The sequence below is a fragment of the Geodermatophilus sp. SYSU D00691 genome, assembly GCF_054050275.1.
On record NZ_JBJGYZ010000002.1, the window covers coordinates 56,147 to 110,752 of the forward strand.

Genomic DNA, 54,606 nt, shown 5'->3' on the forward strand with positions numbered 1-54,606 from the left:
GACGCGGACCCTGGGGCAGGGGCTCGAGGTGTCGGCGCTGGGGCTCGGCTGCATGGGGCTGAGCGAGGGCTACGGCCCCCCGCCCGACCGCGCGGAGGCGATCGCCCTGCTGCGGGCGGCTGCCGACCGCGGGGTCACCCTCTTCGACACCGCCGAGGTGTACGGCCCGTTCGTGAACGAGGAGCTGGTCGGCGAGGCCCTCGCCCCCGTGCGCGACGACGTCGTCCTCGCCACGAAGTTCGGGTTCGCCTACGACGGCGACGGTCGTCCGGACGGGCTGTCCAGCCGCCCCGACGACGTCCGCCGGGCGGCCGAGGGCTCGCTGCGCCGGCTGGGCGTCGACCACATCGACCTCTGGTACCAGCACCGGGTCGACCCGGACGTGCCGATCGAGGACGTCGCCGGCGCGGTGGCCGAGCTCGTCGAGGCCGGCGCGGTGCGCCACTTCGGGCTGTCCGAGGCGTCCCCGCGGACGATCCGCCGGGCGCACGCCGTCCACCCCGTCACGGCGGTGCAGAGCGAGTACTCGCTCTGGTACCGCGAGCCCGAGCGGGCGGTGCTCGAGGTGCTCGAGGAGCTCGGCATCGGGTTCGTGCCGTTCAGCCCGCTGGGGCGGGGCTTCCTCACCGGCGCCGTCGGCCCCACGACGGCGTTCGGCAGCGACGACATCCGCAGCACCATCCCGCGGTTCGGCGAGGACGCGCGCCGGGCCAACCAGGCGCTGGTCGACCTGCTGGCGGCCGTCGCCGCCGACCGGGGGGCGACGCCGGGCCAGGTGGCGCTCGCCTGGCTGCTCGCCCAGCGGCCGTGGATCGTGCCGATCCCGGGCACGCGCCGGCTGGCCCGGCTGGAGGAGAACCTCGCCGCCGCGTCCCTCGCGCTGTCCCCCGCCGAGCTGGCCCGCATCGAGGAGGCCGCGGCCGCCGTCGAGGTGCAGGGCGCGCGTTACCCCGACGAGATGGAGCGGCTCAGCGACCGCTGACCGGCCTCAGTGCAGCGCGGCGTCGGCGGGCCCGGTCGCCCAGCGGCGGAAGCGGACGACGAGCCCGGCCCGGGTAGGCGCGCAGCAGTACGGCCCGGCGGCGACCGGCCCGCCCTCCGGGAAGGGGCAGACGCGCACCAGCCGGAACGGCTCGTCGTCCACCCGCGCCCGGATCGTGACGGCGTCGCCGGCGCGGCTGGCCCGCACGGTCACCGCCCGGCCGGCCCAGCCGGGCACCGGCGCCACCGACCAGTCCGACCGGCCCAGCGTGACGACGGCGCCGAGCTGCGGAGCGCCGTCCGAGAACTCGACGCCGGTCTTCAGCCAGGTCTCCGCGTCGGCGCGCAGCACGAGGCCGGCCTGGTCGAACTGCCGGTCGTAGGCGGCGTCGAAGGTGACCTCGACGGCGCCGGGGTGGTCCAGCGGCGCCAGCAGCGCGTGCGCGTCGTCATGCACGAAGCCGTACGCGGTGTGCCGCCAGGCGTCGCTGCCCTCCGCGGCGGTGACCAGCAGGTCGGGCCCGTCCCCGGTCACCGCGACCGGCGGCGTGGTCCAGGTGCCCTCGTCCCAGGCGTGCGGCGTCATCGGCCCAGCATGCCGACCAGCAGGCCGGCCACGGCGCGCATCCCCGCCGCGTTGGGGTGGTACGGGCCGACCCCGCCGGCGAGCACGTCGCCGAACTCCCAGCCGGTGACCCACGGCTCGGGGTCGCAGACCGTGTGGTCGCGGCTGATCGCCGAGGCCCGCACCAGCTCGGCGCCGGAGAACTGCGCCGCCAGGGCCGTCGCGGTCTCCAGCCGCCGGCCGATGCCGGTGCACAGCCGCACGTCCTCGTCGCTCATCGGCAGCCGGGCGCAGCCGGCGTCCTCGGGGAGGATCGTCAGGTAGTCGACCAGCAGGACGCGGGCCCGCGGCGCCCGGCCGCGGACGGCGCCCACGAGATCGGCGAGCCTGGCCGGCAGCGCGGCGAGCGCCCCGTGCACGGCCGCCTCGTCGACCGGCGTGCCGAAGAAGGCGCCGGTGCCGGGTGGCGCCGCCTCGGGAGACACCCGGTAGGAGCAGCGCAGCAGGGTGAGCAGGTACTCGACGTCGTTGCCGCCGACGGTGATCGTCACCAGGTCCGCGTCCGATCGCACGGCCTCGATCTGCGGCGGCACGAGGCCGCCGGCCAGCAGCACCTGCGGCCGGTCGAGGACGTCGTCCACGGTGGCCCCGCCGGAGGTGACGTCGACGAGGTCGTACCCGAGCCGCTCGGCCACCAGGTGCGCGTAGTTGGCGCCCGAGCGGCCGCGGGCCGGGTCGACGACCGGCTCGACGCCCGGCCCGGCGGCGAACGAGCTGCCCAGTGCGACGTAGACGGCCACGGTCCTCCTCGAGATCGCGGACCGGGTGGTCCAGGCGCATCCTGCCCGCATGAACGCTGTTCGTTCCCTCGTGGGGACCGTCGGCGTCGTCCTCGCCGTGGTCCTGCTCCTGCTCGGGCTCCTCCTGACCCCCGTCCTGCTCCCGCTCGCCCCCCTGGTGCTGCTCGTCGTCGGCGGGTGGAAGTTCTGGCGGCTCAAGCACAAGGCGGAGCGGAAGGTGGAGCGCGGGCACCGGAAGGTGCGCAAGACCGGGAAGAAGGTCGAGAAGAAGGCCCGGCACGCCCTCACCCGGTAGGCCCGCTGTGTACGGTCGTTCTTATGAGCTCCCTGCCCACCGAGGACGATCCCCGGACCATGCGCGAGCGCATGCTCGCCGGTGACCTCTACATCGCCGACGACCCCGAGCTCGCCGAAGCCGGCGCCCGCGCGCTGGACCTGGCCGCCGCCTACAACGCCACGACCGTCCGCCAGGACGCGCTGCGCCGGCAGCTGCTGGAGGAGCTGCTCGGGTCGATCGGCGAGGGCACCGAGATCCGGCCGCCCTTCCACGTCGACTACGGCAGCCACATCCGCATCGGCGCCCGTTGCTTCGCCAACTTCGGCCTGGTCGCCCTCGACGTCGCGCCCATCACCATCGGGGACGACGTCCAGTTCGGCCCCAACGTGCAGCTGCTGACCCCGACCCACCCGGTGGAGCCCGGGCCGCGGCGGGACAAGTGGGAGGCCGCCGAGCCGATCACCGTCGGCGACAACGTGTGGCTCGGCGGCGGCGCGATCGTGCTGCCCGGCGTGACGATCGGCGAGAACACCGTGGTCGGCGCCGGGGCGGTCGTCACCAGGGACCTGCCGGCGAACGCGGTCGCCGTCGGCAACCCGGCCCGCGTCGTCCGCACCCTGGGGTGACCACCGCGCGGCGCCCCCGCCGGCACGACCCCGACCGGCGCGACCGGCTGGTCGACGTCGCACTCGAGGTCATCGCCGAGCAGGGGGTGGCCGCCGCGTCGCACCGGGCCATCGCCCGCGCCGCCGACGTCCCGCTGGGCTCGCTGACCTACCACTTCTCCTCGCTGGCCGACCTGCTGGCGGCGGCGTTCACCCGGCACGTCGACCTCGTCGCCGAGCGCTTCGACGAGCGGATGCGGACCGCCCCGGACCGGGCGGCGGCCTTCGAGTCGCTGGTCGAGCACGTCGCCGGCGACCTGGTGGGGTCGCAGCGCGAGCTGGTGCTCGCCGTCGAGCTCTACGTCGCCGCCGCCCGGGACCCGGCGCTGCGCGCGGTCACCCAGGACTGGATGTCGCGCAGCCGCCGCAGCCTCGAGCGCCACCTCGACCCGGTCACCGCCCGCGAGGTCGACGCCCTGGTGGAGGGGCTGGTGCTGCACAGCGCCCTGTCCACCGACCCGATGACCCCCGGCCAGATCCGCGCCGCCCTCGCACGGCTCTACGGGGTTCCGCGACGATCCTGACGTCCGGGCGCGCTGACCGGCCTGGCGGCCGCGGTCGCCGACGGCGTGGACGTCCGCGGCTACGTGGTTCGAGCCGCCCGCGGCGGCGCCGACGCCGCCGCCGCGCTCGGCGGCCGGCCCAGAACGCCCGACCGTGCGCGCGAACCGGCAGCGGAGCCGTCTGGGACCGCCACTCTGCGCACACGGTCGCTCAGGACACCCCTGGGAGCCGCGGGTCGACCTGGACCTTCGGCCCGGCACCACTGCCCTCGGGGCGGCGGCCGCCGGCGAGGACGGCGGCGACCTGGTCGAGGCCGACGGTGGCGGCGACGAGCGGCCGCGGGTCGACCGCGCCGGCCGCGTAGGCCGCGATCGTGGCGGCCAGCCCGGGTGAGGCCGACAGGATCCCCACCGCCGTCACGTCCTTGAGCAGCAGCGTCCGGGTGTCGACGGTGCTGGGCGTGCCGGCGATGCCGATGCACACGACGCGGCCGGCGGGCTCGACGAGCTCCAGGGCCAGCGCCGGCGACCCGGCACCGGTCGAGGCGTCGACGACGGCGTCGAACGGCAGGGCGGGCAGCCCCGGCCGGGTCCACGCGTCGGCGAACCCGAGGTCGCGGGCGAAGGCCAGGGACTCCTCGGTGACGCCGAGCAGGTGCACCTCGGCGCCGGCCGCGCGCAGGAACATCGCCGTCAGCAGCCCGATGGTCCCCGGACCGATCACCAGCGCCCGGTCACCGGCTCCGGCGGCGGCCTGCGCCGCCCGCCACGCGTTGCCGCCCGGCTCGACGAGGGCGCCCAGCGCCGCGTCGACGCGGTCGGGCAGCTCGTGCAGCGACCACGCGGGGACGGCGAGCTGCTCGGCGAGCGCCCCGTGCCGGCCGCCGCGGATGCCCACCTCCTGGCGCTCCTCGCAGACGTGCTGCTGCCCGCGCCGGCAGCGCCGGCAGACCCGGTCGCCGAGCATGGTGTCGCCCATGACCCGCCGGCCCAGCCACCCGGCGTCGACGCCGTCCCCCACCGCGGTGACCCGGCCGCACCACTCGTGCCCCGGCCGCAGCGGGTAGGACGAGTGGCCGGTCTGCAGGTAGGACAGCTCGCCGGTGAACAGCTCGACGTCGGTGCCGCAGACGCCCACCCGCTCGACGTCGACGACGACCTCGCCGGGCGCCGCCTCCGGGACGGGGACCTCCTGGACCGAGCACTCCCCCGGCCCGGAGAGCACGACCGCGCGCATGGTTCTCGACACCCGGCAAGGATGGCGGTCGTGACCCTCCGCAGCGCGCAGTGGTACTCCGGCGACGTCCGTCACTCCTACATCCACCGGGCCTGGATGCGCCGCGGCATCCCCGACGACGCGTTCGGCCGCCCGCAGATCGCGATCGCGAACACCGCGTCGGACCTGGTGCCGTGCAACCGGCACCTCACCGAGGTGGCGGCCGCCGTGCGCGACGGCGTCCTGGCCGCCGGCGGCACCCCGCTGGACCTGCCGGTGATGGGCCTGGGCGAGACGCAGGTGCGCCCGACCGCGATGCTCTGGCGCAACCTCGCCGCGATGCAGATGGAGGAGGCGTTCCGCGCCAACCCGGTCGACGGGCTGGTGCTGCTCGGTGGCTGCGACAAGACGATCCCGTCGCTGCTCATGGCCGCCGCCTCGGTCGACCTGCCCGCCGTCGTCGTCCCGGGCGGGCCGATGCTCACCGGCACCTTCCGCGGCGTGCCGCTGGGCTGCGGCACCGACGTCTTCCGGCTCTCCGAGGAGGTGCGCGCGGGCACCCTGTCGGCGGAGGACTTCGCCCGGTCGGAGTCGGCGATGATCCGCAGCCGCGGCCACTGCAACACGATGGGGACCGCCTCGACCATGGCGCTGGTCGCCGAGGCGCTGGGCACCGTCGTCCCCGGTGTCGCCGGCACGCCCGCCGCCGACAGCCGGCTGCTCGAGGCCGCGCACGGCACCGGACGGCTGGCGGTGGAGATGGTCGCCGCCGACCGCCGGCCGAGCAGCTTCCTGACGAAGGCGTCGTTCGCCAACGCGATCGTCGCCCTGGCCGCGATCGGGGGGTCCACCAACGCCGTCGTGCACCTGCTCGCCGTCGCCGGGCGGCTCGGGATCGACCTGACCCTCGACGACTTCGACCGGATCGGCTCCGGCGTGCCGGTGCTGGTCGACCTGCTGCCGGCCGGCCGCTTCCTCATGGAGGACTTCCACCGCGCCGGCGGGCTGCGGGCGGTGCTGGGCGAGGTCCGCGACCTGCTCGACCCCACCGCGCTCACCGTCACCGGCCAGCCGCTGGTCGACACCCTCGACGACGCCCCGATCTGGGATCCGGAGGTCATCCGGCTGCGCCGCGAGCCGCTGGTCGAGCACGGCGGCATCGCCGTGCTGCGCGGCAACCTCGCCCCCGCGGGCGCGGTGATCAAGCCGGCCGCGGCCTCACCGCACCTGATGCAGCACCGGGGCCGGGCGGTGGTCTTCGACTCGATCGAGGACTTCGCCGCCCGCATCGACGACCCCGACCTCGACGTCGACGCCGACTCGGTGCTCGTGCTGCGCGGCTGCGGGCCGCGCGGCTACCCGGGCATGCCGGAGGTCTCGAACATGCCGCTGCCCAAGAAGCTGCTCGAGCAGGGCGTGCGCGACATGGTGCGGGTCTGCGACGGCCGGATGAGCGGCACCGCATACGGCACCGTCGTCCTGCACGTCGCCCCCGAGGCGGCGGCCGGCGGACCGCTGGCCAAGGTGCGCACCGGCGACGTCATCAGCCTCGACGTCGCCGCCCGGCGGATCGACGTCGAGGTCCCGGACGGCGAGCTGGCCGCCCGTCCGCCGGACGAGGCCACCGTCGCCGCGTTCGCGAGCCCGGTGCGCGGCTGGGAGCGGCTCTACGTCGACCACGTGCAGCAGGCCGACACCGGCGCCGACCTCGACTTCCTCCTCGGCTCGAGCGGCTCGCACGTGGCCCGCGAGTCGCACTGAGCTCAGGAGCCGACCCGCGTGACCGCCGAGGTGCCGAAGCGCTCCGCCGTCGCGCGCTTGTAGCCGGCCGGGAAGTCGCGGGACGCCGTCCGGTCGGCCGCGGCCAGCCGCACCTGGGCCGCCGCGTCGCCGGCGAACGCCGCGACGGCGTCCTCGGGCGCGAGGTTGGCCACGGCGACCAGGGCGCCGACGCCGCCGACCGCCCCGCACAGGGTGACCATGCTGGTCGCGCCGGTGTAGAGGTCGCCGCCGAAGACGTCGCGCTCGTGCAGCAGCCGGCCGGCGTCACCGGAGGAGTCCTTGAGTCCCGAGACCGGCAGGTCGGCCAGCAGCTCGACCGGGATGCCGGGCGCCGCGGCCCCCGGGAAGTGGTAGGCCAGCAGCGGCCCGGTGGCCGCCTTGGCGACCGTCTCGTAGTACGGCCGCGGGTCGGCCACCCCGGGCGGCGACAGGGCCAGGACGGCGTCGGCGCCGACGGCGAACGCCCGCTCGGTCAGCTCCGCGGCCTGCCGGCCGGTGGGGGCGCCGGTGCCGGCGAGCACCGGCACGTCGGCGGGCAGCGCCGACCGCACGGCGCCGACCAGCGTGTCCCGCTCCTCCGGGGTGAGCGCGGCGGCCTCCCCCGTCGTCCCGGCGACCAGCACGCAGCGCACGCCGAGGTCGACCAGCCGGGCCGCCAGGTGCGCGGTGGCCGGCGCGTCCAGCGCGCCGTCCTCGCGGAAGAGCGTGACCAGCGCGACCCCGACACCCGTGAAGAGAGGCATGCCTGCATCCTGCCCCTCCCCCGACCGGCGCAGGACGGTTTCCGCTCACCGGCAGGACGCCGGGTGCCGGTGACGGCGGTCACCGGTGCTCCGACGAGCTCGACGCCGACACCCCCGCCGGCCGCTGAGCCGCCCGGCCTCAGGCGACCCGCCGGATCTCCGCCTCCGGGACGCCGCGCGCGGCGGCGTAGGCGTACGGGTGGGCGTAGGCGAAGCCGGCCTGGTCCGCCGCGACCTCCAGCCGGAGGCACGCCCCGGAGCCCCAGTTCCAGACGACCACGACCGCTCCCCCGGACCTCGGGTCCCAGAGGAGCGTGACCTCCACCGGGCCCTGCCCGCGGCGCGCCAGCTCACGCAACCGCGTCTCCTCGTCGGTGCTGCACCGCATGGCCGCTCACCCCTCCCGGACGGGCCCGTCGCCCACTCAGTCCGTCCTTCGGCCGTGCGGTTACACGCGGATGCGGCGAGGAGGACCGAGCCCCCGCGCTGCGCTGATCGCTGCCACGCTGCTCCTCGACGGCTCACGACGCGGAGGTGCGCGGACATGCGGGAATCGCCGGAACTGGCCGCCCTGGTCGAGCGGATCTACACAGCGCTGGCGGACGGCGAGGTGGCGTGGCTGTCGGAGCTGCTGTCGTCGTCCGGAGCCGCTCTCGTCATCGGCACCGATCCCGCCGAGTGGTACGAGGGCGCGACGATCCGCCGGCGGTGGCTCGAGCAGATGGACGCCGGCCTCGACGGCGCCCGCTACGAGGTGATCCGGGTACGCGCCCACGAGGAGGGCGACGTCGGATGGGTCGCCGACGAGACCCGGGTGGTCATGCCCGACGGCCCGACGGTCACCATGCGCAGCACCGCGGTCTTCCACCGCGAGGACGGCTCCTGGCGACTGCTCCACGGGCACAGCTCGGTCGGGGTGCCGAACGAGGCGGCTCTCGGTCTGAGGCTCCCGACCTGACGGCCTCAGCCGGGCGAGTGCATCAGCGGCTCCCGCAGGTCGAAGTAGGTCACCTCCCCGGCGCTGATCTGGGCCAGCTCCTCCATCGCGGCCTGCATCTCCGGCGGGGGCTCCTTGCGCTCCCCCTCGCGCGCCTCCGCCTCCGAGGTGAAGTAGATGACCTGCGTCCAGCGGCCCTGGTCGTGGGTGATCATCACGCTGCCGACGACGTCGGGCCGGAACCGCGCCATGTCGTCGGTCGACATCTCCTCGACCACCTTGCGCGCCCGGTCCGGGTCGGTCACCTGCCCCTGCATCACCTGCACGAACCCGGCGCGGTCGGGCTCGCCGCGGAGGTCGACCTCCACGGCCTCGCTGTCGAGGAAGGTCACCTCGCCGTCGAAGAGCCGCTGCGTCTCCTCCCACCAGGCACCCTGCTCCGGCCGCTCGGAGTTCTGCCGCGCCGCCTCCGCCGACTCGAACCGGGCGACGACCACCACCTGACCGTCGTCGGTCACCCCGCCGGTGCTGCCGAGCCAACCGACCGAGCCCGGCTGGAGCTCCCGCATCCAGCGGTCCATCGCCGCCCGCAGACCGGCCGGGTCCGTCGTCCTGCCCTGGATCACCTGAGCGAACACCGCGAGCCTCCCGTCGTCGAGTGACCCCCGTGGGAGGGCCGACGCTACGACCGCCGGTCCGCCGCGGGAACGGGCACGCGCGTGTTCTCAATGTGCGACATCCGGCCCCCCTCCCCCGGTCGCGCGTCGAGGATCCGGGCACCACGGCCGACCCAGGGAGGACCCCGATGAAGGCGCTCGTCTACCACGGACCCGGCAGCAAGAGCTGGGAGGACGTGCCCGACCCGACCGTCCAGGACCCCACGGACGTGGTCGTCCGGGTGGGGACGACGACGATCTGCGGCACCGACCTGCACATCCTGCACGGGGACGTGCCCGCCGTGACCGACGGCCGCGTCCTGGGGCACGAGGCGGTCGGCACGGTCACCGCGGTCGGTGACGCCGTGCGCGGGTTCGCGGTCGGCGACCGGGTGCTGGTGCCGGCCATCAGCCGGTGCGGCCGCTGCGACTACTGCCAGCGGGGCATGCCGTCGCACTGCCGGACCCTCGGCGGGATCGGGTGGGTCTTCGGCCACCTGATCGACGGCACGCAGGCCGAGCTGGTGCGGGTGCCGTTCGCCGACACGTCGCTGTACGCCGTGCCCGAGGGCGTCCGCGACGAGCAGGCGATCTTCCTGGCCGACTCGCTGCCCACCGGCTACGAGGTGGGCGTGCTCGCCGGCCGGGTGCGCCCGGGGCACACGGTCGCGGTCGTCGGTGCCGGCGCCGTCGGTCTGGCCGCGGTGCTGACGACCGGCCTGTGGGGCGCCTCGCGGGTCATCGCCGTCGACACCAACAAGTTCCGGCTGCAGAAGGCCCTGGAGTTCGGCGCGACCGACGCCGTCGAGGTCGGTCCGGGCACGGTCGACGACGTCCGGGCGCTGACCGGCGGCGAGGGCGTCGACGTGGCGATCGAGGCCGTGGGCTACCCCGAGACGCTGCGGGCCGCCTGCGCGATGGTCCGCCCCGGCGGCTCGGTGGCCAACATCGGCGTCCACGGCGTGCCCGTCGAGCTGCCGCTGCAGGAGATGTGGATCCAGAACCTGACCGTGACCATGGGCCTGGTCGACACCGTCTCCATCCCGACACTGCTCACGATGGTCGCCTCCGGCCGGATCCCGGCGGAGAAGATGGGCACCCACACGTTCACGTTCGGGCAGATGGACGAGGCCTACGACGTGTTCGCCGACGCCGCGGTCAACGAGGCGCTCAAGGTGGTCATCACGGCGGGCTGACCGGCCGGCGGGCGGTGACGAGCCAGGCGGCGGAGCCGAACTCGACGCCGTCCGGACCGGTGTGCTCCTCGACGGTGCGGCGCAGGGCGGCCTCGGCCTGCGCCCGCCGCTCGGCGTCGAGGCCGTCGAGCAGCCAGCCGAGCAGGCCGAGCACGAAGTCGGTGGCGGTGGCCGCGTCGGGGCCGAGCCACTCCGGCTCCTCGAGCCCGGTGAGGCCCGCACCGGTGAACCCGGCGGCGGTCAGGACGGCGTGCACGCGGGCGGGGTCGGACAGCGAGAAGGGGTGCGGGGCGTCCGGCGGCGGGGCGGGGAACTCGCGGCCGGCCGCCAGCGCCCCGGTGAGCGCGCGGAACCACTCGTTGCGGGCGACGGCCTGCCAGACCAGCAGCACGAGCCGCCCACCGGGCCGCAGCGCGCGGCCGATGTTGGCGAAGGCCGCGACCGGATCGGCGAAGAACATCGCGCCCGTGCGGCTGACCGCGACGTCGAACGACCCCTCGTCGAAGGGGTGCACCTGCGCGTCGGCCTGCAGGAAGGCGACGTGGGGCAGGTCGGCCGCGGCCCGCCGGGCCACGGCGAGCATCGCGGCGGACAGGTCGACGCCGAGCACGGCACCGGAGACCGCCCGCCGGCCGGCCTCCCGGGTGGTGGACCCGGTGCCGCAGCCGACGTCGAGCACCCGGTCGCCCGGACCGATCCCGGCAGCGGCGAACAGCGCGTCGTCGTAGCGCGCCGTCGAGCGCTCGAAGACGCCGGCGTGCCGGGCCCAGTAGGACCCCTCCGCGCCGTCCCAGGCCCGGAGCTGGCCGGCGTTCCGCGGGTCCACCGCGAGCTGCGGAGTGACCATCGGATCCCCCTCGATATAGTCCCCTTGGGATCAAACCGGCTTACTCCCGAGGGGACCATGTGTCAAGCGCCCGGCCGCTGACGACGACGTCGTACGCGATCCTCGGCCTGCTCGCCGTCCAGCCGTGGAGCACCTACGAGCTGACGCGCCAGATGGACCGCAGTCTGGGCCGGATCTGGCCGCGCGCCCAGAGCAAGCTCTACGAGGAGCCGAAGAAGCTGGTGTCGGCCGGCCTGGCGGTGGCCACCACCGAGCAGGTGGGCCGCCGTGCCCGCACGGTGTACTCGATCACCCCCGCGGGCCGTCGCGCGCTGGCGGACTGGCTGACCGAGCCGGGGAACGGCCCGGCCCTGGAGTGGGAGCAGCTGCTCAAGGTCTGGTTCTCCGACTCCGGCACCAAGGCCGACACGCTGGCCTCGCTGGCCGCGGCCCGCGCCTGGGCCGTGGAGCGGAACCAGGAGAACCTGCGGGCCGCCCGGGCCTACGCCGAGGGCACCGGCCCGTTCCAGCAGCGCGCGGCGCAGACCATGCTGGCCGGCGCGTTCCTCACCGACTTCTACGCCCTCGTCGCCCGGTGGGCGGACTGGGCGACGCAGCAGGTCGAGCGGTGGCCGGACGACCCGGCCCGGGCGGCGCCCGACCCCGAGGCCCAGGAAGAGATCCTCCGCCGCGCCGAGTGGTGACGTAACGCCGTCCGCCGGCGGCGGACCACGGGTGCATGACGCTCACCACCTCGGCGGCGCTGGCCCGGACCCGGGAGGCCTGGCACCGCGTCGCCGAGCACGTCCTGGCCGCCGGGCAGTTCGCCGCCGCCGGGACGATCCGCCTCCGCCCGTACCCCGGCGGGCTCGCCACCACGGTCGGCGTCGCCGGCCGGCAGCTCGCGGTCGTCGGTGACCAGCTGCTCGTCGTCGACGGCGCCCGGCTGCGGTCCCGCCCGCTGAGCACGCTGGGGGACGCCGCCGCGTTCGCCGGGGTGGAGCTCGGTCTGCGCGGCAGCTACCCGCCCGCGACCCCGCCCGACCCGGACGCGCCGCTGGCCGTCGACACGGCCGCCGCCCGCCGGCTCGCCGACTGGTTCGCCCTCGGCGACACCGCGCTGCGCCGCTTCGCCGAGCGGCTCGGGGAGCCGACGACGCCGGTGCTCTGGCCCGAGCACCTCGATCTCGGGATCACCGTCGACGCGGTGAACTACGGCTTCTCCCCCGGCGACGCCGCCCTCCCGGAGCCGTACGCCTACGTCGGCCCCCACGGAGGGCCGCCGTCCCCGCACGCCTTCTGGAACGCACCGTTCGGGGCGGCGCGGGACGCCGCCGGCACCACCTCCGCGCAGGACGCCGTCGCCTTCTTCTCGGAGGGACGGGCACGGGTACTCACCGACAGGAGCAGGACGTGAAGGGTCTGCAGGGCAAGAAGGCGCTGGTGACCGGGGGCAGCTCGGGGATCGGGCAGGCGATCGCCATCCGGCTCGGCCAGGAGGGCGTCGACGTCGCGATCAACTACGTCGGTCCGCCAGAAGGCGCCGAGGAGACGCGCGACGCCATCGAGCACGGCGTCGAGATCTGCATGAAGGAGATGTCCGCGGCCGGGACGCGCCCGGTCCTCGTGGCCGCCGACGTCTCGCAGGAGGACCAGGTCGGCGCGATGTTCGAGCAGGTCCTGTCCGACTACGGCCGGGTCGACCTGCTCGTCAACAACGCCGGCATCCAGATCGCCGCCGACACCGACGAGCTGCCGGTGGCGGCGTTCGACAAGGTGCTGGCGGTCAATCTGCGCGGCGCCTTCCTGTGCAGCCAGCAGGCGATCCGCTCGTGGCTGCGCGCCGGCGAGCCGGGCAGCATCGTCAACGTCTCCAGCGTCCACCAGGTGATCCCGAAGCCGCGGTTCGTCGGCTACTCGGTGTCCAAGGGCGGGATGCAGAACCTCACCCGCACGCTGGCGCTGGAGTACGCCGCGCGCGGCATCCGGGTCAACGGCATCGGCCCCGGCGCCACGGTGACCCCGATCAACCGCTCCTGGATCGACGACCCGGTCAAGCGGGAGATGGTCGAGAGCCACATCCCGATGCGCCGCGCCGGCGATGCCGAGGAGATGGCCGCGGTGACCGCGTTCCTCTGCTCCGACGAGGCCGCGTACATCACCGGCCAGACCGTGTTCGTCGACGGCGGGCTGACCCTCTACCCGTCGTTCGAGACGACCTGGTCGTCCGAGTGACCGAGCTCCGCACCCCGCCGTCGGTCGCCGAGCGGACGGCGGGGTGGTTCCCCTCCCGCTGGGGTGCCGACGACGCGGCCGGCGCGCTCAACGAGATCACCCCGGCGACCGTGCTGGCGGCCGTCTCCCTCGTGCGCTCCGGCCGGGTGTTCGACCTCGCGCACGTGCTGCACGCCGACGTGCCCGCCTTCCCCGGGCGCACCTTCCGGTCGTACCTGACCACCAACGCCCACCACGTCAACCGGCGTCGGCCGGACGGCGGCCCCGACGGCTGGGGCCGCAACGGGGTCAACTGGGTGGTCGAGCAGATCACCGCCACCCAGCAGATGGGCACCCACCTCGACGCGCTCAACCACCTGCAGGCCGGCGACCGCACGTACAACGGTCACCGGCTGGCCGACATCGCCGAGGACTGGGGCACCAACCGGCTCGGCGTCGAGACGCTGCCGCAGGTGGTCACCCGCGGCCTGCTGCTCGACGTCGCCGCGGTCCGCGGGGTCGAGCGGCTCGGGCCCGGGGACGTCGTCACGATCGCCGACGCGGAGGCGGCGCTGGGCGACCGCACCCTGCGCCCCGGCGACGCGGTGCTGCTCCACACCGGCTGGGGCGGGCTCTGGGGTGCCGACGACGAGCGGTACTCCTCCGGGGAACCGGGCCCGGGTCTCGCGCTGGCCGGCTGGCTGGCCGAGCACCGGGTCGCCCTCACCGGCTGCGACACCTGGAGCTACGGGCCGGTGCCGGCCGAGGACCCGGCCGAGCCGTTCGTCGTCCCCCAGACCCTCAACGTCCGGCACGGCGTCGTCGTGCTGGAAAACCTGCGGCTGGCCGAGGCGGCCGCCGCCGGGCTGCGCGAGTTCCTGCTCGTCGTCAGCCACGCCAAGCTCCGCGGCGCCACCGGCGCCTGGGTCACACCCCTCGCGATCACCTGAGCAGGAGAGAACCATGGCCGAGCACGCCGACGTCATCGTGATCGGGTCCGGGGCCGGCGGGGGCGCCGTCACCTGGGCCCTGGCGCCCACGGGGAAGAAGGTCCTGCTCCTCGAGCGCGGCGGCTGGCTGCCGCGCGAGCCGCAGAACTGGGACCCGCAGGCGCTGTGGGCCGGCAAGCGGTACGCCAACAGCGGGCAGTGGACCGACGCCTCGGACGGCCACCGGTTCACGCCGAAGCAGCACTACTACGTCGGCGGGAACACGAAGTTCTACGGCGCCATCCTCTACCGCTTCCGGGAGCGGGACTTCGGCGCCGTCCAGCACGTGGACGGCGTCTCGCCCGCCTGGCCGATCTCCTACGCCGACCTGGCGCCGTGGTACGACCGGGCCGAGAGGCTCTACCAGGTGCACGGCACGCGCGGCGAGGACCCCGACGAGCCACCGGCGGGCGGGCCCTACCCCTGGCCGGCGATCAGCGACGAGCCCCGCATCGCCCAGCTGCGCGCCGACCTGACCGCGGCCGGGCTGCACCCCTTCTCCCTGCCCAACGGCATCCTGCTCGACGAGGCGCGGCCGCACCTGTCCGCCTGCATCCGGTGCGCGACGTGCGACGGCTTCCCGTGCCTGGTCAACGGCAAGGCCGACGCCCAGGTGATGACCGTCGAGCCGGCCCTGCGGCACCCGAACGTCGAGCTGCGCACGGGGGCGCGGGTCGTCCGGCTGGAGACCGACCCGTCGGGCCGGAGCGTCTCCCGCGTCGTCGTGGACCGGGACGGCGAGCGCGAGGAGTACACCGCGGACGTCGTCGTGCTCGCGGCGGGCGCGATCAACTCCGCCGCGCTGCTCCTCGCCTCGGCGTCCGACCGCCATCCCGCCGGGCTGGGCAACGGCAGCGGGCACGTGGGCCGGCACCTGATGCTGCACAACAACTCGGGGCTGGTCGCGTTCTCGCGGACGCCCAACCCGACGCGGTTCCAGAAGACCCTCGGGGTCAACGACTTCTACTGGTCGGACCCCTTCGACCCCGACTGGGAGTACCCGGTCGGCTCGATCCAGATGAACGGCAAGAGCGACGCCGTCCTCATCGGCTTCGACGTCCCCGACGCGCGGGACCCGGCCGACCTGGCCCGCCACTCGATCGACTTCTGGCTGACCACCGAGGACCTGCCGCTGGACGGCAACCGGGTCACCGTCGACCGCGACGGCGGCATCACCCTGCGCTACACGCGGACCAACGCCGCCGAGGTCGCCCGGCTGCGGATGCGGCTGATGGGCCTGCTCGACGGGCTCAGCTGCGAGCCCGACGTGTACGAGAACCGGCAGTACGCCGGTGGGCAGCTGGGCATCGGCGGGGTGGCGCACCAGAACGGCACCGTCCGCTTCGGCCCGGACCCGGCCACCGCCCCGCTGGACCTCGACTGCCGGATGCACGAGGTGGACAACCTCTACGTCGCCGACTCGAGCTTCTTCGTGTCCAGCACGGCGGTGAACCCGACGCTGACGATCATCGCCAACGCGCTGCGGGTGGCCGACGGGATCGCCGAGCGGCTCGGCGCCCGGGTACCGGCCGAGGCTCTCGTGCCGGCGCCGCGGCAGCCCCGACCGGCGGTCGACCGGGTCCGCTGACCCGGATCGGCACCGTTCCGATTCGTGCTGCCGGACGGCTCTCGCCGCCCTATCCTCAGGACCGGGGGCGCCCCTCTTCCCGGCGCCCAGCGCGGTCGGAGGAAGCATGTCCGTGCACGAGCAGCAGCGCTCCCGGATCGGCCGACCTGCGGCGGGCAGAGCCGCGCCGCCTCCCCGCGCCGGCGACGTCCGGTTCGAGCAGAACGTGGTCCGCGACCGCCCGATGATCCTCGGCTTCCCCGCCGAGTACGACGAGGACGACGGACCGCCCGCCGTCGACGAGCCGGACGGCCCGGGGCCGGGCGTCCGGCTCGTGGTCGCGCGGAGGCCGGACGTCCTCGCGGCGGTCCTGCTCGTCCTGGCCGGTGTCGCGGCGGGCGTGAGCCTGTGGGTCCCGTGGCTCCGGGGCCGGGACGACGTCGGTGTGGTGATGGTCAGCGACGGCGTCGCGGAGGCCGGGGCCGGCATGGCGACGCTCCTCGGCGGCCCGCTGTGGCCCGTTCTCGCCGTCGTGCTCGGCGGCGGCGTCCTGCTCCTGCTCGGCCTGCTGCTGCTCCGCCCGGCGCGGACCCACCGGGTCGTCGGCGTCCTGGAGCTGGTCGTCGCGGGCATCGCCACCGCCGGCGTCGTCGTCCTCCTCGCCGAGGCGGGCTGGAGCCCGGCCCGCTTCGACCTCGGCGCGTGGTGCGCCGTCGCCGTCGCGGGCCTGGGCCTCGTCGGTGCGCTGAAGGCCGCGCTCACCGTCCCCCGCGTCTCCCTGGAGCGCGAGGTCACCTGAGCGCCGCGCCTCGGGGGCAGGGCTCAGGCGTGCGCGGCGGTGCGGGGCCGCCGGGCCTCCCCGGTCCCCCGGCCGCCTCCGCCGTCGCGGCCGAGCAGGGCCAGGGCCAGCGCCGGGAAGACCAGCACCGACAGCAGGCCGGCGCAGACCAGGGCCGCCCCGGTCACCGGGTCCAGCCGCCCGGTCTCCTCGCCGATCTGCACGGCGGTGACCAGGAACGGCAGCGACGTGGCCTGCAGCAGGCCCGCGGCGAGTGCGCCGGCCCGGCCGAGCGACCGGCGGTGCAGCGCGGCCGGCACCCCGCGCACGACGAGCAGCACGGCCAGGAACACCGGCACCCGCAGCAGCGCCGACGGCTCCTCCACCAGGCCGCGCAGGTCGAGGCGGATCCCGCTGGCCACGAAGAACACCGGCACCACGAAGCCGAAGCCGATGGCCTCCAGCTTGGCCCGGAACCGCGGGTGCGACGCCGCGTCGCGGTCGAGCAGCCCGACCAGCGCCCCGGCGAGGAACGCGCCCAGCAGCAGCTCGAGGCCGAGGCGCTCGGCCAGGGCGACGAACGCGACCAGCAGCAGGACGACGAGCCGCACCCGGATCTCGGCGGTCGTGTCCTGCAGCCGCACCAGCACCTCGCCGAGCCGCATCGACATGCCGACCCGGCCCAGCGCCACCGCGAGCACCGCCACGAGGACGCCGAAGGCGCCGATCAGCGCCGCCGTCGTGCCGGCGCCGCCCCCGGAGGCGGAGAACAGCAGCGTCAGCAGCACGATCGCGGAGAAGTCGGCGACCGTGGCGCCGGCGATCGTGGCCTGCCCGACCGGCGAACCGACCTGGCCGGCGTCCTTGAGCACCGGCACGACCAGGCCCAGCGCGGTCGAGGTGAGCGCGATCGCGAGGAACAGCGGGCTGCTCGTCCAGCCGAGCCCCGCGGCGCCGAGTCCGACCAGCATGGCGAGGGCGACGCTGACGGCGTACCCGACCCCGGCGATGCCGAGCGTGCGGCCGCGCAGCCCGCGCAGGTCGATCTCCAGGCCGGCCAGCAGCAGCAGGAACGCCAGGCCGACCACCGAGAGCACCGCCACGGGGAGGTCGACCTCCACCCACCCGAGCACGGACGGGCCGAGCACGACGCCGACCACGATCTCGAGGACCACCGAGGGCACCCGCACGCGCGGGGCCCACCCGAGCGCGAGCGGCACGGCCGCGGCGACGAGCGCGACCAGCAGCAGGTTGGTGAACGACACGTCGGGCATCGCGCACCCCTCACAGGCCGGCCGCGTCGAGGGCGTGCAGCCACACCTCGGCGACGGTGGGGAACGCCGGGACCGCGTGCCGCAGGTCCTCCAGCGGGACGCGGGCGGCGACCGCGACGGCCGCCGAGTGCAGGAGCTCCTGCACCCCGTTGCCCGTGACGGTGGCGCCGACCAGCACGCCGGCGGTCTCGTCCAGCACGAGCCTGGTGGTCCCCACCAGCCCCTCGCCCAGGACGTAGGAGCCGGGGACCTCGCCGGTGGGAACGTCGATCGTGCGCACGCGCAGCCCCGCCTCCCGGGCCTGCGCGGCGGTGGGGCCGACCGCGCAGACCTGCGGGTCGGTGAACGTCACCCGGGTGACCGCGGCCCGGCTGGCGACGTCCCGGACGTCGCGTCCGGTGAGCACGTCGGCGGCCACGCGGGCCTGGTACTTGCCCATGTGGGTCAGCGGCGCCAGGCCGGTGCAGTCGCCGACGGCGTACAGCCAGCCGCCGTCGACGCCCAGCGCCCGCAGCCGGTCGTCCACCGCCACCGGCCGGCCCGGCGGCAGCCCCACGGTCTCCAGGCCGACGTCGTCCGTGCGCGGCCGCCGTCCCACCGCCACCAGCACCTCGTCGGCGACCACCTGCTCGCCCGTGCTCAGGGTGCCGTGCACCGGTCCGTCGGTGCCCTCCCGGCGGACGCCGGTCAGCAGGGCGCCCAGCCGTACGGCGATGCCCTCCTGCTCGAACGCCGTCCGCACCTGCTCGCCGGCGAAGGGCTCCTCCCGGGGCAGCAGCCGGTCGCCGCCCTCGACGACGGTGACCTGCGAGCCGAGGCGGGCGAACGCCTGGGCCAGCTCCAGCCCCACGGCGCCGCCGCCGAGGACGAGCAGCCGCGGGGGGACCTCCTTGGCCGCCGTCGCTACCCGGTTGTCCCACGGCCGCACGTCGGCCAGGCCGGGGACCGGCGGCAGGACCGCGGCGCTGCCGGTGGCCAGCACCACCGCGCGCCGCGCCGCCAGGACCGGACCGCCCGCGACCTGGACCCGGCGCGGGCCGGCCAGCCGGCCGGTCCCGCGGACGAGCCGGACGCCGTGCTCGGCCAGCCAGGCCTCCTGCCCGCGGTCGTCCCAGGACGACGTCATGAAGTCGCGCCGGGCGAGGACGGCGGCCACGTCGATCGCGCCGCCGGCCGCGCGGGCGGCACCCGGGACCCGCCGGACCGCGGCCAGCACGTCGCCGGGCCGCAGCAGGGTCTTGCTCGGGATGCACCCCCAGTACGAGCACTCGCCGCCGACCAGTTCCGCCTCGACCAGCGCGACGTCCACCCCCCGGTCCGCGCACCGGCCCGCGAGCACCTCCCCCGCGGGCCCGCCACCGACGACGACGACGTCGACCTCGAGGTCGACCTGCTGGGACGGGGACATGGGACCTCCTCGGGCAGTCGCTGCCCCACCGTCGTCCCGCGCCGCGGTGCCGCGTTACGCGTAACGGGCAGGTCGCCCGCGGGACTGCACCGGCACGACCGCCGACCTCCGGGAGTTCCGATGAGCGACACCCCGATCGCCGACCTCGCCTTCCTCTCCGACCGGCACTCGTGTGCCCTGGTCGACCGGGCCGGGACGGTCCAGTGGCTGTGCTTCCCCCGCTTCGACGGCCCGGCGGTCTTCGCGCAGCTGCTCGACGACGACGCCGGCCACTGGTCGGTGCGGCCGGACGCCGACTGGACCGCCACCCGGCGGTACGCGGACCGCTCGCTCGCCCTCGAGACGACGTTCCGCACCGCGGGCGGTGAACTCGTGCTCACCGACGCCCTGGGCCTCGGCCCGGAGAACGACGGGCACCGCATCGGCACCGACGTGCCGCACGTGCTGGTCCGCCGGCTCGCCTGCACCGCGGGGGCGGTCGACGTCGTCGTCGACTACCGGCCCCGGCCGGAGTACGGGCTGATCGTCCCGCTGCTCTCGCACCTGGACGGCGGGGTCGCCGCCCGGGGCGGGGCCGACTGGCTGGTGCTCACCCTGCCCGGGGGCGCCGACCTGCGGGAGGGGCGCGCCACCGCCCGTCTGCACCTGGAGGCGGGCGACGTCGTGCACCTGGCGCTGCAGCGCAGCACCCTCGGCGACGCGGTGTCCGCGCACGTCTGGTCGCAGGAGGAGCTGGCCGAGCTGCTGGACCGCACGCTGGTCTCGTGGGAGTCGTGGTGCGCGCTGCACCAGTCCTACGACGGGCCCTGGGCCGACCTGGTCCACCTCTCGGGACGGGTGCTGCAGGGGCTGTCGTACCAGCCCAGCGGCGCCGTCGTCGCCGCCGCGACGACCTCCCTGCCGGAGGGCGTGGGCGGCGAGCGCAACTGGGACTACCGCTACGCCTGGGTGCGCGACGCGAGCTTCACGATGGAGGCGCTGTGGGTCGCCGCGTGCCCCGACGAGGCGGAGGACTTCTTCGGCTTCATGACCACCGCCGGCGCCGGCGGCATCGGCCCCGGCATGTCCCTGCAGATCATGTTCGGCGTCGGCGGCGAGCACGACCTGAGCGAGCGGACCCTCGGCCACCTGCGGGGCTGGCGGGACAGCCGCCCGGTCCGCGTCGGCAACGGCGCGTGGGACCAGCGGCAGGTCGACGTGTACGGCGAGCTGCTCGGCGCGGCGGCACGGCTGGCCGACCAGCTGCCCGCCCTCGACGAGGAGACCCGCTGGTTCCTGGCCGCCTGCGCCGACACCGCCGCCGTCCGCTGGCGGGACGCGGACCAGGGCATCTGGGAGGTGCGGGGCGAGCCGCGGCACTTCCTGTACTCCAAGGTCATGTGCTGGGTGGCGCTGGACCGGGCCATCGCTCTGGCGCCGCAGCTGCGCTGCGAGCACCGGGTCGACGAGTGGCAGAAGGTGCGCGAGGAGATCGCCGACGCCGTCCTGCAGCAGGGCTGGAACGAGGAGGCGGGTGCCTTCACCCAGTACTTCGGGTCGACCGCCCTGGACGCGTCGAACCTGATGCTGCCGATCGTCGGGTTCCTGCCGGCGGACGACCCGCGGATGCTGGCGACCATCGACGCGATCGCCGACCGGCTGACCGACGACCGGGGCCTGGTCTACCGCTACCGCACCGAGGAGGGCGTGGACGGGCTGGCCGGCGAGGAGGGGACGTTCCTGCTCTGCACCTTCTGGCTGGCGCAGGCGCTGGCGCTGTCCGGGCAGGTCGAGCGCGCCCGGGAGGTCTTCGAGCGGGCGGCGGCGTTCGCCAACGACCTCGGCCTGCTCTCGGAGGAGATCGACCCGGCGACCGGGGAGCTGCTCGGCAACGTGCCGCAGGCCTTCAGCCACATCGGGCTGGTCAACGCCGCCTGGGCGATCGACCAGGCGGGGCGCGCGCGGCGATGAGCCCGGTGCACGCGGGACCTCGGTCCCTGACGCGGGCTCCCGACCCTCTCCATGATGTCCGGGACGGGGGTCGGTTCCCGGCCGCCGTCCGGCGAGGAGCAGCCGCATGCAGCAGCCCGACACGGGTCCCCCGTCGGCCGTGGCGGCCGCCGTCGTCGAGGGCGGGAGCGCCGCGCAGGAGCAGCTCCTCGAGCGGCTGCGCGCGGGCGACCGCGCCGCCTTCGCCGAGCTGGTCGACGCCTGGACGCCGGTCCTGCTGCGGGTGGCCCTGATGCACGTGTCGACCCGGGCCTCCGCCGAGGAGGTCGTCCAGGACACGTGGCTCGCCGTCATCCGGCAGCTGGACCGCTTCGAGGGCCGCTCGTCGCTGCGCACCTGGGTGTTCCGCATCCTGGAGAACCGGGCCCGGTCCCGCGGCGCGCAGGAGGCCCGGTCCGTGCCGTGGTCGACGGCGTTCCCCGACGGCGAGGGGGACGACGGCCCGGCGGTGGACCGCGCCCGCTTCCGAGGACCGGACGACCGCTGGCCGCGCCACTGGACCGACGCCGGGCTGCCCGTGGCGTGGCAGCCCCCGCCGGAGGACGCCGCCGTGGCCGCCGAGATCCGCGCCGAGCTGCGGGTGGCCCTCGACGAGCTGCCCGAACGCCAGCGCGTGGTCGTCGAGCTGCGGGACGTCCACGGGCTGACCGCGGAGGAGGTCTGCGAGCGGCTGGCCCTCAGCCCCGGCAACCAGCGGATCCTGCTGCACCGGGGGCGCTCGCGGCTGCGCGCCCGGCTCGAGGACGTGTACCGCGGCGCCGCGGGGGAAGGAGGGCCTCGTGGCTGAGCTGCCGGGCCCACGGCCTCCCGCCGACGACGTCCTGGAGATCGCCTGCCAGGAGTTCGTCGAGCTCGTGACCGAGCACCTCGAGGGCACGCTGCCCGAGCCCCTCGAGCGCGCCGTCGCCGACCACCTCGAGCTGTGCGAGCCCTGCCGGGTCTACCTGGAGCAGATGCGCGCCACCACCGCCGCGCTCCGGACCGTGCCGGCGCCCACCCTGCCGCCGGCCGCCCGGGACAGGCTGCTCGACGTCTTCACGGCGCTGCACGGTCCCGACGGGGACCGGCGCCGGTAGCGGTCACCCGGCGCGGGCGGCCGCGGGCATCAGGCCCACCTGCTGGAGGAAGGCGGCCAGGTTCCAGTAGTCGTGGTTCTCCACGATGAGGCCGTCGCGCACCCGCCCGACCGAGACCGCCGGGAAGCGGAAGGTGCGGCCGGTGGCCGGCAGCCCCCGCGTCGGCGCCGCCCGGTCGTGCGTGCCGACCATGGCCCACTCGATCGCGTAGCCCGCCTCGTCGCCCACGACGTCGCCCGGCTCGAACCGGTAGTCGCTGGAGAACGTGGCCGACAGCCCGGCGACGTACTCCCGGAAGGCGGCGACGCCGGTGAGCCGGTCGCCACCGCCGTTGTCCACCCAGACGAGGTCGTCGGCCATGAACGCCGCGATCGCGGCCGGGTCGCGGGTGTTCCACGCGTCGAAGTAGGCCGGTGCCCAGGTCTCCGGGCGGCCGGACGCCGGACCAGCCATGTCCCCTCCTCGTGCCGTGCCGTCGAGAGGGCGGAACCTACTCGCCCCCGGGTGCGTCGAGCATCACCGTTGGCGGGCCAACGCTTGGTGCCCCAACGGTCTACGGTGGGGACGTGACCGACGACGAGGACGTGCTGGCGCTGGAGCGCCAGGTCTGCTTCGCGCTGTCGGTGGCCGCCCGCAACGTCGTCGCGGTCTACCGGCCGGTGCTCGAGCCGCTGGGGCTGACCCATCCGCAGTACCTGGTGATGCTGGCGCTCTGGCAGCACGGGCCCCTGGCGGTCAAGGACCTGTCGCGGCTGCTGCAGCTCGACCCCGGCACCCTGTCGCCGCTGCTCAAGCGGTTGGAGGCCGCCGGTCTGCTGCGCCGCGAGCGCGATCCCCGCGACCAGCGCAACCTGGCCCTCGCGCTGACCGACGAGGGCCGGGCCCTGCGCGCCCGCGCCGAGCAGATCCCGGCCGGCATCGTCGAGCGGCTCGGCATGCCCCTCGACGAGCTGCTGTCCCTGCACGGCGCGCTCACCCGCGTCATCTCGGCGGCGCAGCAGGCGCTGTCCACCCCCGGCGACGACCCGCGGGCCATCGCATGACCAGTCCAGGAGCGCTCCCCATGGCAGAGACCGGCGCGCCGGCCGACCCCGTCGTCCGCCCGGCCCCGCACCGGTGGCTCTGGTACGCCTTCGGCGGCCGGCTCCCCCGCGAGAACCGCGGCTGGGTGCTGCACGACACGACGACCGACACCTGGTGGCTGCGGCACATCGCCCGCATGTTCGTCCAGCTCGCCGTCCCGGTCGTGCTGATCGTGATCTTCCTCCCCGCGCCGCTGGCGCTGCGCGCGGCGGTCGCCGGGGGTGGCATCTTCCTGGCGATGATCTACTCGCTGGCCTACATGACCGAGGTGATCGAGAACCGCGTGGTCAAGGCCGGCTACCCGGCCGGGACGGCGCAGGCGCACCGGGACCGGCGCTCGCTGGTCAGGCAGCAGGAGGAGAGCGAGCGCAAGCGCGCCGCGGCGGCCCGCCGCGCCGAGCGCTACCGCGCCCGGACCGGCCGGTGACGGCGGCGGGCATCGCGGACTAGGCGGACCCCGCGGCGAGGCGCACCCGGACGCCCGCGGTGGCCAGCCGCGCGGCCTGGGCGCCCAGCAGGGCGCGGGCGCCCACGTCGGCCTGCGCCAGCCGGACGGCGATCTCCCGGTGGCCGGCGAGGTGCAGAGCGTCCACCTGCGCCGCCACCACCTCGGCGCCCACCGTGTCCAGCCACCCGCGGGCGCGGACCACCCCGCGCACCGGGTCGCAGCGGACCACCAGCACCGGTGGTTGGGGAAGTCCCTCGTCGTCGGCCGGCCCCGTGCCGGCCGCGGGCGTCGTGACCGCGTCCGAGCTCATGCCCATACCGTGACGGTTCCGTCCGATACCGCCCAGGGGCCGAAGTCCCTGTCGTGCACGATGGCCGGGTGAGCGCGCGCCCGTCCGCCGTCGCCGCCCTGCCGGCCGAGCCGGGTGTGTACCGCTTCCGGGACGACGGCGGCCGGGTCCTCTACCTGGGCCGGGCCGTGGACCTGCGGCGGCGGGTCGGCTCCTACTGGGGCGACCTCGGCGACCGCCGGCACCTGCGGCGCATGGTGCCGCGGGTCGCCCGCATCGAGGCCCTCGTCTGCGACTCCGCGCACGAGGCGGCCTGGGCCGAGCGGAACCTGCTCGAGCGCGCGATGCCGCGGTGGAACCGCATCCCCGGGGGCCTCGAGGTGCCGGTCCGCATCCGCCTGGACGCCTCTCCCGCAGCGCCGCGCCTGCACGTCGTCCACGACGCGCCGCCCCGCCCGGGGGCGCGCTGCTTCGGCCCGTACCTGGGCAGCCGGAAGGTGCGGCTCGCGGTCTCGGCGCTGCTGCGGGTCCACCCCCTCGGCTACGCCGGCACCGGGCTCAGCCCCTCGGAGCGGGAGATGGCGCGGCTGCGCGGCGCGGCCGGCGCCGACCCGTCGCAGCTCGCCGCGGCGATCGCGGCGGTGCTCGACCGCGAGCCGTCGGCGGTGGCGGCGCTGCGCGCGGAGCTCACCGCGCGGCGGGACGCGGCCGCCGGCGCCCAGCGCTACGAGGCCGCCGCGCGGCTGCAGGAGGAGCTCGCCGCCGTCGACTGGGTCGTCGCCCCGCAGCGGGTCACCGCGGCCGGCGGCGACGAGGACGTCACCGGCTGGGCCGGCGACGTCCTCGTCCGGCTGCGCATCCGCGGCGGGCGGCTGCGCGGCTGGGAGCAGCGGCGCGGCGCCCGGCCGCCGGAGGCGTCGAGCGGGGCGTGGGAGCCGTTCGTCCGGCGCAACGCCGAGCTCGCCGCCGCCCTCGCCCGCCACCCCGTGCGCTGAGGGCGCCCGGTTCAGGCGCCGGGGCGCAGGCCGATCAGGTTGCCCTCGGCGTCCCGGGCGACGGCGATCTGCATGCCGCCGCCGACGTCGGTGGGCTCCTGAACGGTCTCGGCGCCGGCCTCGACCAGCGCGGCCAGGGCCGTGGCGACGTCGTCCACGTGCCAGTACGCGACCGGGCCGGACTGCCCGAAGCGGTGCCCGTGCGGGTCGAGGCCGATCGACTGGCCCTGGACGTCGAACTGCACGTAGTAGGGGGCGTCGACCACGGGCCGGGCGCCGGTGAGGACGCCGAACAGCCCCTTCGCGCGGGGCAGGTCGTCGACGGGGTAGATGACGGTTCGGACGCCGGCGGTCATGATGTGCTCCTCGGGTGGTGCGGATCGGTGGCTCTCACCTCACTGACACGCGCCGGCCGAGGGATGTGACGGACATGAGCGAGGACGATCTGCTCGCCGCGGAGTTCGAGCAGCAGCGGGACCGGCTGACCGCCGTCGCGCACCGGCTGCTCGGCTCGCGCGCCGAGGCGGAGGACGCCGTCCAGGAGGCGTGGCTGCGGGTCAGCCGCGCCGGCAGCGGCGAGGTCGACAACCTGGCCGGCTGGCTGACCACCGTCGTCGCCCGGGTGTCGCTCAACCAGCTGCGCAGCCGCACGTCCCGCCGCGAGGACCCGCTGGAGGAGGCCGCGCCGCGGCACCTGCACGCCGTCCCCGACCCGGCCGAGGAGGCGGTGCTCGCCGACTCGGTCGGCCTGGCGCTGCTCGCCGTCCTGGACACCCTCGCCCCCGCCGAGCGGCTGGCGTTCGTGCTGCACGACCTGTTCGACGTGCCGTTCGACGAGATCGCCCCGATCGTCGACCGCTCCCCCGCCGCCGCCCGCCAGCTGGCCAGCCGCGCCCGGCGGCGGGTGCGCGGGGCGGAGCCGGCCGACGACGTCGCCCGCAGGCGCGAGGTGGTGTCGGCGTTCCTCACCGCCTCGCGCGAGGGCGACTTCTCCGCGCTGCTCGAGCTGCTCGACCCCGACGCGGTGCTGCGCGCCGACGCCGCGGCCGTGCGGATGGGCTCCGACGTCACCGAGCTGCGCGGCGCCCGCGGGGTCGCCGGCTTCCTCTCCGGCCGGGCGCGCGCCGCCCGCCTCGTGCTCGTCGACGGCGTCCCGGGCTGGGTCTGGTCGCACCTGGGCGAGACCAAGGTGGTCTTCGCCTTCACCGTCGAGGACGGCCGGGTGACCGCGATCGAGCTCATCGCCGACCCCGAGCGGATCGCCGCCTTCGACATCGAGCCGCTCAAGCAGCGGTAGGAGGCGGCGGTACCAGGTCGCACGACCACACCGGGTCATCGCGCTCATGCGCACGGCATCTCACTGCCTGGTCACCGCATCGATGCGCAGGAGGGCGTCGCGGTGGACGGGTGCCGCTCCAGTCGGGGCCTCCGGGCTACTGCTGGAGCGGGTGGGTCACACCGACCGGTGGGCCGACGAACTCGATCCCGTTGGCCCGTCCCACGGCGGCGAGCCGTTCCGGGTCCACCGGGACGGGCAGGAGCTCGGCCGACTGCTCGAAGAACCGCTCCAGACCCGATGGCGTGGTGACGACCAACAGGCGCCCGGGCGCGTCGCCGATGTTCTGGAACGAGTGCGGTGTGCCGCGCGGGCCGAAAGCCATGCCGCCCGTCGATGCCCGGAGCATGGCGTCACCCGCTCGGAACCGGAAGGTCCCCTCGAGCACGTACCACAGCTCGTCCTCGCGGAGATGGCTGTGCGTCGCCGGCCCTGAGCCGGGCGCGATCAGGAGCTCGATCACCGTCAGTGAGCCGCTGGTCGCCCTGGTGTCGGCCTTGATGGTGGCCTGGTCACCCGTGGGCGTTTCCAGCACTCTGCCTTCGCCGGACTGCACCGCGAAGGGCGGCATCGACGTGGACATCTGGCTCCTCCGTCCCGGGTCGACGCTGTGACCGGGTCAGGCGTAGGGGTCGTCGCCGGCGGCGGCGAGCATGGCGGCCACCTGGACGGCGGTCGCGGCGTCCACCGGCAGCTCGGCGAGCAGCGGCGGGATCTCCTCCGGCTCCAGCCCCTCGGTGAGCAGCAGCTCCAGCAGGCGGCCGGCCTCGCCGGGCGGCACGGGCAGCGGCAGCCCGGAGCCGCGCAGCGCCGCGTCGGCGAGGATCCGCGCGGCGCCGAGGTCGGCCGGCTCCGGCTCGGGGGCGGGGACCGCGCCCCGGGTCGCCCGCTCGGCGGCGCGCACGACGGACAGCGGCAGCCCCTCCGCCTCCACCTCGGCCAGCGGCACGTCGCCCAGCGCGGCGAGCAGCAGGAGTTCGGCCTCGGCCCGCAGCGGCGTCTCCCAGTCGCCCGCCCGGACGACGTCGCCGAGGTCCCCGCCGTCCTCACCGAGCTCGTCGAGCAGCTCCGCCCACGCCCGCTGCCGCGTCTCGCGGGCCCGCTCGGCGGCGAGCACGCAGGTCTGCAGCACGAACGGGTCGAGCACCTCGCGGTCGAGCCGGTCGGCGTAGGTGCCGCCGTCCGCCGTCACCGCGTTGAGCACGTCGGCGAAGCTGCCCGGCCGCGCGTCCCCGAGCTCGAGCCGGCCGTCCTCCTCCCCCGACAGCGGCTGGCCGTTGGCCGCGCGCACGCCGATGGTCGTGCCGGTGGCCACCAGCCGGCCGCGGTGGCGCAGGTGGTGCGGCTGGTCGGACAGGCCCACGCTCCAGGCGCACGCCTCGGCGACCAGCGCCGGCACCCGCTCGCGCAGCACCTCGCGGGTGAGCAGCCCCATCCAGTCGACGTCGAACACCCCTCCAGGGTGCCCCGTCCGGCCGCACGTGTGACAGGTCAGTCCGCAGGGGTACGGGGGCCCCTCGTGGCCATGCACGTGTTCCGGACGAAGCCGGTCGAGCACATCGGGGAGACCGAGGGCGAGGCCACCGGCGTCGGGAAACTGCGGAAGCACCTCTCCGCCCGGCACCTCGTCGCCTTCGGCATCGGCGTCGTGATCGGCACCGGCATCTTCACCCTCACCGGCGTCCAGGCGAAGAACACCGCCGGGCCCGCGGTGGTGATCTCCTTCGTCGTCGCCGGCGTCGTCGCCGTCCTGGCCGCCCTCTGCTACGCCGAGCTGGCCTCCTCCGTGCCGACGGCGGGCAGCGCCTACTCCTACGCCTTCGCCACCGCCGGCGAGCTGCTCGCCTGGATCATCGGCTGGGACCTCTTCCTGGAGTTCGCCCTCGGCGCCGCCGTCGTCGCCCGCGGGTGGTCGGGCTACGTGGGCAACCTGCTGGACCTGCCGCCGTCGCTGTTCGGCGAGGACTCGGTGGTCAACGTCGGCGCGGTGCTCATCGTGGTCGTGCTGACCGTCGTGGCCGTGCTCGGCATCCGCGAGTCGGCCCGCGTCACCGGCGCCCTGGTCATCGTCAAGGTCGCCATCTGCGTCTTCGTCATCGTCGCCGGCGCCTGGTTCGTCACCGGCGCCAACCTCACCCCGTTCATCCCCCCGTCGGAGGGCAGCGCGGGCGCCAGCGGCCTGCAGCAGCCGCTCATCGGCTGGGCGCTCGGCCTGGACCCGGCGGTCTTCGGGATCGGCGGCCTGCTCACCGCGGCGGCCGTCGTCTTCTTCTCCTACACCGGCTTCGAGGCCGTCGCGAACCTCTCCGAGGAGACCCGCCGCCCCGGCCGCGACCTCCCGCTGGGCCTCCTCGGCACCCTCGCGCTGTCGACCGCGCTCTACGTCGGCGTCTCGTTCGTCGTCGTCGGGATGGTGAACTACACCGACATCGACGAGGGCGCGCCGATCGCCGACGCGTTCGCCCAGAACGGGCTCGGCTGGGCCTCGGCGCTGATCTCGCTGGCCGCGGTCGCGGGTCTCACCTCGGTGATCCTGGTCGACCTGGTCACGGTCAGCCGGATCGGCTTCGCCATGGGTCGCGACGGGCTGCTGCCCATGTCGATCGCCAAGGTCAGCCCGCGCACCGGCACCCCGGTGCGGATGACGCTGATGTACGCGGCCGTCGTCCTGGTCATGGCCGCGTTCGTGCCGCTGGAGGAGCTGGCCAACCTGGTCAGCATCGGCACCCTGTTCGCCTTCCTGCTGGTCTCCCTCGCCGTCCCGCGGCTGCGCAAGACCCGGCCCGAGCTGAAGCGCGCCTTCCGCGTGCCGTTCTCCCCCTGGCTGCCCTGGCTGTCGGCGCTGGCCTGCTTCTACCTGATGGCCAACCTGGAGCTCGAGACCTGGCTGCGCTTCCTCGCCTGGATGGCCCTGGGCTTCTTCGTCTACTTCGGCTACGGCTACCGGCACTCCCGCTGGCGGGCGACGACGGAGGCCGAGCGGGAGGCCACTCCGGCGGCGCAGAACTGACAGCCGTTCCACAGCCGGCGGTCGCCCCGGCACCTGGGAGGCGCGGCGGCGTCGGCCCCGTGGACGACGAACTGCGCAGATCCCCGTTCGACCCGGACGCCGCGAGCGGGCTCGTGCTGGCCCACCGGCCGCCGGCGCCGTCCGCCGTGCAGGGCGTGGTGTCCGACGTCGTCTGGCAGGACGTCGTCCGGCTGCTGGTCCGCCCGGGTCTGCGCCCCGGCTGACCCGCGCGTCGGGCGGCCTCCGGCTACGCTCGGGCCGGCCGCGCCCAGCAGCAGCGGAGGCCCACGCGTCCACCCGCCCGGGGGTGACCGACGGTGCCGGACCTGATGGCGGCAGGCGAGCTGCTGGCCGCCGCCGATCCCGAGCAGCTGCTGCCCGCCCGCCAGATGATGGCGTTCACCCTCGGCTTCCACATCGTCCTCGTGCCGTTCGGCGTCGCCTTCACCGCCCTGATGCTGATCGCGAACTTCCGCGGGCTGCGCCGCGACGACGCGGTCGCCCTCGAGCTCGCGCGGCGCTGGTCGCAGGTCGCCGGCGTACTGTTCGCGGTGGGCGCGGTCTCCGGCACGGTGCTCTCGTTCGAGCTCGGTCTCCTCTGGCCCGGGCTCATGGGGACCTACGGCGCCGCCTTCGGGATCCCGTTCGCCGTCGAGGGCCTGTTCTTCTTCGTCGAGGCCATCTTCGTCGCGATCTACCTCTACGGCTGGAAGCGGATGCGGCCGTGGCCGCACTTCTGGTCGGGCGTGCCGATCGTGCTGGCCGGGATCGGCGGGACGGCGTCGGTGGTGGCCGCCAACGGCTGGATGAACCAGCCCGCCGGGTTCGACGTCCGGGACGGCGAGGTGGTCGACGTCCGGCCGCTGGAGGTCTTCTTCAACGGCGCGTTCTGGCACGAGGCGGTGCACATGCTGCTGGCCGCCTACATGGTCGCCGGGTTCACCGTCGCCGGCGTGTACGCCGTCGGCATGCTGCGCGGCCGGGCCGACCGGCACCACCGGCTCGGTCTGGCCATCCCCTTCACCGTGGCCGCGATCTGCGCGCCGCTGCAGGTCCTGGTCGGCGACCTCGCCGCCCGGGAGGTCTTCCAGGAGCAGCCGGCCAAGTTCGCGGCCCTGGAGATGGTGCCGACGACGGACACGCACGTGCCGCTGCTCCTCGGCGGGATCATGGTCGACGGCGAACCGCGCTACGCCGTGGAGATCCCCTGGGGCGCCTCCATCCTGGCCGGTGAGAGCCCGGGCACCCGGATCCTCGGGCTCGACGAGATCCCCGCGGATGCCCGTCCGCCCGACCGGATCGTGACGACGGTGCACCTGGCCTTCGACGTCATGGTGGGCATCGGCTTCCTGCTCCTGGGGCTCGCGCTCTGGTGGGCGCTGGCCTGGTGGCGGCGCAAGCGGATGCCCCGGAGCCGGTGGTTCCTCCGCGCCACCGCGGTCTCCGGCGTCCTGGCCCTCGTCGCGCTCGAGGCCGGCTGGATCGTCACCGAGGTCGGCCGCCAGCCCTGGACCGTCGTGAGCGTGCTGCGCACCGAGGACGCGGTGACCCGGTCGGGCAACGTCTGGCTGTTCTTCGCCGCCACCGTGGCGCTGTACGCGGCCGTGGCGTTCGGCACCTTCCTCGCCCTGCGCCTGCTGCGCCGCCGCTGGTCCGCCGCGGCCGGAGGGGAGCCGGACGACGTGCCCTACGGGCCGTCCCGGGCGAGGGAGAGCAGCGCGGAGGAGGCCTCGGCTTGAGCACGTTCGCCGCGGCGGTGCTGTTCACCGGCGTGCTGGCCTACGCCGTCCTGGGCGGGGCGGACTTCGGTGCGGGTTTCTGGGACCTGACGGCCGGCGGTGCGGAGCGCGGACGGCGTCCCCGGCACCTGGTCGACGTCTCCCTGGCGCCGGTGTGGGAGGCCAACCACGTCTGGCTGGTCTTCGTGCTGGTCATGCTCTGGACCGGCTTCCCGCAGGCGTTTGCAGCGATCACGACGACGCTGTACGTGCCGCTCGGGCTGGCCGCGCTGGGCATCGTCCTGCGCGGGTCGGGCTTCGCCTTCCGCAAGGTCATGGTCCGCACCGACCAGCAGCGGGTCACCGGCGCGGCGTTCGCGGCCTCGTCGGTGGTGACGCCGTTCTTCCTCGGCACGGTCGCCGGTGGCATCGCCTCGGGGCGGGTACCGGGCGAGGGCTACGGCGACCCGCTGGACAGCTGGCTCAACCTGACCGGGCTGCTCGGCGGTGTCCTCGCGGTGCTCGCGTGCGCCTACCTGGCCGCCGTGTTCCTCACCGCCGAGGCGCGACGCCACGGCGAGGAGGAGCTGGAGGCGTGGTTCCGCCGCCGGGCGCTGCTCGCGGCCGCCGTCGCCGGGGCGGTGGCCGTGGCCGGGATCGCCGTGCTGGCCGCCGACGCACCCCACCTGTTCGACCGCCTGCTCGGTCCCGGCCTCCCGCTCGTGGTGGTCTCCGGCGTCGCCGGCCTGGCCGCGCTGCTGCTCCTGCGGCGGGCCGCGCCCCGGCTGCTGCAGGCCCTCGCGGTCACCGCCGTCGCCGCCGTCGTCGCCGGATGGGGCGCGGCGCAGTACCCGTACCTGCTGGGCACGCACCTGACCGTCGACGCCGCCGCGGCGCCGGCGGCCACCCTGTGGGCGCTGACCGTCGTCGCGGCGGCGGCCCTGGTGGTCGTCGTCCCCGCGCTGGCCCTGCTGTTCGCGCTGGGCCAGCGCGGCCGGCTGGAGGTCTGATCGGGTCGTCGACCCGACCGGCGGGGGGCGACCCTCAGCGGCGCGGCGGGACGGCGACCCGGTCGAGGTCGGCGGCGACGACGATCTCGCCTGCGAACTCAGCGGCGGCCTCCTCGCGGAACCGCGCGGGGTCGGGGTAGCGCTGGGAGAAGTGGCTGAGCACCAGCAGCCGCACGCCGCTCTCCCGGGCCACGGCCCCGGCCTGGCGGGCGGTGAGGTGGCCGTACCGGTCGGCCAGCGCGGCGTCCTGGGCGAGGAACGTGGCCTCGACCACCAGCAGGTCGACCCCCTCGGCCAGGGCGTACACCCCGTCGCAGAGCCGGGTGTCCATCACGAAGGCGAACCGCTGCCCCGGCCGGGGCACGCTCACGTCCCCGACCCGCACCGTGCGGCCGCCGGTGTCGAGGGAACCCTCCCGCTGCAGCCGGCCGACGTCCGGCCCGGCGATGCCGTACCGGGCCAGCTCGCCGGGCAGCATCCGCCGGCCGTCGGGCTCCACCAGCCGGTACCCGAACGACTCGACGAGGTGGTCGAGCCGGCGGACCTCCAGCGTGCCGAACGCCCCCGTGGCGACCGGCCCGTCGACCGTGAGCGGTTCCTCGCGCAGCTCGGCCCGCTCGTGGAACACCGAGGCGTGCCGCAGCCGGTCGAAGAACACCCGCCCGCTCGCCGGGTAGTGCGCGACGACCGGGTGCGCCACGCCGTCGAGGGAGAGCCGCTGCACCACGCCGGGCACACCCAGGCAGTGGTCGCCGTGGAAGTGGCTCAGGCACAGCCGCGTGACCGCCGAGCTGGGCACGCCGGCCAGGAGCATCTGCCGCTGCGTCCCCTCCCCCGGGTCGAACAGGAACCCCTCGCCGTCCCAGCGCAGGAAGTAGCCGTTGTGGTTGCGGGTGCGCGTCGGCGCCTGGCTCGCCGTCCCCAGGACGACGAGCTCGCGGGCGGCCACGGCGCGGACGCTACCGGCCGGTCCTCCCGGCTCGATAAGCTCCCGGGCGGCGGGCCTCACGCCCAACCCCAGACCGGCTCTCCACGCGGGCCGGCACCGCGGGGCAAAGGGGACTCCGGGAGCCTCGAGGCGCTGGTCGTCCCCGACGTGTCCGGAACTGCTCGGCTGCGGCGGCGGGCGGTGCGTGGAGCCGTCCGGCCGCGCGTGCAGCCGGGAAGGTCCGACCATGACCGTCGCCAAGCAGCTCAAGGCGCGCGTCCGCGCGCGGATGGCCCGCACCGGCGAGCGCTACGCCGTCGCCCGCGCCCACGTCGTCGGCACCGCCGACCACGGCCCCGTCGTGGACCGCGGGTGGGCGCTGCGCGGCGGCACCGACCCCGGCACCGCCGCGCTGACCAACGTGCTCGCGCACCGCGGGGTGACCGGGCCCGACGGGCCGCTGACCGAGCCCCTCCTCGTGGTCGCCGGTGGCGGGCTCGGCGCCGGCTACATCCTGTGGGAGTTCGCCCACGACGACAGCCGCGTCGTCACGCTGGGCTTCACCCACTCCTGGCAGTACTTCGACCGGCGGCTGGCCACCACGGTCGACCGGCTGGGGCTGGACGTCGCCTGGTCGCGCACCGGCGGGACCGCCGCGGCGGCCCAGGCCCTCGCCTCGGCGCTGGCCGCGGGTGATCCGGCGATCATCTGGCCCGACCGCTTCCACGTCGGCTACTGGAACCTGCCGCCGTTCCTCGACGGGCACGGCGGCCACCCGGTGGTCGCCTACGCCGTCGCCGGTAGCCGGGTGCACGTCGACGACCGCACGCTGGCCCCGCTGACCGTGGCGGTCGACGACCTCCACCGGGCGCGTGCCCGGGTGGGCAGCTACAGGAACGCGGCGCTCGTCGTCCGCTCGCGGGACACCGCCGTCCCCGCCGACCGGCTGCGGACGGCGGTGCGCGCCGGGCTGCAGGCCTCCGTCGACCAGCTCGGCGGGACGTCGACGTCGTTCGCGCTGCCCGCCTGGCGCAAGTGGTCGAAGCTGCTCGTCGACCCCCGTGCCGCCAAGGGGTGGCCGACGGTGTTCGCCGACCGACGCGGCCTGCTGCGGGCGCTGGCGAGCGTGTGGGAGGGCGTCGAGCCGGCCGGCACGGACGGCGGCTCCCTGCGCGGGCTGTTCGCCGACGGGCTGGAGGAGGCCGCCGCGCTGCTCGGCGAGCCGGCGCTGGCCGCCGAGGCGCCGGGCTGGCGGGAGATCGCCGAGCGCTGGCACGCCCTCGCCGAGGCGGCCCTGCCCGCCGACGTGCCGGCGCTCGTCCGGCTGCGCGAGCTGACGGCCACGGTGACCGGCGCGGTCGCCGAGGGCGACGCGGCCGCCGCCGAGCGGGCCGCGGCGGCCGAGGAGCTGTGGCGGCTGCGGGACGAGCACGACGCCGAGCCGCCGCTGTCGCCGGAGCGGGTCGCCGTCGTCCTGGCCTCGATGAGCGAGCACGTCGCCGGGATCGTCGACGCCGAGTCCGCGGCCGTGCGGCGGCTGGCCGCCGTGCTGGCCGGGTGAGCCGGCCGGCGGGCCCGGGACTACCCCGGGCCCGCCGGCGGTTGCACCCGCCATGACCACCACAGCGCTGACCGCCGACTCCTTCGAGCAGACGGTCACCGGCAACGGCATCGTCCTGGTCGACTTCTGGGCCGCCTGGTGCGGGCCGTGCCGCGCGTTCTCCCCCGTCTTCGAGGCCGCCTCGGAGCAGCACTCCGACATCGTGTTCGCCAAGGTCGACACCGAGGCCGAGCAGGGCCTGTCGGCCGCGGCCGGCATCCGCTCGATCCCGACCCTCATGGCGTTCCGCGACGGCATCCTCGTCTTCAACCAGGCCGGCGCCCTGCCCGCGCCCGCCCTCGAGCAGCTGATCGCCGGCGTGCGCAGCCTCGACATGGACAAGGTGCGCGAGCAGCTCGCCGAGCAGCAGGCCGCGCGCTCAGCCTGACCGGAGCAGCGCGGCCGGCACGTCGACCAGCCGCGAGCGCAGGTACTCCCCCAGCCCCTTCGCCTGCGCGTCGGGCCGGGTGCTCGACGCGACGCCCTCCCCCAGCAGCCCGACGACCACGACGTTGACCGCGCGCAGGTTCGGGAGCGGGAAGACGCGGACCTCCAGGTCGGCCGCCTCGGTGAGCAGCTCCCTGATCCGCTGCGGCGTGATCTCGGCGGCCAGCCAGGCGTAGGCGTCGTCGTCCCGCACCCAGAACCCGACGTTGGCGTTGCCGCCCTTGTCCCCCGACCGCGCGCCGGCGATCCGGCCCAGCGGCACCCGTTCGGTCGGCCCGGCCGGCGCCGCCGGCGGCGGTGCCGGCTCGGCCGGCGGGGCCACCGGCCAGGTCGGCGGGTGCGGGATCGTCTGCCGCGTCCCGTCCGGCAGGTGGACGGCGTGCGCGACGGCGTCGGCGGGCACCAGCGCCGGCCAGTACACGCCGTAGGCGCTCTCCGGCGTCGGCGGCGAGGTGGCGTGGAAGCCGGCGTAGCCGCCCAGCGCCAGCCCGACGGCCGCGTCGGAGAACCGGCGGCCGACCTTCTCGGCGTCGGCGTCCTTGACCGTGATCCGCAGGTGCGCGGTGGCCTGCTCGTTGGTCGGGGCGTCCGGGACGTCGAAGCGCAGCAGCCGGACGTCGGTCTCCGCGAACGCCCCGCGGCCGCCCAGCTGGTCGAACAGCAGCTGCTCGGCCCAGGCGGCCTTCTCCTCGACGTCCAGGCCGGTGAGCACCAGCGTCATGGTGTTGCGGTAGCCGCCGAGGGCGTTGAGCGCGACCTTGAGCGTGTCCGGCGGCGGGCTGCCGCGGGTGCCGCTGATCCGCACCCGGTCGGGCGCCTCCTGGGTGAGCGCCACGGTGTCGAAGTGCGCGACGACGTCGGGGTTGGCGTAGGCCGGCTCGGCGATCTCGTAGAGCAGCTGCGCGGTGACCGTGCCCACCGAGACCAGCCCGCCGGTGTCCGGGTGCTTGGTGATCACGCTGCTCCCGTCGGCGGCGACCTCGGCGATCGGGAAGCCCGGCGCGCGGCGGTCGCGGATCTCGTCGAGGAAGGCGTAGTTGCCGCCGGTGGCCTGCGGGCCGCACTCGACCACGTGCCCGGCGGCGACCGCGCCGGCCAGCGCGTCCCAGTCGGTCCGCCGCCAGCCGTGCCACCAGGCGGCCGGGCCGACGACGAGCGAGGCGTCGGTGACCCGCGGGCAGACGACGACGTCGGCGTCGGCGGCCAGCGCCTCGGCGATCCCCCACCCGCCCAGGTAGGCGTTGGCGGTGAGCGGGCGCAGCCCCGAGTCCGCCAGCTTCTCGCCGGTGTCGAGGTGGGCCAGGTCGACCCCGGCCGCCTGGAGCTCCGGCAGCCGGTCGAGCAGGTCGTCGCCGGTGACCGCGGCGACCCGCGCCGGTACGCCCAGCCGGGCGGCGAGGTCGCCGACCGCTTCGGCGAGCCCGAGCGGGTGGAGCCCGCCGGCGTTGGTCACGATCTTGACGCCCCGCTCGAAGCAGGTGCCGAGCACCTGCTCGAGCTGGGCGAGGAACGTGCGCGCGTAGCCGGCGGTCGGGTCCTTCCGGCGGGCCTTCCAGAGGATGAGCATGGTCAGCTCGGCCAGGTAGTCACCGGTGAGGACGTCGATCGGGCCGCCCTCGACCATCTCCCGCGCCGCCGAGAGCCGGTCGCCGTAGAAACCCGAGCAGTTCGCGATGCGCACCGGCCTGCGCGGGGCGAGGTGCGGCGGGCCGGTGGGCGGGCTCATCCGCCGGCCTCCGGAGCACGGCCGGGGCCGGGCGGCCCGGCGAACGCCTGCGCGACGTCCAGCCACCGGTCGGCCACCGGCCCCTCGGCGACGAGCGCGGTCTGTCCCCGGTGGCGGCGCTGCACGACGAGCAGGCAGAAGTCCTCGGCCGGGCCGGTGACGCGGTCGGCGGCGTCGTCCGGGCCCCACGTCCACGGCTCGCCGTCCGGACCGGTCAGCTCCACCCGCACCGGCGCCCCGGGCGCCGGCAGCCCGCGGACGGCGAAGCTCCAGCCCAGGGTGCGGACGCCGAGGTGGGCCACGTGCCGCAGCCGCGCGGTCGGCCGGCGGACCAGCCCGAGGGCGTCGTGCACGTCCTGGCCGTGCGCCCAGGTCTCCATGAGGCGGGCGGTCACCGACGACGCGGCGCTCATCGGGGGGCCGTACCAGGGCAGCTTGGTGCCGCCGTCGAGCGCGGCGAAGACGTCGAGGTAGGCGCGGCGGGCCTGCTGCAGCCAGGCGAACGCCTCGGCGCCGGACAGCCCGCGGTAGCGCTCGGCCACCCGGTCGGGGTCCTGCTCGGCGAGCGCCGCCACCTCGGCGGCGAACGCCTCGGGCTCGGTGGCCGCGCGCACCGCCGCCTCGTCGAAGAAGGCCAGGTGGGTGACCTGGTCGCGCACGGTCCAGCCGGCCGCCGGGGTGTCGCGCGCCCAGTCGGGCTCGGCGAGCACCGACAGCACCTCGTAGAGCTCGGCGGACTCCGCGGCGAGGTCGGCGGTGAGCGCCGCCATGTCGACGCTCACGCCTCCTCCCCCACCACCGCGAGCACCGCGCCGGTGTCGACGGTCGCGCCGACCGTCGCCGGCAGCGCCGTCACCACGCCGTCGTGCGCCGCGCGCACCGGGTGCTCCATCTTCATCGCCTCCAGGACGACGACCACCGCGCCCGCCCGCACCGGGTCCCCGACGCCGACCTCCACCCGCACGACCGTGCCGGGCATCGGGGCGAGCAGCGAGCCCGCCTGCTCCTCGGCCTCCGGCTCGGGGAAGCGCTCGACCTCGGTCAGCCAGGTGGCGCCGAGCGAGCTGTCGCAGAAGTGGTCGTCGGCGACCCGGTGCACCTCGACGGTCCGCCGGACCCCGTCGACCGTCAGCGTCACGGCGTCCGGCGAGGCCGCGTCGACGACGACGTCCAGCCGCTCGCCGTCGACCGCGGCCCGCACCCCGTCGCGGGTGGAGCGGTACGCCACGTCGACGACGGCGCCGTCCAGCGCGAAGGTCGTCGTCTGGTCGGCCGACGGCACGTTGCGCCAGCCGCTGGGCACCGCCGCCTGCACGCCCGCGGCCGCCCGGCGCCCGGCCGCGCCGGCGAGCGCGGCGGCCAGGGCGTGCACCCGGAGGGCGAGCCGCTCGTCCCCGGACCGCCCCAGCTCGACCGGGTCGTGCCGCTCCAGGTAGCCGGTGTCGATCTCGCCGCGGCGGAACTCGTCCTCGCGCAGCAGCCCGACGAGCAGGTCGCGGTTGGTGGTCACGCCGTGCACGCGCGCCCCGGCCAGCGCGCGGGCCAGCGTGCGGCAGGCGGCGTCGCGGGTGGGGCCGTGCGCGATCACCTTGGCCAGCATCGGGTCGTAGTGGACGCCGACCACCGACCCGTCGGCGACCCCGGCGTCGACCCGCAGGCCGGGCAGCTGAGGCACGCGGAACCGGTGCACCGTGCCGGTGGCGGGCAGGAAGCCGGCCGCGACGTCCTCGGCGTAGAGCCGCGCCTCGACCGCGTGCCCGGTGAGCGAGGCTCCGGTGACCTCGGGGGGCAGCGGTTCGCCGTCGGCCACCTGCAGCTGCACCCGCACCAGGTCGAGGCCCGTGACCAGCTCGGTGACCGGGTGCTCGACCTGCAGCCGGGTGTTGACCTCGAGGAAGAAGAACCGCCCCGCCCGGTCGAGCACGAACTCGACGGTGCCGGCGCCGACGTAGTCGATCGCCTTGGCCGCGGCGACGGCGGCGGCGCCGAGCTCGGCGCGCAGCTCCGGGGTCACCGCCGGCGACGGCGACTCCTCGACGATCTTCTGGTACCGCCGCTGGATCGAGCACTCGCGCTCGAAGAGGTGGACGACGGTGCCGTGGGTGTCGCCGACGACCTGGACCTCGACGTGCCGCGGCCGCTCGACGAAGCGCTCGAGGAAGACCGTTCCGTCGCCGAACGCCGACGCCGCCTCCCGCCGGGCCGCGGCCACCGCCTCGGCCAGCTCGTCGCCCTCCCGGACGATCCGCATGCCCCGGCCGCCGCCGCCGAACGCCGCCTTGACCAGCAGCGGGTAGCCGATCCCCTCGCCGGCGCGGGCGAGCGCGGCCTCGTTCAGCTCCCCGCGGGCGCCGATGACCGCGCCGGGCAGCGTGGGGACCCCGGCGGCGGCCACCCGCTCCTTGGCCGCCGTCTTGGACCCCATCGCCCCGATCGCCTCGGGCGAGGGGCCGACGAAGACCAGCCCCGCGTCGGCGCACGCGCGGGCGAAGCCGGCGTTCTCCGAGAGGAACCCGTACCCGGGGTGGACGGCGTCGGCGCCGGTGGCCCGCGCCGCCGCGAGGAGCAGGTCGCCGCGCAGGTAGGTCTCCGCCGGGGTCGCGCCGGGCAGCCGCACGGCCTCGTCGGCGGCGGCCACGAACGGCGCGCCGGCGTCGGGGTCGGAGAAGACGGCCACCGTGGCGATGTCCATCTCCCGCGCGGTGCGGGTGATCCGCAGGGCGATCTCGCCGCGGTTGGCGATGAGCAGCTTCCTGATCACGCGCGCCTCACATCCGGAAGACGCCGTAGCCGCGGCGCCCCTCGATCGGTCCGGAGTGCGCGGCCGACAGCGCGATGCCGAGCGCGGTCCGGGTGTCCCGCGGGTCGAGCAGCCCGTCGTCGTACAGCCGGCCGGTGACGGCGAAGGCGTGCGCCTCGGCCTCGATCTGCGCCTCGATCGCCCGTCGCCGGGCCGCGTCGGCGGCCTCGTCGAACTCCTTGCCCGACGCCGCGGCCGCGGCCCGGCCGACGATCGAGAGCACCCCGGCCAGCTGCGCCGCGCCCATGACGGCGAGCTTGGCGCCCGGCCAGGCGAAGGCGAAGCGCGGGTCGAACGCCCGGCCGCTCATGCCGTAGTTGCCGGCGCCGAAGCTGGCCGCGAGGTTCACGGTGAGGTGCGGGACCGTGCTGTTGCTGACGGCGTTGATCATCTTGGCGCCGTCCTTGATGATCCCCCGCTGCTCGTACTCCTTGCCGACCATGTAGCCGGTGGTGTTCTGCAGGAAGAGCAGCGGGGTGTCGGCGGCGTTGGCGAGCTGGATGAACTCGGTGGCCTTCTGCGCCTCCGGGCCGAACAGCACGCCGCGGGCGTTGGCCAGGACGCCGACCGGGAAGCCGTGCACCGACGCCCAGCCGGTGACCAGGCTGGTGCCGTACTCGGCCTTGTACTCGCCGAAGCGGGAGCCGTCCACGACGCGGGCGAGCACCTCGCGCGGGTCGAACGGCACCCGCAGGTCGGCCGGGGCGATGCCGAGCAGCTCGTCGGGGTCGTAGAGGGGCTCGTCGGTCGGCAGGGACGGTCCCGGGCCGAGCTTGCGCCAGTTGAGCTCGCTGACGATCCGCCGCCCGATCCGGATCGCGTCGCGCTCGTCGACGGCGAAGTGGTCGGCCAGACCCGAGACGCGGGCGTGCATGCGGGCGCCGCCGAGCTCCTCCTCGTCGGCGTCCTCGCCGGTGGCCATCTTGACCAGCGGCGGCCCGCCGAGGAACACCTTGGCCCCGCCGTCGACCAGCACGGCGTGGTCGCACATGCCCGGCAGGTACGCACCCCCCGCCGTGGAGTTGCCGAAGACCAGCGCGATCGTCGGGATGCCCATCGCCGAGAGCTCGGTGAGGTCGTGGAACACCTTGCCGCCCGGCACGAAGATCTCCGCCTGCGTGGGCAGGTCGGCGCCGCCGGACTCGACGAGGTTGACCACCGGCAGCCGGTTGCGCCGGGCGATCTCCAGCGCGCGCAGCGACTTCTTCAGCGACCAGGGGTTCATCGCGCCGCCGCGGACGGTGGGGTCGTGCGCGATCACCACGCACTCGACGCCGGAGACCACGCCGATGCCGGTGACCAGGCTGGCGCCGACGGTGAAGTCGGTGCCCCAGGCGGCCAGCGGGGAGAGCTCGAGGAACGCCGAGTCGCGGTCGAGCAGCAGCTCCACCCGCTCGCGGGCCAGCAGCTTCCCGCGCGCGCGGTGCCGGGCCGCGTAGCGCTCCCCGCCGCCGGCGCGGGCCAGGTCGAGCTGCTCGTCCAGCTGCGCGAGCAGGGCCAGGGACGCCGCCCGGTTGACCCGGTACTGCTCGTCGCCGGGGTCGAGGCCCGAGCGGAGCACCGTGCCCTCGGTGACGCGGGGGTGGAGGGATGCGACCACCCCCGATGTCTACACCGCCGCGGTGGCGCAGCTCACGTGGCTCCGCCGGACGGCGGGCGCCGCATCCCGAGGACCGCGGCGGAGACGCCGAACAGGGCGGCGCCGGGCACGAGCAGCCACATCGGCCAGAAGTAGTCCGGCTCGCCGTCGACGCTGACCAGCACCCACACGGTGAGGTTGATCGACACGACGGCCAGCCAGACCGTCCAGAGCACCTTGAGCGCCAGGGGCAGGCGGGCGACCTTCGGCGCGGGGCGGGACGCCAGGGCGGGGGACGGCGGCGCGGACATCTCGTCGGCGGGCGGCAGGTCGGCGAACAGCGGCTCGAGGTCGGCACGGGTGACGGCGGCGTACGCCCGGGTCAGCCGGTCCTCGTACTCCAGGAGGTCCAGCCGGCCCTCGCCGAGCGCCAGCCGCAGCCTCTCGGCGGCCGCGTGGCGGTCGCGGTCGGAGATCCTGAGTTCGGGTCGCCGCTCGTCCATGGCCGACCTCCCGCGGAACGTCTCGGACCGAATCTAGTCCCCGGGCCCGGCCTGCGGGTGGCAGCGGACGGCCACGATCGCGACGTCGTCCTCCGACCGCCGGGCGACGATCCGGTCGAGCAGCGCGTCGCACAGCGCGTCGACGCCGAGCCCGCCCACCTCGGCGAGCAGCCGGACGAGGCGGTCGAGCCCGTCGTCGATCGTCGTCCGCCCCTGCTCGACGAGGCCGTCGGTGTAGAAGACGAGGGTGTCGCCGGGGAGCAGCCGGGCGACGTGGTCGGTGCGGTCCTGCGGGACGTCGGTGCCGAGCAGCGCCTCGGGGGCCGACGTCAGCATCTCGACGGCGCCGTCGGCGTGGCGCACCAGCGGGGGCAGGTGCCCGGCCGACGACCAGCGCAGCATGCGCAGGCCCGTCCCCTCCTCCTCCGGCGACTGCTCGATCCGGGCGATCAGCGCGGTGGCGAGCGTGCCGATCCGCAGGCCGCCGAGCGCGTCGTCGACCCGGGTGAGCACCCGCGCGGGCGACTCCTGGCGGTCGAAGGCGATGCCGCGCACGATGCTGCGGATCTGCCCCATCGCCGCGGCGGCGTCGACGTTGTGGCCGACGACGTCGCCGATGACGAGCAGGGTGGCGCCGTCGGCTTGCTGGAACGCGTCGTACCAGTCGCCGCCGACGTGCATGTTGCTCGCCGCCGGCTGGTAGCGGACGGCGATCTCTAGGTCGTCGGGCTGCGGCGGCGGGGTGAGCAGGCTGCGCTGCAGGGTCTCGGCCACCTTGAGCTGGCGGCCGTAGAGGCGGGCGTTGTCCAGGGCCAGCCCGGCCCGGCGGGCCACCTCGACCGCGGTGGCGATCTCCATCTCGCTGTGCGGCCCCCGCGCCCGGGTGTTCATCAGCGCGATGCCGCCGAAGGTCTCGCCGCGGGCGCGCAGCGGGACGATGGTGAACGAGTCCGAGTCCAGGCGCTGCCAGGCCGTGCGGACCTCGTCGGTGGTCAGCTGCGGCTCGACCAGCTCCGCCGGGATGGGGTGCACGCTGATCGGCTCGCCCGTGTAGAACGCGGCGGCCATGGGGCTGTCCTCGTTGCCGCCCTGCTCCGGCCGGTCGAGGTAGGTGTCGAGGTAGCCGACCATCTCCGGGTCGCGGTGGCGCCGGGCGCTCTCGACGGGCCGCCGGTCCTCGCCGATCAGCGCTGCGACGGCCCAGTCGCACAGGCGCGGGACGATCAGGTCGAGGAGCCGGTCGAGAGTCTCGTCGGTGTCGAGCGTGCTGATCATCGACTCGCTGACCTCGGCGAGATAGCGCAGCCGGTCGGCGTCGACGTCGGCGACGACGGGGCTCTCCACCGGTGCGGCGGCCTCCAGATGCCGGTCGGCCGGCTCGCGGAAGCTGACGTGCAGCCGGTCGCCGCTGCGCACGGCGGTCGCGCTCAGCCAGCGCCCGCCGGGCGCGTAGTAGCCGTGCCAGGTGACCCGCTCCCCCACGCTGCGCGCGTGCAGCAGGAAGCTGTGGAAGATCGTGCCGCCGAGCTCCGGCAGGGCGATCCAGATGTTGCGCCCGAGCAGGTCGGCGCGGTCGCGGCCGAGCAGCTCCGCCGCGGCCCCGTTGACGTAGACGATCGACCAGTCGCCGTCGAAGACAGCCACGCCGTCGGGGACGGCGTCGAGCGCCTCGCCCAGCAGGCCCGCGTCCGCGGGTGCGGAGGCGGTATCGGTCACGGCGTCTCCACGGTCCGGCCGGCGGGCACCTCCCGCGGCATGTCGGGCAAACCGTACCGACTGGACGACGTCCCGTGCCGAGCCCTCCGTCCACAGGGGGGCTGAACTGCGTGGACCTGTCCACAGGCTCGACGCGAGCTGTCGTCATCGAACGTATGATCGATCACGTGACCGCTCCCGCGACGACCACGGTGTTCGCGCCGCAGACCGACCTGGCGTCGGGTCCGCTCGCCGCGGTGCAGGCGGCCGACCGGGAGATCGCCCGGCAGGTGGCGCTGCGGTCGCGCGCGCTGGCGGAGTTCGCCGGGACGTGGCCGGTGGAGCTGGACCGGCCGCAGGGCGTGCCGGGTGCGATGAGCGCGGAGCGGTGGCGGTCGCGGCCGGAGCTGCTCGGACCCGTGTCGGAGTGGGCGGTGCCGGAGCTGTCCATCGGACTGGCCCGGGCGCAGGGCAAGGCGGAGCGGCTGCTGGACGAGGCCCTGACCCTGGTGCACCGGCTGCTGGGCACGCTGGCCGCCCTCGAGGCCGGGATGCTCACCGAGGACCACCTGTGGTGCCTGCGCGAGCACGTCGCCCCCATCGCCGACGACGCGGTGCGCACCGAGGTGGAGGCCGCGGTGCTGGGCTGGGTGGCCGCCCGGGCGGCCAGGCGGACGATCACCACCCCGCCGCAGCTGGGCGCCAAGGTGCTGCGCGAGGTCACCGCCCGCAACGTCCGCAAGGCGGCCGACGAGCTGGCCAGGGCGGTCAAGCGGCGCGGGGTGAGCGTGCAGGGCGACCGGCGGCCGGGGATGGCCTCGGTGGTCGCGCTGCTGACCCTCCCGGAGGCGCAGGCGCTGATCGCCGCCCTGGAGGCGCACGTCGACGCGCTGCCGGTCGATCCGGCCGATACCCGCACCCGCGGGGAGAAGCTGGTCGACGTGCTGCTGGACCTGGTGCTGCTGCCGGGGGCCGGCGACCGGCCGCCGGTGCAGGTGACGCTGACCCTAGTCGCCCCGATCGGCACGGTGCTCGGCGGTGACGCCCCGGCCGAGCTGGGCGGTCAGGTGATCCCGGCGGAGCTGGCCCGGCAGCTGCTGGCCGCCCTCACCGGCGCCGACCTCGGCGCCGCCGCGGACACAGACGCCTCCCCGGACACCGACGCCTCCCCCGCCGAGTCGGGCGGGTGGGACGAGGACGAGCGCTTCGTCGACCCCGGCCCCGATCCGCAGGACTGGACCGAGCAGATGCGCGCCGCGCACGAGGCCTGGGAGGCCGACTGGGAGCGCCGCTTGGATGCCGGCGAGTTCGACGACCCCGACCCCCTCTCCGCGGCCGAGGTGGTCGCAGCGGCCGAGCGGGCGCTGGAGGACGGCTGGCTGGAGCTGCAGGCGGAGCTGGCCGCCGCCGACGCCCGGGAGGAGGCGGAGTTCGCGGCCGGCTTGCACCCCGACCCCGACCCGTTCCCCGAACCGGGAGACGGCCCGCCCGACGATCCCCCGGACTCCGGCTGGTGGGCGGCCGCCGACCGGGCGGTCGAGCATGCGTCGGCGGCGGTGCGCGGGTGCCTGCAGACGCTGGCCCATGCCCACCGGCTGGTGCGCACGGCCGAACGCGCCGACCTGGCCGACGAGGCCTCCCGGCGGGCCGGCCCGTCCGGTCGGGTCACGGCCGCCCGCGACGCCCTCGGCGCGCTCTCGGCCGCGGCCGCCGCCGACCGGGCGGCGCTGACCGACCTGCTGGCCCGCACCGCCGGCGGCGGACTGGCCGACCGGCCGCGGATCGCCCTGGTGGACGCGCTGTCCGGGGCGCTCGTCTCCCTCACCGACCTGCCCGGGCTGCGCCGCGCGGCCTCCCCCGGGCACCCGCTGGGCGCACCGCCGCCGACCGACGGCTACCGCCCCGGCGCCGAGCTCGACCGGTTCGTGCGGCACCGCGACCGCCGCTGCCGCTTTCCCGGTTGCCGACGACGGGTCCGCGCCGGCGAGCTGGACCACCACGTGCCCTACCCGCTCGGCGCCACGTCGGCGGCCAACCTGGTCGGCTTCTGCACCGGCGACCACCGCGGCAAGCACCAGGCCCCCGGCACGACCCACACCCTGGCCGCCGACGGGACCCTCACCGTCACCACCCGGTCCGGCCTCGTCGCCACCACCGAGCCGCCGCCGTTCTGACCCGCCCGGATCAGCCGCCCCGGCCCGAGCCGTGGGCAGGGAAGCGCTCGGCGAGCCACGCGTCCCGGTCGGCCAGCGCGGCCCGCGCCATGGCCGTGGGGTGACCGGTGAAGCCGTGCGGCGACTCGGGGTAGACGCGCAGGTCGACGTCGACGCCCGCCGCGGAGAGCCGGGCCGCCATGACCAGGTTGTCCTCGAGCAGGACGTCCGACGCCCCGACGACCAGCAGGACCGGCGGCAGCCCGCGCAGGTCGCCGAAGACCGGCGACACGTCGGGAACGGCGCGGTCGGCCACGGCGCCGACGTAGGCCTGGAGGAAGTACTCGTCGGCGATCAGCCGGCCCGCCGGGGTCCGGCCGCTGAGGTCGTAGGTGCCGAACTGCAGGACGGCGCCGGCGAACGGCCCGGCACGCCCCCGGTCCCGCAGCCGGAGCAGCGTCGTCACGGCGAGCGTGGCCCCGGCCGAGCTGCCGCCGGCGGTCAGTCGGGTGGTGCCGAACCGCTCCTCGGCGTGGTCGAGGAGCCAGAGCGCAGCGGCCTCGCAGTCGTCCGGCGCGGCCGGCCACGGATGCTCCGGCGCGAGCCGGTGCTCGACGCCGACCACGGCGATGCCGAGCGACTCGGCGAGCGCCGCGTTCCGAGCGTCCGCGCCCGCCGTCGGGCCGAGGTAGAAGCCGCCGCCGGGGATCTCGAGGTGCACCCCCCGCACCGGCCGGTCCGCCGGCAGGGCGATCCGCAGCAGGACCTCCCGCCGGCGCCCGTCCACGACCTGCTCGACCCGAGCGGACGGCGGAGCCGGCACCGATGCGGCCCGCGCCGCCAGCAGCTCCTCGAGGGACGCCGGGCCCCGCCGGGACCCCCGCGCCGCGTAGAACGCCCGGCTCTGCGCGACGTGCCGGGCGAGATCCGCCCCGGCGAGGTCACCCAGCCCGATCCGCACACAACCTCCCGGTGCCGGTGCAGCACCGGCCGGCGTGCACGCAGCACGCCGGCCGGTCGCCGTGGCCCCCTGCAGGGTCCCGCCGCGAGCGTGCGAGCGGTGGGGGGCAGGGGGTCCTTCTCCTAGAGCAGCTCGAGGATGGTGGCGTTGGCCTGGCCACCGCCCTCGCACATCGTCTGCAGGCCGTAGCGGATGCCGTTGTCGCGCATGTGGTGCACCAGCGTCGTCATCAGCCGGGCACCCGAGCCGCCCAGCGGGTGGCCCAGCGCGATCGCGCCGCCGTTGGGGTTGAGCGCCTTGGCGTCGGCGCCGATGTCGGCCAGCCAGGCCAGCGGCACCGGCGCGAAGGCCTCGTTGACCTCGAACGCGCCGATCTCGTCGACCGACAGCCCCGACTTCGCCAGCGCCTTCTGCGTGGCCGGGATGGGGGCGGTCAGCATGATCACCGGGTCGGCACCGGCCAGGACGGCGGTGTGCACCCGCGCGATCGGGGTCAGCCCCAGCTCCCGGGCCTTGTCCGACGTCATCATGAGCAGCGCCGCCGAGCCGTCGGAGATCTGCGAGGAGTTGCCGGCGGTGATCGTCCCGCCTTCCGGCTTGAACACCGTCTTCAGCGTGCCGAGCTTCTCCACCGTCGACTCGCGGATGCCCTCGTCCACCGACACCACGCCGGCGTCGGTGGTCACCGGGGCGATCTGCGCCTCGAAGCGGCCCTCGTCCCGCGCGGCGGCGGCCTTCTCGTGCGAGGCCACCGAGTACTCGTCGAGCTGCTGCCGGGAAAAGCCCCACTGCTCGGCGATCATCTCCGCGCCCACGCCCTGGTTGGGGAAGACGCCGTAGCGGTCCATGAACGGCCCGGGCAGCGGCGAACCGCCCACCGACGTCGCCGTCCCCATCGGGATCCGGCTCATCGACTCCACGCCACCGGCGACGACGACGTCGTACTGCCCGGCGATCAGCCCGGCCGCGGCGAAGTGCACCGACTGCTGCGAGGAGCCGCACTGCCGGTCGACGGTCACGCCGGTCACCGACTCCGGCCACCCGGCGGTGAGCACGGAGGTGCGGGCGATGTCGAAGGTCTGCTCCCCCACCTGCGACACGCAGCCCCAGATGACGTCCTCGACCACGCCGGGCTCGACCCCGGCGCGCTCGACGAGCGCGTTGAGCACGTGGGCCGACAGCTCGGCCGGGTGCACCCCGGACAGCCCGCCGTTGCGCTTGCCGACCGGCGTCCGCACGGCCTCCACGATCACTGCGTCCCGCATGTCCCTGCCTCTCCCCACGACGGTGTGACTTCCGCACTGTAAGCCTGCGCCGCCGCGAAGTGTGAGACCCATGTCAACTTCGACGGCGGAACGGGTTCGAGCCGGTGCGGAACAGCGTCTCCTGCGCGAGGCTGGCGGCCAGCGTGCCGTCGGCGGTCGTCAGCGAGCCGCTGTACCAGCCCCGCCCCGCCGAGACGGTGTGCGGCACGAGGTCCATGAGCACCCAGTCGTCCAGCCGCGCCGGCCGGTGGAACCACACCGCGTGGTCGATGCTCGCCCCGGGCGACGCCTCGTCGTCCGGCAGCGCCGACAGACCCGTCCCGATGTCGGACAGGTAGGTCAGCACGCAGGAGTGCACGAGCCGGTCGTCGGGCAGCGGCACCGAGGTGCGCGCCCAGAACCGGGTCGGCCAGTGCCCGTCCGGGTACGGCTGCGACGGCAGCCGGCCCTCCATCGAGAACAGCCGCGGCAGCGTGTGCGCCGGCAGCCCGTCGGGCGGCTCGGCGTCCGGGGCCGGGTCGACGGCGACCTCCGGGCCCTCGGCCGCCGCGGCGAAGGACGCCGACATGCTGAACACGACCTCCCCGCCCTGCAGCGCCACCACCCGGCGCGCCGAGAACGAGCGCCCGTCGCGGTCGCGGTCCACCCGGAAGACCGTCGGCCGGGCCGCGTCCCCGCTGCGCAGGAAGTAGCCGTGCAGCGAGTGCGGCAGCCGGTCGGGCTCGACCGTGCGCCCGGCCGCGAGCAGCGCCTGGGCGGCGACCTGCCCGCCGTAGAGCGGGAAGGGGTCGGCGAAGACCAGCGTGCTGCGGTAGAGGTCGCGGTCGATCTCCTCCAGGTCGAGGACGTCGAGCAGCGTCGGGTCGCTCACCGCCCCTTCCACACCGGCGCGCGCTTCTCGGCGAACGCGACCGAACCCTCGCGGGCGTCCTCGCTGGCGAACACCGGCTCCACGATCTCTGCCTGCCGGGCCCACCCCTCCTGCCACGACCACTCGGCCGACGAGCGGGCGACCTGCTTGGTCGCGGCCACCGCCAGCGGCCCGTTGGCCGCGATCGTCGCCGCCAGCGCCAGTGCGCCCTCGAGCGCCCCGCCCTCGGGGGTGACCCGGTTGACCAGCCCGATCCCGGCCGCGCGCGGCGCGGTCAGCGGGTCGCCGGTGAGCAGCAGCTCCAGCGCCAGCGCGTAGGGCACCCGCCGGGTCAGCAGCAGCGCCGCGCCACCCGCGGCCACCAGCGACCGCTTCACCTCCGGCACGCCGAAGCGGGCGGTCTCGGCGGCGACGACCAGGTCGCAGGCCAGCAGCAGCTCGAACCCGCCGGCCAGCGCCCAGCCCTCGACGGCGCCGACGAGCGGCTTGCGCGGCGGCGTCTGGGTGATCCCGCACAGCCCGCGGCCCTCGATCGCCGGGGTCTCCCCGCGCAGGAACGCCTTGAGGTCCATGCCGGCGGAGAACGTGCCGCCCGCCCCGGTCAGCACGCCCACCCGCAGCTCGTCGGAGGCGTCCAGCTCGTCGACGGCGGCGGCCACCCCGGCGGCGACCCCGGCGTTGAGCGCGTTCTTCGCCTCCGGCCGGTTGATCGTGATGACCTGCACGCCGTCGCGCGCCTCGACCAGCACCTCGTCGCTCACCGCTGCTCCTCCCTGTCGGCCTGCACCACGGCGCCGCTGTCCAGCAGCGCCGTCACCTCGTCGTCCCCGAAGCCCCACGCGCGGAGCACCCCGACCGTGTCCTGGCCCGGTGCGCGGGGGACGCCGCGCACGGCGGCCGGGGTGCGCGAGAACCGGGGCGCCGGCGCCGGCTGCGGGCCCAGCCCCTGGTCGACGAACGTCCCGCGGGCCGCCAGGTGCGGGTGCGCCGGCGCCTCGGTCAGGCCGAGCACCGGCGTCACGCACGCGTCGGTCCCCTCGAACACCGCCGTCCACTCCGCCCGAGTGCGCGAGGCGAACGCCTCGGCGAACAGCCGCCGGTGCTCCGGCCACGCCGCGACGTCGTGCTGCCCGCTCCCCGGGAGGCGCCCGGTCAGCCCCAGCCCCTCGACCAGCAGCGCGTAGAACTGCGGCTCCAGCGGCCCCACCGCCATGTGCCCGCCGTCGGCGCAGCGGTAGGTGTCGTAGAACGGCGCGCCGCCGTCGAGCAGGTTGCTCTCCCGGCGGTCGCGCCACAGCCCGCCGCCGAGCATCCCGTAGACCATCGTCACCAGGGAGCTGGCGCCGTCGACCATCGCCGCGTCGACCACCTGGCCACGGCCGCTGGTCGCCCGCTCCAGCAGCGCGGCCAGGATCCCCACGACGAGGAACATCGACCCGCCGCCGAAGTCGGCGCCGATGTTGAGCGGCGGCACCGGCTTGTCCCGCGGGCCGATGGCGTGCAGCGCGCCGGTGAGGCCCAGGTAGTTGATGTCGTGCCCGGCGCGGGCGGCGAGCGGGCCCTCCTGCCCCCAGCCGGTCATCCGGGCGTAGACCAGCCGGGGGTTGCGGGCCGCGCAGTCCTCCGGGCCGATGCCCAGCCGCTCGGTCACCCCGGGCCGCAGTCCCTCGACCAGGACGTCGGCCTGCTCGACGAGCCGCAGCAGCACCTCCCGCCCCTCGGCGGACTTCAGGTCGACCGCGGCGCAGGGCCGGCTGCGGTGCAGCGCCTCCCGCTCCGGCGGGAACAGCTTCGCTCCCCCGCCGGGCCGGTCGACCCGGACGACGTCGGCCCCCAGCTCGGCGAGCAGCATGCACGCGTAGGGACCGGGTCCCAGCCCGCTGAGCTCGACGATCCGGATCCCGGCGAGCGGACCTGACGGCGACGTCACGGGCCGCACGCTAGCGAACCGCCCGCGGACCGGCGTGATTGCATCTGTGCGGAACCGCTGGGTTCCGCCAGTCCGACGGGGAGGTCCGTGCATGTCCGGGAAGTCGCCACTGGTCGCGTCGGCGATCGGCGCGGTGCTGCTGCTGGCGGGGTGCTCCTCCGCCGTCCGCGGCACGGCCAGCCCGGATCCCGCGATGGCCCCGCCCGAGGCGTCCTCGTCGGCGCCCTCCTCCCCGCAGCCCGAGGAGCCGGGCACGGCCGAGGTCAACGCCCGCGGCAACATCGAGAAGGAGGTCGGTGAGCCCGCCGGCGTGACCGGGGACGACGGCGAGCCGCTGCTCACCTTCACCGTCGACGAGATCGTCGCCGACTACACCTGCACCGGCGACCTGCCCGAGCCCGCGGAGAACGGCCACTTCGTGGCGCTGCGGATGACCGTCGAGACCGCGCCGAACCTGCCGCCCGACGCCTACTACGACATCAGCGCCTACGAGTTCTCGTTCATCGGCGGCGACGGCGTGACGTTCACCGAGGTCGACACCTTCGCCGCGTTCATCTGCGCCGCCGACGACCAGCAGCTGCCCTCCGGCGAGCTCGGCAGCGGGCAGCGGTACACCGGCACGCTCGTCCTCGACGTGCCGGGGAACTCGGGGATCGTCCAGTACCAGCCGTTCTACCTGCCCGAGGGCGGCTGGGAATGGGAGTTCTGACGGCGGCTCAGGCGTCACCGTAGACGGGGATCCGCGCCCCGCTGACCGGGGCGGCGTCCGGCCCGGCCAGGAAGGCGATCACCCGGGCGATCGCCGCCGGCGCGACGGCTCTCGCCGCCAGCTCCGGCGACATCCACGAGCGGTTGGCGGGGGTGTCGATCACCGAGGGCAGCACGCAGTTGACCCGGATGCCCTGCGGCCGCAGCTCGTCGGCCAGCAGCTCGGTCATCCGGACGACGGCGGCCTTGCTCGTGGCGTGGGCGACCGGTGCCCGGCCGCCGACCGCCGTCCTCGACCCGACCGCGACGATCGACCCGCCGGGCGGCATGCGGGTCGCGGCCTGCTGGCAGCACCACAGCAGCGACGAGACGTTGGACTCCCACATCTGCGCCCACACCTCGGGCGTGAGATCGGCCAGCGAGCTGGGCCGGAAGCCGCCGGCCAGCGCGACGAGCACCGACGGCGTGCCGATCCGGTCGATCTCCGCCCACGCCGCGGCGGTCGCCGTCGGGTCGGCCAGCTCGGCGGCGACCGGGTGGACGCCGTCGGCGCGGCCCACCTCGTCGAGCGCGTCGCCGGCCCGGTCCAGGGCGACGACCTGCCGCCCCGCCGTCCGGAACTCCGCCAGCACCGCGCGCCCGAGCGCGCCCGCGGCACCGGTCACCACCACCAGCCCGGCCTCGTCCACGGCCGCCATCATGCCGTCGGCACGCCCGGGTTACCGGGCGGTAGCTCGTGTGGGATCGTCGGGGCGTCCACGTACGACGACGGCGAGGGCGCCGTCGGAGAGTTGAGGTCCCATGCGGTTGCAGTTGTCCCCGGAGGACGAGGCCTTCCGGGAGGAGATGCGCACCTTCTTCACCACCCAGATCCCGCAGTCCATCCGCGACACGGTGGCCCACCACCGCCACCTGACCAAGGACCAGTACGTCGAGAGCCAGCGGATCCTCAACTCCGCCGGCCTGGCCGTGCCGCACTGGCCGGTGGAGTGGGGCGGCAAGGACTGGACGCCGCTGCAGCGCCACATCTGGCGCGAGGAGATGCAGCTGGCCGCCGTCCCCGAGCCGCTGGCCTTCAACGCCAGCATGATCGGCCCGGTGCTCGCCCAGTTCGGCACGCAGGAGCAGAAGGAGCGGTTCCTGCCCGCGACCGCGAACATCGACATCTGGTGGTGCCAGGGCTTCTCCGAGCCCGACGCCGGCTCCGACCTGGCCTCGCTGCGCACCACCGCCGTCCGCGACGGCGACGAGTGGATCGTCAACGGCCAGAAGACGTGGACCACGCTCGGCCAGCACGCCGACTGGATCTTCTGCCTCGTGCGCACCGACCCGACCGCCGAGAAGCGCCAGCGCGGCATCTCCATGCTGGTCTTCCCGATGGACTCCCCCGGCGTCACGCTGCGCCCGATCGAGCTGCTCGACGGCACGCACGAGGTCAACGAGGTCTTCTTCGAGGACGTCCGGGTGCCCGCCGAGAACCTGATCGGCGAGGAGAACGCCGGCTGGACGATCGCGAAGTTCCTGCTGGGCAACGAGCGGGTCGGCATCGCCCGGGTCGGCCACACCAAGCGCCTGCTGGCCGACGCCAAGGAGCACGCCCGCTCGATCGTGGTGAACGGCGTCCCGCTGTCGGAGGACCCCTTCACCACCGCCCGCATCGCCGAGCTCGAGAACGAGCTCCTGGCGCTGGAGCTCACCGCGCTGCGCGTGGTGGCCAACTCCGCCGACGGGCGCCCGCACCCGGCGTCGTCGGTGCTCAAGCTGCGCGGCTCGGAGCTGCAGCAGGCCGCCACCGAGCTGCTCGTCGACCTCGCCGGCCCGCTGTCGCTGGCGTCCTACGCCGACGGCGGCTCCGACGTCCCGGAGTGGGCGCGGGTGGCCACGCCCGAGTACCTGAACTACCGCAAGGTCACCATCTACGGCGGCTCGAACGAGGTTCAGCGCACCATCATCGCCGGCACGATCCTGGGGTTGTGATCTGACCGTGGACTTCACCTACGACGACGAGCAGAACGCCCTCCGCGAGGCGGTGAGCGGGCTGCTGGCCCGCGCGTACGGCGACAGCGAGACCCGCCGGAAGGTCACCGCGACCGACCCCGGCTTCGACGAGAAGACCTGGGCCCGGCTGGCCGAGATGGGCCTGCTCGGGCTGCCGTTCCCCGAGGAGTCCGGCGGCATGGGCGCCGGCCCGGTCGAGGTGGCGATCGTGGCCGAGGAGATCGGCCGGGTCCTCGCGCCCGAGCCGTTCGTCGAGGCCGTCGTCCTGGCCGGCGGGCTGGTCCAGGCGGCCGGCACGCCGGCGCAGCGCGAGGAGCTGATCGGCGGCCTGTCCGAGGGCTCGCTGGTGCCGGCCTTCGCGCACGCCGAGCCCGGCACCCGGTGGACCCCGACGGCGAGCGGCGTCCGGGCCGCGCAGGACGGCGACGCGTGGCGGCTGACCGGTGTCAAGGAGCCGGTGCTCAACGGGGCCCGCGCGGACGTCCTGGTCGTCAGCGCCGTGGTCGACGGCGGCACCCGGCTGTTCGTCGTCCGCGGGGACGCCGAGGGGCTGACCCGCACCGGCTACCGCACCCACGACGGCGGCCGCGCGGCCAAGGTCGAGTTCGCCGGCACCCCGGCCGAGCCGCTCGGCGACGCCGGGGGCGACCAGACGGCGGTCGTCGAGCGGGCGCTGGCCGAGGCCCGCATCGCCTACGCGCACGAGGCCGTCGGCGCCATGTCGACCGCGCTGACCACCACCGCGGAGTACCTCAAGACCCGCAAGCAGTTCGGGGTCACGCTCAACAGGTTCCAGGCGCTCACCTTCCGCGCCGCCGACATGTACGTGTCGCTGGAGCTCGCCCGCAGCACCGCGCTGTGGGCGTCGCTGGTCCTCGACGCCGGCGGGGACGTGATCACCGCGGCCGAGCGGGCGCGGCTGCAGACCAGCCGTGCCTCGCGGCACATCGGCAAGGACGCGATCCAGCTGCACGGCGGGATCGGCGTGACCGCCGAGTACTCGGTCGGCCACTACACCAGCCGGCTCGCCGCGATCGACCACGTGCTCGGTGACGGCGACTGGGCGCTGGCCCGGCTCGCCGCCGGCGTCGACGCCTACCCGACGGTCGAC

At 75.6% G+C, this 54,606-nt stretch carries 57 protein-coding genes (2 of these 57 only partly in view); 30 read left to right on the forward strand and 27 right to left on the reverse strand.

The annotated features are described in order from the left end of the window. On the forward strand, positions 1–982 hold the 3' portion of the coding sequence (locus ACI797_RS01715; RefSeq protein WP_456856640.1) for an aldo/keto reductase. The gene continues 8 nt to the left of window position 1, outside the view; 982 of the gene's 990 nt are visible here — the last part of the coding sequence; its start codon lies beyond the left edge, outside the window; its stop codon occupies positions 980–982. A 6-nt stretch (positions 983–988) separates the two neighbouring features. On the opposite strand, the gene ACI797_RS01720 is transcribed toward ACI797_RS01715, so the two are convergent. Both ACI797_RS01720 and ACI797_RS01725 read right to left on the reverse strand, forming a co-directional pair. Beyond that, entirely contained in the window at positions 989–1,567 is a 579-nt protein-coding gene (locus tag ACI797_RS01720; RefSeq protein ID WP_456856642.1) for a DUF1349 domain-containing protein, read from the reverse strand. Next, positions 1,564–2,346: an SGNH/GDSL hydrolase family protein gene (locus tag ACI797_RS01725; protein WP_456856644.1), complete on the reverse strand. Its 783-nt coding sequence runs from the start codon at positions 2,344–2,346 to the stop codon at positions 1,564–1,566. The genes ACI797_RS01720 and ACI797_RS01725 overlap by 4 nt, the downstream gene beginning before the upstream one ends. A 49-nt stretch (positions 2,347–2,395) precedes the next feature. Between ACI797_RS01725 and ACI797_RS01730 the strand changes: the two genes are divergently transcribed. The 3 genes from ACI797_RS01730 to ACI797_RS01740 are packed head-to-tail and all read left to right on the forward strand — an operon-like array spanning position 2,396 to position 3,812. Beyond that, positions 2,396–2,641 carry a hypothetical protein gene (locus ACI797_RS01730; protein ID WP_456856647.1) on the forward strand — a complete coding sequence of 82 codons (246 nt, stop codon included), beginning with the start codon at positions 2,396–2,398 and terminating at the stop codon, positions 2,639–2,641. 23 nt (positions 2,642–2,664) lie between these two features. Beyond that, positions 2,665–3,249 (forward strand): sugar O-acetyltransferase, encoded by a 585-nt coding sequence (locus ACI797_RS01735; RefSeq protein WP_456856649.1) that lies wholly within the window; start codon positions 2,665–2,667, stop codon positions 3,247–3,249. Continuing rightward, the gene (locus tag ACI797_RS01740) at positions 3,246–3,812 is read left to right on the forward strand and encodes a TetR/AcrR family transcriptional regulator (RefSeq protein WP_456856651.1); all 567 of its coding nucleotides are present in this window, start codon (positions 3,246–3,248) and stop codon (positions 3,810–3,812) included. Before ACI797_RS01735 ends, ACI797_RS01740 begins: the two co-directional genes overlap by 4 nt. A 190-nt stretch (positions 3,813–4,002) precedes the next feature. On the opposite strand, the gene ACI797_RS01745 is transcribed toward ACI797_RS01740, so the two are convergent. Next, positions 4,003–5,040, reverse strand: coding sequence for a zinc-dependent alcohol dehydrogenase (locus ACI797_RS01745; protein ID WP_456856653.1), 1,038 nt, complete (start codon positions 5,038–5,040; stop codon positions 4,003–4,005). A gap of 9 nt (positions 5,041–5,049) precedes the next feature. Here ACI797_RS01745 and ACI797_RS01750 point away from each other — a divergent pair, with 9 nt between their 5' ends. Further along, positions 5,050–6,768, forward strand: coding sequence for a dihydroxy-acid dehydratase (locus tag ACI797_RS01750; RefSeq protein WP_456856657.1), 1,719 nt, complete (start codon positions 5,050–5,052; stop codon positions 6,766–6,768). Between the two features lie 2 nt (positions 6,769–6,770). Here the strand turns inward: ACI797_RS01750 and ACI797_RS01755 are convergent, their stop codons facing one another. Together ACI797_RS01755 and ACI797_RS01760 are read right to left on the reverse strand one after the other, a co-directional pair. Next, entirely contained in the window at positions 6,771–7,532 is a 762-nt protein-coding gene (locus ACI797_RS01755) for a dihydrodipicolinate synthase family protein (RefSeq protein ID WP_456856661.1), read from the reverse strand. Between the two features lie 139 nt (positions 7,533–7,671). Continuing rightward, entirely contained in the window at positions 7,672–7,920 is a 249-nt protein-coding gene (locus ACI797_RS01760; RefSeq protein WP_456856666.1) for a hypothetical protein, read from the reverse strand. Positions 7,921–8,076: 156 nt separating this feature from the next. Here ACI797_RS01760 and ACI797_RS01765 point away from each other — a divergent pair, with 156 nt between their 5' ends. Further along, positions 8,077–8,490, forward strand: coding sequence for a nuclear transport factor 2 family protein (locus tag ACI797_RS01765; RefSeq protein WP_456856671.1), 414 nt, complete (start codon positions 8,077–8,079; stop codon positions 8,488–8,490). Positions 8,491–8,495: 5 nt separating this feature from the next. On the opposite strand, the gene ACI797_RS01770 is transcribed toward ACI797_RS01765, so the two are convergent. After that, entirely contained in the window at positions 8,496–9,107 is a 612-nt protein-coding gene (locus ACI797_RS01770; protein ID WP_456856674.1) for a hypothetical protein, read from the reverse strand. A 167-nt stretch (positions 9,108–9,274) separates the two neighbouring features. On the opposite strand from ACI797_RS01770, the gene ACI797_RS01775 reads away from it, so the two are divergent. Then, positions 9,275–10,321, forward strand: a complete 1,047-nt coding sequence (locus ACI797_RS01775; RefSeq protein WP_456856676.1) for an alcohol dehydrogenase catalytic domain-containing protein — start codon at positions 9,275–9,277, stop codon at positions 10,319–10,321. Here ACI797_RS01775 and ACI797_RS01780 read toward each other — a convergent pair. After that, a complete protein-coding gene (locus ACI797_RS01780) occupies positions 10,308–11,168 on the reverse strand; it encodes a class I SAM-dependent methyltransferase (protein ID WP_456856677.1) in 861 nt (286 codons plus the stop codon). The genes ACI797_RS01775 and ACI797_RS01780 overlap by 14 nt on opposite strands. Before the next feature lie 59 nt (positions 11,169–11,227). On the opposite strand from ACI797_RS01780, the gene ACI797_RS01785 reads away from it, so the two are divergent. The 6 genes from ACI797_RS01785 (at position 11,228) to ACI797_RS01810 (ending at position 16,716) form a co-directional block, all read left to right on the forward strand. Next, positions 11,228–11,851 carry a PadR family transcriptional regulator gene (locus tag ACI797_RS01785; protein ID WP_456856679.1) on the forward strand — a complete coding sequence of 208 codons (624 nt, stop codon included), beginning with the start codon at positions 11,228–11,230 and terminating at the stop codon, positions 11,849–11,851. A gap of 35 nt (positions 11,852–11,886) precedes the next feature. After that, complete coding sequence (locus ACI797_RS01790) at positions 11,887–12,564, forward strand: hypothetical protein (protein ID WP_456856681.1); 678 nt, start codon at positions 11,887–11,889, stop codon at positions 12,562–12,564. Continuing rightward, a complete protein-coding gene (locus tag ACI797_RS01795) occupies positions 12,561–13,382 on the forward strand; it encodes a glucose 1-dehydrogenase (RefSeq protein WP_456856682.1) in 822 nt (273 codons plus the stop codon). The genes ACI797_RS01790 and ACI797_RS01795 overlap by 4 nt, the downstream gene beginning before the upstream one ends. After that, on the forward strand, positions 13,379–14,311 hold the full coding sequence (locus tag ACI797_RS01800) for a cyclase family protein (protein WP_456856684.1): 933 nt from the start codon (positions 13,379–13,381) through the stop codon (positions 14,309–14,311). Before ACI797_RS01795 ends, ACI797_RS01800 begins: the two co-directional genes overlap by 4 nt. A 13-nt stretch (positions 14,312–14,324) precedes the next feature. Next, complete coding sequence (locus tag ACI797_RS01805; protein ID WP_456856686.1) at positions 14,325–15,938, forward strand: FAD-dependent oxidoreductase; 1,614 nt, start codon at positions 14,325–14,327, stop codon at positions 15,936–15,938. 106 nt (positions 15,939–16,044) lie between these two features. Then, the gene (locus tag ACI797_RS01810; RefSeq protein ID WP_456856688.1) at positions 16,045–16,716 is read left to right on the forward strand and encodes a hypothetical protein; all 672 of its coding nucleotides are present in this window, start codon (positions 16,045–16,047) and stop codon (positions 16,714–16,716) included. Positions 16,717–16,739: 23 nt separating this feature from the next. Here ACI797_RS01810 and ACI797_RS01815 read toward each other — a convergent pair whose 3' ends face one another. Beyond that, on the reverse strand, positions 16,740–17,969 hold the full coding sequence (locus tag ACI797_RS01815) for a cation:proton antiporter domain-containing protein (RefSeq protein ID WP_456856690.1): 1,230 nt from the start codon (positions 17,967–17,969) through the stop codon (positions 16,740–16,742). A gap of 10 nt (positions 17,970–17,979) precedes the next feature. After that, a complete protein-coding gene (locus ACI797_RS01820) occupies positions 17,980–19,377 on the reverse strand; it encodes a dihydrolipoyl dehydrogenase family protein (RefSeq protein ID WP_456856692.1) in 1,398 nt (465 codons plus the stop codon). 120 nt (positions 19,378–19,497) lie between these two features. Between ACI797_RS01820 and ACI797_RS01825 the strand changes: the two genes are divergently transcribed. From ACI797_RS01825 to ACI797_RS01835, 3 genes are all read left to right on the forward strand, one after another. Further along, on the forward strand, positions 19,498–21,327 hold the full coding sequence (locus ACI797_RS01825; protein ID WP_456856697.1) for a glycoside hydrolase family 15 protein: 1,830 nt from the start codon (positions 19,498–19,500) through the stop codon (positions 21,325–21,327). 106 nt (positions 21,328–21,433) lie between these two features. Then, positions 21,434–22,153 (forward strand): RNA polymerase sigma factor, encoded by a 720-nt coding sequence (locus ACI797_RS01830; RefSeq protein ID WP_456856700.1) that lies wholly within the window; start codon positions 21,434–21,436, stop codon positions 22,151–22,153. Continuing rightward, entirely contained in the window at positions 22,146–22,442 is a 297-nt protein-coding gene (locus tag ACI797_RS01835; RefSeq protein WP_456856705.1) for an anti-sigma factor family protein, read from the forward strand. Before ACI797_RS01830 ends, ACI797_RS01835 begins: the two co-directional genes overlap by 8 nt. A gap of 3 nt (positions 22,443–22,445) precedes the next feature. On the opposite strand, the gene ACI797_RS01840 is transcribed toward ACI797_RS01835, so the two are convergent. Then, a complete protein-coding gene (locus ACI797_RS01840; protein WP_456856710.1) occupies positions 22,446–22,895 on the reverse strand; it encodes an ester cyclase in 450 nt (149 codons plus the stop codon). A 113-nt stretch (positions 22,896–23,008) separates the two neighbouring features. Between ACI797_RS01840 and ACI797_RS01845 the strand changes: the two genes are divergently transcribed. Continuing rightward, complete coding sequence (locus tag ACI797_RS01845) at positions 23,009–23,485, forward strand: MarR family winged helix-turn-helix transcriptional regulator (RefSeq protein WP_456856714.1); 477 nt, start codon at positions 23,009–23,011, stop codon at positions 23,483–23,485. A gap of 20 nt (positions 23,486–23,505) precedes the next feature. Further along, a complete protein-coding gene (locus tag ACI797_RS01850) occupies positions 23,506–23,952 on the forward strand; it encodes a DUF5313 family protein (RefSeq protein WP_456856717.1) in 447 nt (148 codons plus the stop codon). 19 nt (positions 23,953–23,971) lie between these two features. Here the strand turns inward: ACI797_RS01850 and ACI797_RS01855 are convergent, their stop codons facing one another. Next, the gene (locus ACI797_RS01855) at positions 23,972–24,283 is read right to left on the reverse strand and encodes a hypothetical protein (protein WP_456856719.1); all 312 of its coding nucleotides are present in this window, start codon (positions 24,281–24,283) and stop codon (positions 23,972–23,974) included. Positions 24,284–24,351: 68 nt separating this feature from the next. On the opposite strand from ACI797_RS01855, the gene ACI797_RS01860 reads away from it, so the two are divergent. Continuing rightward, positions 24,352–25,257: a hypothetical protein gene (locus tag ACI797_RS01860; protein ID WP_456856721.1), complete on the forward strand. Its 906-nt coding sequence runs from the start codon at positions 24,352–24,354 to the stop codon at positions 25,255–25,257. Between the two features lie 11 nt (positions 25,258–25,268). On the opposite strand, the gene ACI797_RS01865 is transcribed toward ACI797_RS01860, so the two are convergent. After that, a complete protein-coding gene (locus ACI797_RS01865; protein WP_456856723.1) occupies positions 25,269–25,613 on the reverse strand; it encodes a VOC family protein in 345 nt (114 codons plus the stop codon). A 74-nt stretch (positions 25,614–25,687) separates the two neighbouring features. Between ACI797_RS01865 and ACI797_RS01870 the strand changes: the two genes are divergently transcribed. After that, positions 25,688–26,554: a sigma-70 family RNA polymerase sigma factor gene (locus ACI797_RS01870; RefSeq protein WP_456856726.1), complete on the forward strand. Its 867-nt coding sequence runs from the start codon at positions 25,688–25,690 to the stop codon at positions 26,552–26,554. Between the two features lie 136 nt (positions 26,555–26,690). Here the strand turns inward: ACI797_RS01870 and ACI797_RS01875 are convergent, their stop codons facing one another. Further along, positions 26,691–27,176, reverse strand: coding sequence for a cupin domain-containing protein (locus tag ACI797_RS01875; RefSeq protein WP_456856728.1), 486 nt, complete (start codon positions 27,174–27,176; stop codon positions 26,691–26,693). Between the two features lie 36 nt (positions 27,177–27,212). Beyond that, positions 27,213–28,046, reverse strand: coding sequence for a hypothetical protein (locus ACI797_RS01880; RefSeq protein ID WP_456856733.1), 834 nt, complete (start codon positions 28,044–28,046; stop codon positions 27,213–27,215). A gap of 72 nt (positions 28,047–28,118) precedes the next feature. On the opposite strand from ACI797_RS01880, the gene ACI797_RS01885 reads away from it, so the two are divergent. The 4 genes from ACI797_RS01885 (at position 28,119) to ACI797_RS01900 (ending at position 32,331) form a co-directional block, all read left to right on the forward strand. After that, a complete protein-coding gene (locus tag ACI797_RS01885; protein WP_456856972.1) occupies positions 28,119–29,603 on the forward strand; it encodes an APC family permease in 1,485 nt (494 codons plus the stop codon). A gap of 59 nt (positions 29,604–29,662) precedes the next feature. Further along, on the forward strand, positions 29,663–29,827 hold the full coding sequence (locus ACI797_RS01890) for a hypothetical protein (RefSeq protein WP_456856738.1): 165 nt from the start codon (positions 29,663–29,665) through the stop codon (positions 29,825–29,827). Positions 29,828–29,932: 105 nt separating this feature from the next. Next, entirely contained in the window at positions 29,933–31,342 is a 1,410-nt protein-coding gene (locus ACI797_RS01895; RefSeq protein ID WP_456856743.1) for a cytochrome ubiquinol oxidase subunit I, read from the forward strand. Beyond that, a complete protein-coding gene (locus tag ACI797_RS01900) occupies positions 31,339–32,331 on the forward strand; it encodes a cytochrome d ubiquinol oxidase subunit II (RefSeq protein ID WP_456856746.1) in 993 nt (330 codons plus the stop codon). The genes ACI797_RS01895 and ACI797_RS01900 overlap by 4 nt, the downstream gene beginning before the upstream one ends. 34 nt (positions 32,332–32,365) lie before the next feature. On the opposite strand, the gene ACI797_RS01905 is transcribed toward ACI797_RS01900, so the two are convergent. Then, the gene (locus tag ACI797_RS01905; RefSeq protein WP_456856748.1) at positions 32,366–33,280 is read right to left on the reverse strand and encodes a ribonuclease Z; all 915 of its coding nucleotides are present in this window, start codon (positions 33,278–33,280) and stop codon (positions 32,366–32,368) included. A gap of 226 nt (positions 33,281–33,506) precedes the next feature. Between ACI797_RS01905 and ACI797_RS01910 the strand changes: the two genes are divergently transcribed. Together ACI797_RS01910 and trxA are read left to right on the forward strand one after the other, a co-directional pair. Then, positions 33,507–34,820 carry a BtrH N-terminal domain-containing protein gene (locus tag ACI797_RS01910; RefSeq protein ID WP_456856750.1) on the forward strand — a complete coding sequence of 438 codons (1,314 nt, stop codon included), beginning with the start codon at positions 33,507–33,509 and terminating at the stop codon, positions 34,818–34,820. 52 nt (positions 34,821–34,872) lie between these two features. Continuing rightward, positions 34,873–35,247: a thioredoxin gene (gene trxA, locus ACI797_RS01915; RefSeq protein ID WP_456856752.1), complete on the forward strand. Its 375-nt coding sequence runs from the start codon at positions 34,873–34,875 to the stop codon at positions 35,245–35,247. Here the strand turns inward: trxA and ACI797_RS01920 are convergent. The 6 genes from ACI797_RS01920 to ACI797_RS01945 are packed head-to-tail and all read right to left on the reverse strand — an operon-like array spanning position 35,239 to position 43,630. Further along, on the reverse strand, positions 35,239–37,032 hold the full coding sequence (locus ACI797_RS01920) for an acyclic terpene utilization AtuA family protein (protein ID WP_456856754.1): 1,794 nt from the start codon (positions 37,030–37,032) through the stop codon (positions 35,239–35,241). The two genes, trxA and ACI797_RS01920, sit on opposite strands and share 9 nt — an antisense overlap. Then, entirely contained in the window at positions 37,029–37,814 is a 786-nt protein-coding gene (locus ACI797_RS01925; protein WP_456856756.1) for a TIGR03084 family metal-binding protein, read from the reverse strand. The genes ACI797_RS01920 and ACI797_RS01925 overlap by 4 nt, the downstream gene beginning before the upstream one ends. Further along, positions 37,811–39,793 (reverse strand): acetyl/propionyl/methylcrotonyl-CoA carboxylase subunit alpha, encoded by a 1,983-nt coding sequence (locus ACI797_RS01930; RefSeq protein ID WP_456856758.1) that lies wholly within the window; start codon positions 39,791–39,793, stop codon positions 37,811–37,813. Before ACI797_RS01930 ends, ACI797_RS01925 begins: the two co-directional genes overlap by 4 nt. Positions 39,794–39,800: 7 nt before the next feature. Continuing rightward, the gene (locus ACI797_RS01935; protein ID WP_456856760.1) at positions 39,801–41,432 is read right to left on the reverse strand and encodes an acyl-CoA carboxylase subunit beta; all 1,632 of its coding nucleotides are present in this window, start codon (positions 41,430–41,432) and stop codon (positions 39,801–39,803) included. Between the two features lie 32 nt (positions 41,433–41,464). Further along, the gene (locus ACI797_RS01940; RefSeq protein WP_456856762.1) at positions 41,465–41,914 is read right to left on the reverse strand and encodes a DUF1707 SHOCT-like domain-containing protein; all 450 of its coding nucleotides are present in this window, start codon (positions 41,912–41,914) and stop codon (positions 41,465–41,467) included. Between the two features lie 33 nt (positions 41,915–41,947). Beyond that, complete coding sequence (locus ACI797_RS01945; RefSeq protein ID WP_456856764.1) at positions 41,948–43,630, reverse strand: SpoIIE family protein phosphatase; 1,683 nt, start codon at positions 43,628–43,630, stop codon at positions 41,948–41,950. A gap of 167 nt (positions 43,631–43,797) precedes the next feature. On the opposite strand from ACI797_RS01945, the gene ACI797_RS01950 reads away from it, so the two are divergent. Continuing rightward, a complete protein-coding gene (locus ACI797_RS01950; protein WP_456856766.1) occupies positions 43,798–45,783 on the forward strand; it encodes a DUF222 domain-containing protein in 1,986 nt (661 codons plus the stop codon). 10 nt (positions 45,784–45,793) lie between these two features. Here the strand turns inward: ACI797_RS01950 and ACI797_RS01955 are convergent, their stop codons facing one another. The 5 genes from ACI797_RS01955 to ACI797_RS01975 form a co-directional block, all read right to left on the reverse strand. Further along, positions 45,794–46,723: an alpha/beta hydrolase gene (locus ACI797_RS01955; RefSeq protein ID WP_456856768.1), complete on the reverse strand. Its 930-nt coding sequence runs from the start codon at positions 46,721–46,723 to the stop codon at positions 45,794–45,796. Between the two features lie 122 nt (positions 46,724–46,845). Continuing rightward, positions 46,846–47,988 carry a thiolase family protein gene (locus ACI797_RS01960; RefSeq protein WP_456856770.1) on the reverse strand — a complete coding sequence of 381 codons (1,143 nt, stop codon included), beginning with the start codon at positions 47,986–47,988 and terminating at the stop codon, positions 46,846–46,848. A gap of 73 nt (positions 47,989–48,061) precedes the next feature. Then, a complete protein-coding gene (locus tag ACI797_RS01965; RefSeq protein ID WP_456856772.1) occupies positions 48,062–48,859 on the reverse strand; it encodes an acyl-CoA thioesterase in 798 nt (265 codons plus the stop codon). Further along, positions 48,856–49,620, reverse strand: coding sequence for a crotonase/enoyl-CoA hydratase family protein (locus ACI797_RS01970; protein WP_456856774.1), 765 nt, complete (start codon positions 49,618–49,620; stop codon positions 48,856–48,858). Before ACI797_RS01970 ends, ACI797_RS01965 begins: the two co-directional genes overlap by 4 nt. After that, positions 49,617–50,789: a CaiB/BaiF CoA transferase family protein gene (locus ACI797_RS01975; protein WP_456856775.1), complete on the reverse strand. Its 1,173-nt coding sequence runs from the start codon at positions 50,787–50,789 to the stop codon at positions 49,617–49,619. The genes ACI797_RS01970 and ACI797_RS01975 overlap by 4 nt, the downstream gene beginning before the upstream one ends. A 91-nt stretch (positions 50,790–50,880) precedes the next feature. Here ACI797_RS01975 and ACI797_RS01980 point away from each other — a divergent pair, with 91 nt between their 5' ends. Beyond that, positions 50,881–51,498, forward strand: coding sequence for a hypothetical protein (locus tag ACI797_RS01980; RefSeq protein WP_456856778.1), 618 nt, complete (start codon positions 50,881–50,883; stop codon positions 51,496–51,498). 7 nt (positions 51,499–51,505) lie between these two features. Here the strand turns inward: ACI797_RS01980 and ACI797_RS01985 are convergent, their stop codons facing one another. Further along, positions 51,506–52,186, reverse strand: coding sequence for an SDR family NAD(P)-dependent oxidoreductase (locus ACI797_RS01985; RefSeq protein WP_456856779.1), 681 nt, complete (start codon positions 52,184–52,186; stop codon positions 51,506–51,508). Between the two features lie 112 nt (positions 52,187–52,298). Between ACI797_RS01985 and ACI797_RS01990 the strand changes: the two genes are divergently transcribed. Both ACI797_RS01990 and ACI797_RS01995 read left to right on the forward strand, forming a co-directional pair. Beyond that, positions 52,299–53,474 carry an acyl-CoA dehydrogenase family protein gene (locus ACI797_RS01990; protein WP_456856781.1) on the forward strand — a complete coding sequence of 392 codons (1,176 nt, stop codon included), beginning with the start codon at positions 52,299–52,301 and terminating at the stop codon, positions 53,472–53,474. Between the two features lie 7 nt (positions 53,475–53,481). Beyond that, positions 53,482–54,606: the 5' portion of an acyl-CoA dehydrogenase family protein gene (locus tag ACI797_RS01995; protein WP_456856785.1), read on the forward strand. It continues 27 nt past the right edge of the window; the window shows 1,125 of its 1,152 coding nt (coding positions 1–1,125); it begins with the start codon at positions 53,482–53,484; its stop codon lies off the right edge, out of view.

Coding starts and splice junctions, on each gene's coding strand:
- ACI797_RS01990 (WP_456856781.1), top strand. CDS start 52,299: ATGCGGTTGCAGTTGTCCCCGGAGGACGAGGCCTTCCGGGAGGAGATG.
- ACI797_RS01850 (WP_456856717.1), top strand. CDS start 23,506: ATGGCAGAGACCGGCGCGCCGGCCGACCCCGTCGTCCGCCCGGCCCCG.
- ACI797_RS01780 (WP_456856677.1), bottom strand. CDS start 11,168: ATGGTCACTCCGCAGCTCGCGGTGGACCCGCGGAACGCCGGCCAGCTC.
- ACI797_RS01765 (WP_456856671.1), top strand. CDS start 8,077: ATGCGGGAATCGCCGGAACTGGCCGCCCTGGTCGAGCGGATCTACACA.
- ACI797_RS01815 (WP_456856690.1), bottom strand. CDS start 17,969: ATGCCCGACGTGTCGTTCACCAACCTGCTGCTGGTCGCGCTCGTCGCC.
- ACI797_RS01755 (WP_456856661.1), bottom strand. CDS start 7,532: ATGCCTCTCTTCACGGGTGTCGGGGTCGCGCTGGTCACGCTCTTCCGC.
- trxA (WP_456856752.1), top strand. CDS start 34,873: ATGACCACCACAGCGCTGACCGCCGACTCCTTCGAGCAGACGGTCACC.
- ACI797_RS01830 (WP_456856700.1), top strand. CDS start 21,434: ATGCAGCAGCCCGACACGGGTCCCCCGTCGGCCGTGGCGGCCGCCGTC.
- ACI797_RS01960 (WP_456856770.1), bottom strand. CDS start 47,988: ATGCGGGACGCAGTGATCGTGGAGGCCGTGCGGACGCCGGTCGGCAAG.
- ACI797_RS01910 (WP_456856750.1), top strand. CDS start 33,507: ATGACCGTCGCCAAGCAGCTCAAGGCGCGCGTCCGCGCGCGGATGGCC.
- ACI797_RS01895 (WP_456856743.1), top strand. CDS start 29,933: ATGGCGGCAGGCGAGCTGCTGGCCGCCGCCGATCCCGAGCAGCTGCTG.
- ACI797_RS01870 (WP_456856726.1), top strand. CDS start 25,688: ATGAGCGAGGACGATCTGCTCGCCGCGGAGTTCGAGCAGCAGCGGGAC.
- ACI797_RS01735 (WP_456856649.1), top strand. CDS start 2,665: ATGAGCTCCCTGCCCACCGAGGACGATCCCCGGACCATGCGCGAGCGC.
- ACI797_RS01840 (WP_456856710.1), bottom strand. CDS start 22,895: ATGGCTGGTCCGGCGTCCGGCCGCCCGGAGACCTGGGCACCGGCCTAC.
- ACI797_RS01790 (WP_456856681.1), top strand. CDS start 11,887: ATGACGCTCACCACCTCGGCGGCGCTGGCCCGGACCCGGGAGGCCTGG.
- ACI797_RS01855 (WP_456856719.1), bottom strand. CDS start 24,283: ATGAGCTCGGACGCGGTCACGACGCCCGCGGCCGGCACGGGGCCGGCC.
- ACI797_RS01865 (WP_456856723.1), bottom strand. CDS start 25,613: ATGACCGCCGGCGTCCGAACCGTCATCTACCCCGTCGACGACCTGCCC.
- ACI797_RS01720 (WP_456856642.1), bottom strand. CDS start 1,567: ATGACGCCGCACGCCTGGGACGAGGGCACCTGGACCACGCCGCCGGTC.
- ACI797_RS01775 (WP_456856676.1), top strand. CDS start 9,275: ATGAAGGCGCTCGTCTACCACGGACCCGGCAGCAAGAGCTGGGAGGAC.
- ACI797_RS01805 (WP_456856686.1), top strand. CDS start 14,325: ATGGCCGAGCACGCCGACGTCATCGTGATCGGGTCCGGGGCCGGCGGG.
- ACI797_RS01980 (WP_456856778.1), top strand. CDS start 50,881: ATGTCCGGGAAGTCGCCACTGGTCGCGTCGGCGATCGGCGCGGTGCTG.
- ACI797_RS01760 (WP_456856666.1), bottom strand. CDS start 7,920: ATGCGGTGCAGCACCGACGAGGAGACGCGGTTGCGTGAGCTGGCGCGC.
- ACI797_RS01885 (WP_456856972.1), top strand. CDS start 28,119: ATGCACGTGTTCCGGACGAAGCCGGTCGAGCACATCGGGGAGACCGAG.
- ACI797_RS01820 (WP_456856692.1), bottom strand. CDS start 19,377: ATGTCCCCGTCCCAGCAGGTCGACCTCGAGGTCGACGTCGTCGTCGTC.
- ACI797_RS01750 (WP_456856657.1), top strand. CDS start 5,050: ATGGCGGTCGTGACCCTCCGCAGCGCGCAGTGGTACTCCGGCGACGTC.
- ACI797_RS01920 (WP_456856754.1), bottom strand. CDS start 37,032: ATGAGCCCGCCCACCGGCCCGCCGCACCTCGCCCCGCGCAGGCCGGTG.
- ACI797_RS01825 (WP_456856697.1), top strand. CDS start 19,498: ATGAGCGACACCCCGATCGCCGACCTCGCCTTCCTCTCCGACCGGCAC.
- ACI797_RS01875 (WP_456856728.1), bottom strand. CDS start 27,176: ATGTCCACGTCGATGCCGCCCTTCGCGGTGCAGTCCGGCGAAGGCAGA.
- ACI797_RS01730 (WP_456856647.1), top strand. CDS start 2,396: ATGAACGCTGTTCGTTCCCTCGTGGGGACCGTCGGCGTCGTCCTCGCC.
- ACI797_RS01810 (WP_456856688.1), top strand. CDS start 16,045: ATGTCCGTGCACGAGCAGCAGCGCTCCCGGATCGGCCGACCTGCGGCG.
- ACI797_RS01940 (WP_456856762.1), bottom strand. CDS start 41,914: ATGGACGAGCGGCGACCCGAACTCAGGATCTCCGACCGCGACCGCCAC.